Here is a 54,461-nt window from a genome sequence, read left to right as displayed (position 1 = left end):
ATCGTCGGATCTTCCGATCGAGCGATGTGCGGCCCGATGATTTTTCAAACGCTTGTCGTTTCGGTCGGCGCACCGTGGTGCGACGGCTCACATGCGCCGCTCGCAGCGGGGAACGGCACGTGCTGCATGCCGAAACGAAGCCCGGTCGTTCCGGGTATTGCCTACGGTGCCTCCATGAACTCCAGAACCCCTTCGAACCCGTTGTTGAACCTTGCGGTGGCCGTCGCTTGCGGAGCGGCCGCGATGTACTTCCTCGATCCGGCGTCCGGCCGGCGCCGACGCGCTTATCTGCGCGACAAGGCGGTTGCGGGCCGGCACGACGTGGCCGATTATGCGAATACGCAGGTGAAGCGGGCGGCCGACCATGCGCGCGGCGCGATCGTCGGCCTGCGGGCGGACTGGCTCGCGGGCGATGCGAGCGACGTGCAGGTGGCCGAGCGCGTGCGCGCGGCGCTCGGCCGGCTCGTCGCCCGCCCGCGCGACATCGACGTGAGCGTCGAGCGCGGCAACGTGTGCTTGACCGGACAGGTCGAGGAAGCCGAACGTCAGGCGCTGATCGACGGCGTCGCCGCGCTGCATGGCGTGCATCACGTCGAGGACGCGATGGGCGCGCGCAGCGAGTACAAGGCGTCGCCCGACGGTCATTCGCAGTGACGCGGCCGCGGCTGCCCGCACCGGCGGGGGGCCGGTGAACGAGTACGACACGCATTCGGCGCACGCACGGCTGCCGGCACGACGGCAGCCTGGCGCCCCAACCGGAGCAAGCCCATGATCGACCGCCAGCCCCCCGACACGACGCCTCCGCAGCCGGAGCCCGGCGCGCACGACGCGCTCGAACACCTCCTCGGCAGCCTGCATCGGCACGGCTTCCTGCGCTTCGCGAACGAAGTCGTCAGCGCGAACGCGCGACTGGCCGACACGTTCGTCGACGCGCTCGACAAGCCCGGCATGCAGAGCGGTATGGAGAATCTCGCGGTGCTCGTGACGGCGCTGTCGCGCATTCCGCCGGAACAGTTCAGCCGTGCCGCGTTCGCGGCGGCCGACGCGCTGCATCACGTCGGCTCGTGGCAGCCGTCTCAGCACGAGCATGTCGCGCCCGGCGTGCGCGGCGTCTACCGGCTGCTGCACGACGAGGCGCTGTGGGATGCGTTGACGCCGCTGCTCGAAGGGCTGAAGGTCTTCGCGCAAGGGCTCGCGCGCGATCCTCGGTCGCCGGTCGCCGAGCTCAACGAGACGACGAAAGACGCGTGAGCGCGCGCGGTTGCAGGTCGCTCGCGGCGCACAGGCCCGCGAACTGACGAATGATGCGCTGCGTCGGCGCGCTGGCCGGCCAGTGCGATACCGCGTCGATGCCGACCCAGCGGCACAGTGCGATTTCCCGGCCCGGGCACGCGTGCGCGCCGAGCGGCAGGCTCGCGACGAAGACGTGATGGCGTTTCACGCTGCCGTCCACGTAGAAGAAATACGCGAGTTCGAGATCGGCGAGCCCCGTTTCCTCCCGAAGTTCGCGATGCGCGGCGTCGAGCGCCGATTCGCCGCGCCGAATCACGCCGCCCGGCAGTGTCCAGCGCGACGCTCGCCCGCGCGCGACCAGCAGCACACGCTGGTTGCGATGGCAGATGATCGTCGCGCGTTCCTTCGCCAGCGGCGCCAGCGGCACCGCGCGAACAGGGAAATCGGCCGGGTCGGGTAGCGTCATGCAAGGCAGGCAACGGGTGATTGAAAGATCCACGGCCTTGTACAGCAACGTGCATGCCCGCTTCGCCGCCGCGCCGGCCGGCATGCGGACGTTTCAGGGCCGCTGCCCGATCGCCGTCCGCGATTTTTCAACGGCTTGTCATTTCTGCCGCCGGCCATCGAGGGCGGGCCGTGCGGCGCGACGTATGAACTATCGCGAGTCGTCCGGTTCGTCGGGCCGATGCGGCGTCCCGCTTTCCGGCTCGGTCGGCTTGCCTTCGGCGGGGTCGTGGGCGCTGCGCGGCGGCGGCGTGCCCGTGCCGCGGCGCTTGCCTTCGGGGCCGGGCGTGCTGTCGCCGCGATCTTCGCCGCGTGTGTCGGTGTCGAGCGAGGTGGAGCGTGTCATGGTTCGCGAGTCCTGTCGGGGGGCGGTCGAAGTGCACGCATCGCGCATCGTGCATGCCGCGGTCGGACGAAGCAGGTGGCCGGGCCCGCCGTTTGCTTGATCGCGCGCTTGAGGTCGGCGCGAGCAATGTCGCCCGCGCCGCCGCCTGGAGCCCCGTTTCATGCCCGATGCGATCCTGTGCCCGTTGTCCGTTCGTGAGCGATGGTGCGTCGCGGTCCGGCGCGCGTTGACGCCCGGACCGCGACGCACCGGCGCGCCGGACGCGTTCGCGCCGGCGGTGGCCGGTGTCGCCCTGTCGACGCCGATGATGCCGATGATGCCGATGCGCGTGCCTTGGCCGGTGTTCGAGCGCTGGCCCACCGCCATCGCCCGTGCAGGCGACGGCCAGTCCGGCGGCGGCAGCGGCTCGGGCGCCGCGCCAGGCCGCAACGGCGAGCACTCGACCGACGCGCCGGGCGGCGGTGGCGGCGACGACCATCCGCACGACGATCGCGGCGGCCGCACCGGCGGCGACGGGGATGGCAACGACGGCGACGGCGAACGCAAGCGGCCCGGCAAGAAGCCGCTGATCATCCTGGGCGCGGTGGTGTTCGTGCTGCTGATCGGCGGGCTCGTGTGGTGGTTCGCGACGCGCAACCAGGAAAGCACCGACGATGCGTATACCGACGGCAACGCGATCGCGGTCGCGCCGCACGTGTCCGGCTACGTGACGCGCCTGGCGGTCGACGACAACACCTTCGTGCGGCGCGGCGACGTGCTCGTCGAGATCGATCCGCGCGACTACCGCGCGCAGGTCGACGCGGCGCAGGCCCAGCTCGGTCTCGCGCAGGCGCAGCTCGACGCGGCGCGCGTGCAGCTCGATATCGCCCGCGTGCAGTATCCGGCCCAGTACCGGCAGGCGCGCGCGCAGATCGAATCGGCGGAAGCCGCGTACCGGCAGGCGCTCGCCGCGCAGTCCCGCCAGCGGGCGGTCGATGCGCGCGCAACCTCGCAGCAGGCGATCGACGCGGCCGATGCGCAGCGCGCGACCGCCGACGCGAACGTCGCGATGGCCCAGGCGCAGGCGCGCACCGCGAGCCTCGTGCCGCAGCAGATCCGGCAGGCCGAGACGGCCGTCGAGGAACGCCGCCAGCAGGTGCTGCAGGCGCGCGCGCAGCTCGAGACGGCCAACCTGAACCTGTCGTACTGCGAGATGCGCGCGCCGTCCGACGGCTGGGTCACGCGGCGCAACGTGCAACTGGGCTCATTCCTGCAACCGGGCACGTCGATCTTCTCGATCGTCACGCCGCGCGTGTGGGTCACCGCGAATTTCAAGGAGTCGCAGCTCGAGCGGATGCGCATCGGCGACCGTGTCGACGTGTCGGTCGACGCGTATCCCGATCTCGACCTGCACGGCCACGTCGACAGCATCCAGCTCGGCAGCGGCTCGCGCTTCTCCGCATTCCCGACCGAGAACGCGACCGGCAACTTCGTGAAGATCGTGCAGCGCGTGCCGGTGAAGATCGTGCTCGACGGCCCGCTGCCGACCCGTCCACCGCTCGGTCTCGGCCTGTCGGCCGTGCCGACCGTCCACCTGAAATGACCGGCCGCCGTGCCGCGGCCGGTGTCGACCGGAGCGATCCGATGCCCGATACCCGCATGCCGTTCCCGTTTCGCGAGGCCCGCCGATGAACCGGCCGCCCGAGCGCGGCGGCGCGTCCGGCGGCACCTGGCGACCCGCCGCGAACCCGTGGCTCATCGCGATCGTCGTCACGCTCGCCGCATTCATGGAAGTGCTCGACACGACGATCGTCAACGTCGCGCTGCCGCACATCGCCGGCACGATGTCGGCGAGCTACGACGAGGCGACCTGGACGCTCACGTCGTATCTTGTCGCGAACGGCATCGTGCTGCCGATTTCGGGGTTCCTCGGGCGCCTGCTTGGCCGCAAGCGCTACTTCCTGCTGTGCATCGCCGCGTTTACCGTGTGCTCGTTCCTGTGCGGCGTCGCGACCAACCTCGGCGAACTGATCGTGTTCCGCGTGCTGCAAGGGCTGTTCGGCGGCGGGCTGCAGCCGAACCAGCAGTCGATCATCCTCGATACGTTTCCGCCCGAGCAGCGCAATCGCGCGTTCTCGATCTCGGCGATCGCGATCGTCGTCGCGCCGGTGCTCGGGCCGACGCTCGGCGGCTGGATCACCGACCATTTCTCGTGGCGCTGGGTGTTCCTGCTCAACGTGCCGATCGGCGCGCTGACCGTGCTCGCGGTGATGCAGCTCGTCGAGGACCCGCCGTGGCGGCGCGACGCCGAACGCGGAATCTCGATCGACTACATCGGCATCGGGCTGATCGCGATCGGGCTCGGCTGCCTGCAGGTGATGCTCGATCGCGGCGAGGACGAGGACTGGTTCGGCTCGAACTTCATCCGCGTCTTCGCCGTGCTGTCCGTGCTCGGGCTGGTCGGCGCGACGCTGTGGCTGCTGCGTACGAAGAAACCGGTGGTCGACCTGTCGTGCCTGCGCGACCGCAATTTCGCGCTCGGCTGCGTGACGATCGCGACGTTCGCGGCCGTGCTGTACGGCAGCGCGGTGATCGTGCCGCAGCTCGCGCAGCAGCGTCTCGGCTACACGGCGACGCTCGCGGGGCTCGTGCTGTCGCCCGGCGCGCTGCTGATCACGCTCGAGATTCCGCTCGTGAGCCGGCTGATGCCGCACGTGCAGACGCGCTATCTGGTCGGGTTCGGCTTCGTGCTGCTGTGCGCTTCGCTGATCTATTCGCGCACGCTGGTGCCGGACATCGACTACACGCACCTGATGTTGATCCGCTGCGCGCAGTCGCTCGCGATCGGCTTCATGTTCGTGCCGATCACGACGCTCGCGTACCTGACCGTGCCGCAGCGGCTCAACGACGACGCGTCCGCGCTGTTCACGATGTTCCGCAACGTCGCGGGCTCGATCGGCATCTCGGTGTCGACCGCGCTGATCCGCGAGCGCACGCAGGCGCGCATGGCGCATCTGTCCACGCACATGTCGACGCTGTCGCAGAACTTCCAGGATGCGTTGCAGGAGAATGCGCGCGCGATCGGCGCGCTGACGGGCGCGCAGCCGTCGGCCGCGCTGCAGACGGCGAGCGGGCGGCTGTACCAGACCTTCATCGAACAGGCGACGATCCTCGCGTATATCGACGTGTTCGCGATCCTCGCGGTGTTCTGCGCGTTCAGCATTCCGCTGACGTTCCTGTTCTCGCCGGCGAAGGCCGCGGGCGGCGCGGGAGGGCATTGATGATGACGATGCATCGACGCGGCCGTTGCCGACATTCGCTACCCGCACGCGGAATCGCCGCGATGCTCGCCGCCTGCGCGGTGCTTGCGGGCTGTACCGTCGGACCGGATTTCAAGCCGCCGCAGGCGGACGCGCCGGCCAACTGGCATGACTTGCAGGCCGCGGACGCGGCATCGCCGGCATCGGGCGCGTCAGCGGCATCGGCTGCATCAGCGGCATCGGCCCCCGGCGCACATGCGCCATCGTCGCCGGTGACGAGCGCCGATCCCGATCCGCGCTGGTGGCGCGCGTTCGGCGATCCGCTGCTCGACCAGCTCGTCGAGCGCGCCGCGCATGACAACCTCGACGTGCAGGCCGCCGTGCTGCGCATCGCCCAGGCGCGCGCGCAGGTCCGCGCGGCCGCCGCGCAGGGTTTGCCGGACGTGCGTGCGACCGCGAGCTACCAGCGCGAACAACTCGGCCTGAAAGGGATCGTCGAGGAGCAGGGCATCGACCAGCGGGTCGATCGTCTCGGCGCGCCGGGCTCGCCGCTCGACCGGTTCGGGCCGGGCACCGGCGCGAGCGTGCAGCAAGGCGCGCGCGGCGCGCTCGATGCGCTCGAAGCGCCGGTCAACCTGTGGCAGGCCGGGTTCGACGCATCGTGGGAGCTGGACCTGTTCGGCCGGGTGCGCCGCTCGGTCGAAGCGGCCGGCGCGCAGGCGAGCGCGGCGATCGCGAGCCGCGACGATGCGCTGCTGTCGCTGGAAGCCGAAGTCGCGCAGACCTATCTGCAACTGCGCGGCGCGCAAGCGCAGCGCGCGCTGGCCGACGATCTGCAACGCGCGCAGCGGGAACTGCTCGACCTGACGCGCGAGCAGGCCGCGCACGGTCTCGCGAGCGATCTCGACGTGCGCAGCGCCGAGGCGCGGCTCGCGCAGATCCGCACGCAACTGCCGCAGTTCGACCAGCAGATCGTGCTGCTGCGCAACGGTCTCGCGTATCTGGTGGGCGGCGCGCCGGGCGCGCTCGACGACTGGCTCGACGCGCCGCGCGCGTTGCCGGACGTGCCGCCGGCCGTGCCCGTCGGGCTGCCGTCGACGCTCGCGCGCCGGCGCCCCGACATCCGCCGCGCGGAGGCCGAGCTGCATGCGGCCACCGCCGACGTCGGCGTCGCGGTCGCGCAGTTCTATCCGGACATCTCGTTGACGGGGCAAGTCGGGTTGCGTGCGTCGCACGTGCGCGAGCTCGCGCACTGGTCGCACCTGTTCTATTCGTTCGGACCGGCCGTCTCGCTGCCGATCTTCTCCGGCGGGCAGCTCGTGTCGAACCTGCGGCTGTCGCAGGCGCGCCAGGCGGAAGCGGCGCTCGCCTACCGCCAGGCCGTGCTCGTCGCGCTGCGCGACGTCGACAATGCGCTGGCCGTGTACCGCACCGACCAGGCGCGCGCGGCCGCGCTCGACGATGCGGTGAAGGCCGAACAGGGCGCGCTGGATCTCGCACGCGATCGCTACAGGAAAGGGCTGTCGCCGTTCCTCGACGTGCTGGACGCCGAGCGGCAATGGTCGGAAGGCCGGCAGCAGGCCGAGCAGGGCGCGTTGCAGAAGACGACCGATCTCGTCGCGCTGTACAAGGCGCTCGGCGGCGGATGGGAGGCCGGCTCGGGCACGAACTCGGATGCGGGGGCAGAGGCGGCACGCACCAGATAGCCGCAAGCGCGTGCCGGGCTTCGCGAGCCGCGCTCGCGCAACGTCGTTCGCCGGCCCGCGCGCGGCCTCAATCCCACGCGTGCTTGCTGAACTGATAGCCCTTCGAGCGGATGGTCTTGATCCGCTTCGGTTCGTTCGCATCGTCGCGCAGCTTGCGGCGCAGCTTCGAGATGCGGCCGTCGATCGACCGATCGAGGCCGTCGAACGCGATGCCGCGCAGCAGCAGCGTCAGGTCTTCCCGGCTGACCACCTCGCCCGCGCGGCATACGAGCGCCCACAGCAGGTCGAATTCGGTCGACGTCAGGCGCGGCATGCTGCCGTCGGGAAGATGCACGCGACGGTCGGCCCGGTCGATCGAGAACTTGCCGAACACGTATCGCTGCGGCGAATCCGGCACGGGCTCGCCGGCCGGCACGCGCGTACGTCGCAACTGCGCCTTGATCCGCGCGAGCAGCAGGCGCGGCTCGACCGGCTTGCGGAGAAAGTCGTCCGCGCCGAGTTCCAGGCCGAGCAATTCGTCGAACGGTTCGTCGCGGCCCGTCACCATGATGACGATGCCGTCGTAATGCATGCGCGCCTCGCGGCAGATCTCGAAGCCGTCCTTGCCCGGCAGGTTGACGTCGAGCAGCACGAGATCGGGGCGGCTCGCGACGATCGCCGGTACCGCGCCGGTGCCGTCGAACAACGTCTCCACCCGGTAATGATGCTTGCGCAGATAGTCGGCGATCAGCGCGGACAGCGGGACGTCGTCTTCGACGAGCAGGATTCGAATGGGCATCGGTAAACGAAGGGGCAAAACGGGAAGGTGGCGAGCGGTCAGGCCCAGTCCGAACGCGTCGTAGCCGAAGCGACGTGGATGATACTGCGCAACATTCCGACGGAATGTGACGAAATCTGGATCGTTCGGTGAGCTTAGCTGTGGGCCAATCGCTGCCGCCGGGTGGAAAGCGCGGGGTGGGTAGCGTCAGGCCGCTTGTGAGGTTGAAACAGGTCGATGCGAGGTCCGGCGCGGCGCGCGCGATGATGCACGAGCGGGCATCCTTCAGACGAAAACGTTTGCGCCGATCCGGCGTCGGCGAACCTCGCTTGCACCGGCCGAACCCAGGCCAGGCAAGGTTAGTCGACATATCATTACAAAATATTACCGACGTGGGCGCGTCTCGGTCCCTACAATTCCCGAACCTGACTTACGCGCCTCGCATACTGCGATGGCCTCTGTTTTCCGGTCGCATCGACGGCCGGTTTCGACGACCCGTCGAGTCAGGCTGCTCGCGGGCGGAACCGGGATGCGCGTGGGTCGGATCGATGCCGCACCGGCTCGCGACGGGTCGGCAAGCGGAGACAAGACGAATGATTCACGGAAATCACGGGATTCACGGGGAAGCGAAATGACGCCGTTGCAAGTCGTCCTGAGTCTCGATGCACTCACGCATGCGATCGAAGCCGCGGTGGCGCGCGCCGACTGGAACGAGGCCGTCCGCGCTGCCGAGATGCGTTCGGCGTTCATCGTTGCGCTTGCACCCGATCAACCGGACGAGGTCATGTCGGCGCTGATGAAAGTGCAGGAGATCGATGTCCGGATCTCCACCGTCGCGCGCGAAACGCTGGAGGCGCTCCTCGCGGAGGGCTGGACGGCGTTGCACGCCACCCGCGCGGCAACGAACGCGCTGAGGGTGCAGCAGCGGTCGCTCGAGACCGGCGCCGCGGCAACGCGACATTGAGATTCGTTTCCTTCGGTGCTGGCATGAGATTCAGAAAACGCACGAGTCAGGTCGATGCAACACGATGGTTCGCCGAGGGCGACCATGAACGGGTAGAGCGTCGTGAGGGCAAGTGGGCGGTCGCGACGCCGGAAGGCTGGCGATCGGTGAAGCCGGGCGACTGGATCGTGCGCGATGAATGCGGCAACTGCTGGCCGATGGAAGACGGCCTCTTCATGCATTGCTACGAACCGGCAGCGGACTGACTCGGCTGCCGGTTCGCCGCGCTTACCGGCTCTTGCGCGAGAACATCAGCGAATCGGCGTCGTTGAAGCGGATGCGCCGCGGCTCGCCGTAACCGGCTTTCTCCGCGACCCGGATCGAGGCGACGTTGGTCGGCGCGATCAGGCACACGCTGCGCTCGAACCGCTGCTGTGCGTCGAGCCATGCGAGCGCGGCCGCGAGCGCCTCCGTCGCGTAGCCATTGCCTTGCGCCCACGTCGCCAGCGCCCAGCCGGCTTCCGGCACGCCGCGAATCGGCGGCTCGATGTTCCGATGAAAATCCGCGAAGCCGAGATCGCCGACATAACGGCCCGACGCCTTTTCTCGAATCGCCCAGTAGCCATAGCCGAGCAGTGGCCACAGCCCGCGATACGCGAGCATGCGCATCCACGAGTCGCGCGGTGTGGAGGGCGTGCCGTTGAAGATGTGCGCGACGACGCCGGGCTCCGCCCACATCGCGGCGAGTGCGTCGAAGTCGCCGAGCGGATGGCCTTCGAGAATCAGGCGCGGCGTGTCGAGAACGGGCGGGGACGAGACGGGTGGCACGGCGCTGAATGTCATCGGGCGTTCCATGAGGGAAAGCGGCACGGCTGCCGCGCTTGGGCTCCGTACGATACCGCGTAAACGGCGAGCGGGGCGCAATGCCCCGCCCGCATCGCGGCATGACGTGCGATCGTGCCCGTCCCGTAGGGTCTTTACTTGCGGCTTTTCAGGAAGGAACGCCCTTCGGCCGTGATCGACGCGCCGGAGCGGCCGTGCGGGGGATGGCTGACGAACCCGGCGCTGACGAGCTCCCGCGCGATCGACCAGCCGAGCGCCGGCGCATCGCGGCCGTAGCGAACATCGGCGAGGCGTTCGAGCGCCCAGATCGCGGAGGCCGACAGGTTGGGGGTGTTGGACGTGAGATTGTCGTTCATCGCTTCCTCGGGAAATGGCGTTTCGGGATGGACGGCGCGTGGCCGCGGGATCGGCGGCGCAAGCGTCAGTCTGCTTGCAGCAACGGCAACAGCGCCTGCAGCGCCGCTTCCTCGTCGGGGCCGGTGGCGAGCACCTGGGCCGACGTGCCGCCGTGAACCTGCAGCGACGCGATCGCGCCGCTGTCTTTTGCGTTGCTGCCGTGCCCGTTCGCGATCAGCTGGATATCGCTGTCGAAACGGCGTGCCGCGTCGACGGTCGCGTCGCGCGCGGCGCGGCCCCGATTACGGTTCCATGCGGGGCCGATTTGAACGTACACGACAGTTGCCACGATGCTGGAAAGCCTCCGGACAGGTGGGCGGAGCGGCGCGCGACCTGCACGGTTGCGCGCGTGTTGCGGACATCGGGCGGCCGGGATGTCACGATTTCCCGCAGGGTCGCGGGGCGCCGGCCGGGCGGAGTGCGCGCGCCATTCGGCGCGAACATGCCGACATCCGCTGCGAAGGCGCATTCAAGTGCGCGGATTGTCGGGAAGTGGATGATTATAATGCATCGGCCAGATCATGTGAATTGCATTATAATGCCGTGTGCGCCGCTGGCGGCCCGTGGCACTGCCGGCGGCCGCGTGGCGGCGCATCCGGGCATGCGACCTGCTCGCCCGGCATCGTCGATCGACCCGAACCTCTCCCCGAATGGAAGCTGCAATGAATGCCCCCGCCTGCCCGCAATGCGCGATGGAAAACACTTACCCGGATGGCGCGCTGACCGTGTGCGCGGACTGCGGCCATGAATGGTCGGCCGACGCCGGCGCCGAGGCCGGCGACGAACCGGCGGGCGACGTCGTCAAGGACGCCAACGGTAACGTGCTGTCGGACGGCGATTCGGTCGTGCTGATCAAGGACCTGCGCGTGAAGGGTTCGTCGATCACGCTGAAGATGGGCACCAAGGTCAAGAGCATCCGGCTCGTCGGCGGCGATCATGAAGTCGACTGCAAGACCGACATGGGCGGCTTCATGCTGAAGGCGTGCTATCTGAAGAAGGTCTGAGCACACGGTTCAGGCAGCCGCTGCATCCGCGTTTTCATCCGCCGCATTTCCAGCCGATTACCCGCACATGGCCGAGGATCGAACTTCCTACGACGCGTTCGTCAGGTTCCTGGCGACGCCGCTGAACGACGGCCGGCCGTTCGTGCTGGAGACGCAGCACGCGGTCTCGCTGCACTTCGATCATTTCGGCACCCAGAGCTTCATGTCGCTGCGCGATCCGGTGCGGCTCGCGCTCGGCTATACGCGCGTGATGATGGGTTTCCTGCTGTTGCAGGCCGAGCCGGCGCACATCTGCATGCTCGGGCTCGGCGGCGGGTCGCTCGCGAAGTACTGCTACCGCCACCTGCCCGGCACGACGCTCGATGCGGTCGAGATCAATCCGGACGTGATCGCGCTGCGCGACGTGTTCAGGATTCCTGCCGATGATGCGCGCTTTCGCGTGGTATGCGCGGACGGCGCGGATCATCTCGAGCGGGCGGACGTCCGGACGGACGTGATCCTGCACGACGCGTTCGTCGCCGACGGGAGGCGCGGGCGCTGTACGGGCGGCATATTCCTCGATATGTGCCGCGCGCGCCTGAGCGAATCCGGCGTGCTCGCGATCAACTTCATGGACGACGATCCGGCCTTGCCGGAGCACCTCGAGCAACTGCGATCGGTATTCGGTTCGTCGTATGCGCTGGTGCCGTGTGGCGACGACAACAACTTCGTTGCATTCGCGTGGAAGGGCGGCAGCCGGCTGCCGTCGTTGCGTACCCTGCTGGAGCGGGCGCTCGCCTGCCCGCAGGCCGGCGAACTGAAGCTCGCTGCCACCGCGCGGCGCATGAAGCACGGCGAGGGCATCGATCCGCGGCGGCTGGTGTGGCGTGCGCAATCGCACGAACGTTGGGAGATCGGCGCGTAACGGTGCCGGGGTGCCGGGGGTACCCGGCCGGCGCCACGCGGCCTTGACGGCCGCGCTTACTTCACGCGCTTGCCGATCGCGCTGCGGGTCTTGTACGTGACGCCGTGCCGGTCGAGATATTCGCGGATCAACTGCCGGACGACTTGCGACGGCGTAAGATCCTGCTCCGCGCAGAGCATCTCGAAGGCTTCCTTCTTCGCGGGATCGATCAGGACGGTCAGGCGGGCGGTTTTCGTTTCCATGACGGGGCGAGGGTGGTCGGTATGTTAATCAAATTATAATCGATCCGCTTTCGGCGTTACCGCGCGCGCCGCGCGCACTGCCCGTGGCGCACGATCAGCGTTGGCTGCGCAGCAGCGCGAGCAGGTCGTCGATCACCGGCACGATGGCGAGCGTGACGAGCACCGCAGCGAGCGGCACGGTCGACACGTAGCCCACATGCTTGAAGCCGATGGCGCCGGCCAGGCCACCGACGAAGAACGACGCGAGCATCGTCGCGTGTATCCGCAGTTTCGAACGGTTGGCGATCACCGCGTGCGCGTCGACATCGATGGCCGAGCGGTTCCAGTAGAACAGCTTCCCGAGCTCGATGCCGAGGTCGGTCACGATGCCCGTGACGTGGGTCGTGCGGATTTCCGCACCGGACAACTTCGTGATCGTCGCGTTCTGCAGCCCCATGATGAAGCACAGCAGCGTCACGGTCACCGGCACGAAGAACGTTTCCCACAGCGCGAGGTGGCTGCCGAGCAGCCCGAACAGCAACAGCAGCGCGGCTTCGACCAGCAGCGGCAGCATGAACTGGCTGTGCAGGCCCCGGCGGCGCCCCCAGTTGACGAGGATCGCCGAGCAACTGGCGCCGATCAGGAACGACCCCAGCGAGCTGATGCCGGCGAGCGCGAGCCGCACGTCACCGAGCGCCGTCTGGTCGGCGATTGCCGACACGATGCCGCTCATGTGCGACGTGTATTGCTTGACCGCGAGAAAGCCGCCGGCGTTGGCCGCGCCGGCGACGAACGCGAGCGAAAACCCGAGCTGGCGGTTCGCGGTCGCGCTGCGGTGTTTTCCCGTCAGGTTTCGAAAGTACTGCGCTGGCATAAGGGCTTCGCTCGATCGTCGCGGATTCGCGGGCACAGGCGGAAAAGCGATGCCGGGCGGCGTGACGGGCACGCCGCTTGCACCGGATACCGGGCTGTCGAATCATGTGATGAACATGATAATGTCATTATCATACCCTGTTGGCCGGATGGTGCTTTCAGTACAATGGTGCAATGCGCCGCCGGCCGGCTGTTTCGCCGCTGCGCGGCGCGCGCCCGCGATTCCCTTCTGCCCACCGCTTCATGACCCCGATCAAGTTCATCCTTCGCTACACGGCGATCCCGTTCACGGCCATCGTCGCCGTGGTGATCTGGACTGTCATACCATCGTCGAAAGAGATCGATGCGAGACAATACGCGGCGCTGTCGCGCGCGTACGCGAGTTTCCCGCTGCCGTTTAGGCGCGAGATCTCGGACACGATGGCGCACGGCACGATCAACGACCGGCGCTACCAGGCGCTGGTGCGCGATTCGCTGGGCAACGGCGTCGCGCTGGACTGGCCGGCGTCGGGCGTCGGTGGCGTCGCCGACGAGCGGCAAAAACTGGCCGAACTGATTCAGGCCGATTCGGATCTTCAAAGGCAACGGCAATGAAAACCCTGCTGGTTTCTGTGGCATTCGCGATGATCATCGCGAGTCTGATCTTCGCGCTGTACTTCATGAATCACGATCGCGGCAAGTCCAAGCGGATGGCGTGGTCGCTCGCCGCGCGCGTCGGGTTGTCGGTCACGCTGTTCCTGTCGCTGCTGATCGCGTACAAGCTCGGCTGGATCGAGCCGACCGGGTTGCCGATCGGGCGCTGACGCGCGGTTGCCGCGCGGGTGCCGGGCGGTTCGATTCCGCGTGATCGCGCCGAAGCGGACTTGACGGCGAGCACCGGTGGTCGATCAGCCCGACGAGGCGGTTCGACCGGGGCAGGCAGCCGTCATGCGAGCGCGGTGAGCGTCGGCGCGGTAGCCGTGCCGCCGGGCAGCGTGGGCAGTGCGTCGAGAAGCGACGCGGTATACGGGTGCGACGGCGCGTCGAATACCTGCGTGACCGGCCCGCTTTCGACCACGCGGCCGCGTCGCATCACGAGAATCCGGTCGGCCACGTGATGCACCACACCCAGGTCATGCGAGATGAACAGCATCGCGGTGCCGTGTTCGGCCTGCAGATCGGCGAGCAGGTCGAGCACTTGCGCCTGGATCGACACGTCGAGCGCGCTGACCGGTTCGTCCGCGACGAGCAGCGCCGGGTTGGACGCGAACGCGCGCGCGATCGCGACGCGCTGGCGCTGGCCACCGGACAATTCGCGTGGATAACGGTCGAGGCACGCCGCACCGAGCTGCACTTCGTCGAGCAGTTGCAGCACGCGGCGGCGGCGCGCGTCGCCGTGGAGTCCGACCACCTCGAGCCCTTCGCCGATGATCCGGCGGACCGAATAGCGCGGATCGAACGAACTGTACGGGTCCTGGGCGATCAGCTGCAGCCGCGCACGGCGGGCGCGCCGCGCGGCTTCGGGGATGCCGTTCCATGGCTGCCCGTCGAGCGTGACGGTGCCGGCGTCGGGTTCGACGAGCCCGAGCACGATCCGCGCGACCGTCGATTTGCCGGAACCGGATTCACCGACGATGCCGAGCGTCTCGCCGCGCGCGAGCGAGAACGACACGCCGTCGACGGCGGGCGGCGCATCGCGTCCGCCGTAGCGCTTCGTCAGCGCGTCCACGGCCAGCACCGGTGCCTGTGCGTCGATGCGCTTCGACGGCAGCGGCACGCGCTCGGCGGTCGCCAGCCGGAACCCGCGCGACGTGGCGGTGGGAATCGCCGCGAGCAACGCACGCGTGTACGGATGCGTCGGTGCGCTCAGCACGTCGCGTGCCGGCCCCTGTTCGACGACCTGGCCGGCGCGCATCACGAGCACGCGGTCGGCCAGCTCCGCGACGACCGCGAGGTCGTGGCTGATCAGCAGGATCGCGTCGCCGGCATCCCGGCGCGCACGCAGCAGTGACAGGATCTGGCGTTGCACGGTCATGTCCAGCGCCGTGGTCGGCTCGTCGGCGATCAGCAGCGACGCGCCGCCCGCGATCGCGGTGCCGATCAGCACGCGCTGCCGCAAGCCGCCCGACAACTGATGCGGATACTGCGGCAGCCGCCGCTCGGGATCGTCGATGCCGACCGAGCGCAGCAGGTCGGCGCTGCGCGTGGCGACGTCGCGCTGCCGCGTATCGTGCAACGCCTCCGCGACGAGGTCGCGCACGCGCCACAGCGGGTCGAGCGACACCAGCGCGTCCTGCAGCACGTAGCCGATCCGGCGGCCGCGTATCGCGCGCCAGTCGCGCTCGCGATGGCCGCGCGCATCGATGCCGGCGATCTCGAACCGGTCGGCGTCGATCACCGCGTGCGGGCCGTTCAGCCCGACCAGACTGCGCGCGGTGACCGACTTGCCGGAGCCCGACTCGCCGACGAGCGCGACGCATTCGCCGGCATGCACGGCGAGATCGAGCGGGCCGACGACGGCCTGCGTTCCTCGCGGGCCGCGAAACCCGATCGTCAGGCGCTCGATGCGGGCCAGCGGCGCGGCGGATGAGGTCGTTGCGCGCGCAACGTTAGCGGGCGTGCTCATGCCGCCTCCCGATGTTCGAAGCGCGCCTGCCAGTAGCCGCCGAGCGCGTTCACCGCGATCACGGCCGCGGTGATCGCGAGGCCGGGCCACACCGCGATCCACCACGCGTTGTACAGATAGTTGCGGCCCTCGGCGAGCATCAATCCCCATTCCGCGGCGGGCGGCTGCGGTCCCATCCCGAGGAAGCTCAGCCCCGACGTACCGATGATCGCGGTGCCCAGCCCGATCGTCGCGAGTACCGGTACCTGCGCGATCGCATGCGGCAACACGTGCCGCCATACCAGCACCGCCGGCGCAAGACCGAGCGTGCGCGCGTGCTCGACATAGCCGGATGCCGCGACGACGAAGGTTTGCGCGCGCACCACGCGTGCGAAGCGCGGCACCGACGCGACGCCGAGCGCGAACACGAGGTTGACCGCGCCGGGGCCGGTGAACGAGATCAGCATCAGCGCGAGCAGCAGGTCGGGAAACGCGGACACGACGTCGAGCACGCGCGTGATCAGTTCGTCGAGCCAGCCGCGTGCGAGGCCGGCGAACAGCCCGAGCGCGGTGCCGAACAGCGTCGCGACGCCGATCGCGGCCGCGCTGATCGACAGCGAGTAGCGGGCGCCGTACACGACCCGCGAGAAGATGTCGCGGCCGAGCTGATCGGTGCCGAGCCAGTGCTCGGCGCTGCTGCCGAGCTGCGCGGACAGCGGATCGGCCGCCAGCGGGTCGTAGTGCGCGAGCCAGCCCGGTGCGACGACGGCGATCGCGTTCAGCAGCAGATAGACGGCGGCGAGCGCGAGGCCCGGATGGCGGCGCAGCCAGCCGGCGGCGGCGAATGTCGCGGGCGTGCGCAACGTGAAGTCGATGGGCGTGGACATCGAAGTCTCCGGTTCAACGCGCTGCGCGGCGATCGCGCAGGCGGGGATCGATCAGCAGGTACAGCAGGTCGACGGCCGTGCTGAGCGCGACATAGATGGCCGCCGACAGGATCGCGATCGCGAGGATCACCGGCATGTCCTTCGACAGCACCGCGTCGACCGTCACCTTGCCGAGGCCGGGCCGGCCGAACACCTGCTCGGTGATCACCGCGCCGCTCAGCAGGCCGCCGACGAGCCAGCCGGCGAGCGTGACGGCCGGCAGCGCCGCGTGGCGCAGCGCATGGCGCACGCGCAGCGCGAGTCCGCCGATGCCCCACGAACGCACCGTCAGCGCGTACGGCTCGTCGAGCGCGCGCTCGATGCCTTGCCGCAGTACGCGGCCGATCACCGCGCCCTGCGCGAGCCCGAGCGACAGCGCGGGCAGGACGAGCGACGCGAAGCCGCGATCGCCGGCTACCGGGAACAGCTTCAGCGTAAAGCTGAATACGAACAGCAGCATGATGCCGAGCCAGAACGACGGCGTCGATGCGAGCAGCAGTTCGACGCCCGACGCGGCGCGGCCGGCCCAGCGGCGGCCGGCCGTCAGTACCGCGAGGCCGACCGCGAACACGATCGTCACGACCAGCGCCGCGCCCGTCAGTTTCAGCGTCGGCCACAGCTGGCCGAGCACGAGCGGCGCGACGTCGGTGTTCAGGATGTACGAGCGGCCGAACTCGCCGTGCAGCACGCGCCACAGGTAATGCACGTATTGCAGCGCAAGCGGCTCGTCGAGCCCCCATTCCTGGCGGATCGCGGCTTCGATCTCCGGCGTGCTCAACTGCTCGCCGATCAGGATGCTGACGATATCGCCCGGCGCGAGATGCACGGCGGCGAACGACAGCGTGACTGCGGCCCACAGCACGAGCGCGCCGGTGGCGAGCCGCGTCGCGATCGGCGAACGCAGCCAGCGGCGCCATGCGGCCGGCGGCGCAGCGGTAGGCCGCGCGTCCGGGACGGAGACGAAAGCGGACGACGGACGGTTCATGGTCGATTCTCCTGTCGGGGCAGCGCGATGGGCGATGCGAGGCAGGCCGGCAAGCGTCGGCTTACTTCTTCACCCACACGTCGTACGGGTTCTCGGGCATCTGCGCGAACGAGCGGAAGCGCAAGCCCTGGACCGCCTTCGCGGCGGCGATCTGGTCTTCCGGCTCGTACAGCGGCAGCGCGTACGCCTGCTCGTTGATCGCGAAGTGCTGCAGCTCGCCGTACAGCTTCTTGCGCTCGGCGACGTTCTGCGTGCGCGCGGCCGCCTGCAGCCAGCGCGTCAGCTCGGGCGCCGCCGCACGGCTGTAGTTCAGCGCGCCGCCGCGATCGACGGGCAGGTAGTGGCCTTCGATGTCGATGCCGTCCGGCGGCGTGTTCGAGTTCGCGATCGAGCCGAACTTGCCGCTCTTGCGCGCCTCGACGTACGTGCCGTCGTCGACGTACTGGATCTTCAGGTCCACGCCGAGTCGTTGCCGCGCTTGCGCCTGCAGCGCCTGCAGCAGCACGTCGCGCTGGTCGCGCACGGTCGCCTGCGCCTGGACGACCGCGATCGTCAGCCGCTCACCGTTCTTCGTGCGGAAGCCGCCGCTGTCGCGCGCGCTCCAGCCGGCTTCGTCGAGCAGCTGGTTCGCGAGCTTCGGGTTGTTGCCGTAGGTCTTTTCGATCGACGCGTCGTAGAACGGATCGATCGGCGACGTGATGCCCCATGCGCGCGTGCGCTCGCCGCGGTAGATCGATTGCACGATGCCGGTCGTGTCGAGCCCTTCGAGCAGCGCGCGGCGCACCTTCACGTCCTGCGTCGGGCCGTAGCCGACGTTCAGGAACAGCGAGTACGGCGTGCCGGTGTTGAGCGCGCGGCGGTAGGTGAAATCGGCGTTCTTGCGGATCAGCGCGGCGTCGTTGCCGGACACGCCTTCGATCACGTCGACCTGGCCGGACAGCAGCGCGCCGGTGCGGACCGACGATTCGGGCAGGAACCGGTAGACGACCCGGTCGAGATACGCGGGGCCCTGGTGGCCGGCGGTCGGCGGCGCCCAGCGATAGTCGGGATTTTTCGCGAACTCGATTTCCTGGCCCTTCACGTAGCGGCGCAGGATGAACGGGCCGGTGCCCGCGATGTCGGGGCCGCCCGATTTCAGGCCGGGGCGGTCGAATGCGTTCGGCGACAGCAGCGGCAGCCGGCCCGCGAAGGTCAGGAACGGCGCATACGGCGCGTCGAGCGTGATGACGACCGTGTGCTCGTCCGGCGTCTTGACGTCGGCGACGTGCGAGATCAGCCGCGCGAGCTGGCTGCCGGCCGCATACGACAATTCGCGCGCATTCAGGAAATTGCGGGCGACGGCCTTCGCGTCGAACGGCGCGCCGTCGGTGAATTTCACGCCGTCGCGCAGCGTGAACGTATAGGTCTTGCCGTCGGCGGAGACCTTGTAGCCGGTCGCGAGCCACGGCACGTAGCTGCCGTCGGGCTTTTGCGCGAGCAGGCTTTCGTACGCGTTGCGCAGCAGCAGCTCGACCTTGTCCTGGCCGTTCAGTTGCGGGTTCAGCGTGCGGGGTTCGGTTTCGACGCCCCAGGTCAGCGTGCCGCCCGCGACGGGTGCGCCCTGGGCAAACGCCGTATGCGGCAGCGCGAGCGCGAGCAGCAGCGCAGCCGAGACGGTGCGGCGCGACGCGCGCAGCGCGGAATCCGGAAATGCGATTGTCATGCGAGAAAGCCTTTTACGAGGTGGATAGCGGTGGATGTGGTTCGCGTCGTTTATGTGGGTCGGCGCGGTACGTCACGTCACGCGTTCGCGTGGATGCGTTCGCGGTCCCGGGCGGTGTCGTCCGCGGCTGCGCCCGGGTAGAGATCCGGGATCAGGATTTTTCTCAACCAGACGAGCGGCGTGCCGAGCGCGTTCGTCGAGCGGTCGAACGACTGGTAGCCGCTGCGCTCGTAATACGACTGCAGCCACGGATGGTTGGTCGCGGTCGCGAGATACGTCGCAGGCGCCTTGACTTGCGACGCCAGGAACTGCGTCTCGACGTGCGCGATCAGTGCGTGCCCGAATCCTTGTCGCTTGAACGCGGGGGCGACTGCGAACCAGTGCAGGAACGGATACGGCGTGCGATGGCGTTCGCCGGACACCCACGGAAACCGCACGGTCAACGTGGCCGCGAGCGCCGTGCGGCCGTCGGGTGTCGCGTGTTCGAGCACGAACGTCGTTTCCCGCGCGACGGTCTGCGCGACGCGTTCGATCGGCGAGCGCGTGATCGTGAAGTGCACGCCCTGCGCCGCGAGCGGCGCGTAGGCGTCCTGCAGCAACGCGTAGACGGCCGGCACGTCGTCCGCGCCGGCGATGCGGATCGTATCGGTCATGGCGCGGTGCCTTCGAAGTCCGGTTGTCGTGCGTTCGGACGTGCATTCGCTTCGTCGCGCGCCGCCGCCGTGTCGCGATCGTCGGCACGCACGCCGGCCAGCAACCGCAGCGACGCAATCCGCGGTGCGGCATCGGCGACCGGCGTGTCGACGACGAATTCGGCAATCCCGTGACGACGATGCAATGCGTCGAGCTCGCGCAGCACGTCGTCGCGCGTGCCGTGCACGATCCGTGTTTCGCGCGGCTCGATCCGGTGCGGGCCGCCGCCGGCCTGGCGGATGTATGCATGCGCCTGTTCGAGACTGCCGACGTTGACGGCGGGCGTGTCGCCTACCTGCACGCGAAAACCCTGATGTCCGCTCGCGAGCTGCGCCGCCGTGTCGCGGGTGTCGGCGACGATCGCGGAGACGGCCAGCAGCGGCGTGCGGCCGCCCGACGCTTCGCGATAGGTGTCGAACGTGCGTTCCAGATCCGTCGCGGAGGCATTCAGATGCGATGCGTAGACGAACGCCCAGCCGAGCCGCGCGGCGAGCGTGGCGCTTTCCGCGCTCGCGCCGAGCAGGAACGGTTGCGCGGGCACCGGCGGGCGTGGCGTCGCATGCAGCGTGGCGGCGTCCTGGCCGGCCGCATCGGCTGTCGCATCGTCACCTTCGAGATGGCGATTCAGCTCGTCGGCCAGGTCGGCGAACGACGCGCGCCGCGCCGGATCGTAGCCGGCCTGCAGCGCGCGCGTCGACAGCGGCAGGCCGCCCGGCGCCTTGCCGATGCCGAGATCGACGCGGCCGGGCGCGAGCGACGCGAGCAGGTTGAAGTTTTCCGCGATCTTGTACGGACTGTAGTGCTGCAGCATCACGCCGCCCGATCCGACCCGAATGCGCCGCGTATGCGCGAGCACGTGCGCGATCAGGATTTCCGGCGACGGGCATGCGAGCGCGGCGGTGTTGTGATGTTCGGCGAGCCAGTAGCGGTGATAGCCGGCCGTATCGGCGAAGCGTGCGAGCGATACGCTGCGCGCCAGTGCGTCGGCGGCGGTTTCTCCGGGTGCGACGGGGCTCTTGTCGAGCACGCTCAAGCGGAACGGCAGCGCGGACAAAGCGGACAAATCGAAGTGGGAACGGAGGGCGTCGAACGTCATGATGATGCGATCGGCGCGGGTCGAAACGGCCTGATCAACGGATTTTGCATGCCGAATTATTTTGCGTCGACGTTCGCACGGTCAAACAATCAAGAAGAATATCGAAAGCCGAAAATATTCGTTCCGGCCGCCCGGGGGGCTTGCGCTATGGTCGTTGGCTGCGCGCCTCGCGGCGCGTGCGTGGAGCCTGCCCGACGATCCGACGCGCGTACGCTCGCCGTCGCGCTGTTCGCGGGCACGCTCCGATTCTCCGATCGAACTGAATCACGAGGAATGCGAATGATCCAGCAACGCGAACGACGTAAGGCCATCACGGCGACCGGAGCCGCGTCATGAGCGGCGCACGCAGACGGCTGAAGACGCTCGTCGGCGCGGCGAGCGTGCTCTACGCGCCCGGCGATGCGGATGTCGCACAGGGCGTGCGGCGCGCGGCGTCGCTCGCGCGCAAGGCGGAAGCCGAGAAGATCACCGGCCTCTTTACCGCCGACCTGCTGCAGGCCGATGCGGCCGGCCTCGCCGGGACCACCGGCAGCCAGGAGCCGATCGTCGCGCTGGCGGCGCTGAGCCAGGCGACATCGGCCATCGGGCTCGTCGCGACGGTGTCGACGACGTATCACCATCCATACAACCTCGCACGGCTGATCGGCACGCTCGATCACGTGAGCGGCGGCCGCGCCGCGTGGAACGCGGTCACGTCGTCGGTCGGCGAGGAGAATTTCGGCGATGCCGCGTTGCCCGACCCGGAGCAGCGTTATGCGCGCGCGGCCGAATTCGTCGAAGTCGTCAACGCGCTGTTCGACGCGAACGATCCGCGCGCGACGCGGCGCGGGCCGGGCGGCGGCATCTCGGTCGATCCGTTGAAGCTCGGCGCGATCGACTATCGCGGCGCGCATTTCCAGGTGCAGGGGCCGCTGAACGTGCCGCCGTCGCCGCAACGGCGGCCGGTGCTGTTCCAGGCGGGGCAGTCGGCGAGCGGCGTGGCGCTCGGCGCGCGGTATGCGGAAGTCGTCTACACGTCGCAGCCGACGCTCGACGATGCGCGCCTGTTCGTCGCCGAGCTGCACCGGCAGGCGGCCGCATTCGGTCGCGGCGACCGGCCGCCGCTCGTGATGAACTCGTTTCATTCGGTGATCGGCGAATCCGATGCCGACGTCGCGCGGCGCTTGCGCGACAAGCATGAACGCATCGATTACGAACAAGGCAGGCTGAAGCTCGCCGACATGCTGGGCGGCGGCGTCGACCTGAGCGGCCTGCCGCTCGACCAGCCGTTGCCGGCATCGCTGCTGCCGGCGATCGACAGCGTGCACCGCCGGCGCGGACGCGTGGCGATCTTCGTCGGCTACGCGCGCCAGCGGCTGACGCTGCGCGAGTTGATCATCCGCGCGCAGGAGACCGGCCACTGGTTCGTCGCCGGCACGCCGGAGCAGCTCGCCGACGCGATCGAGACGCGTTATCGCGCGGGGCTCGTCGACGTGCTGTCGCTGCACGGGCTCGGTCAGCCGGACCAGGAGGACCTGCTGCTCAACGGCTTGCTGCCCGAATTGCGGCGGCGCGATCTGCTCGATACCGACTATGTGGGCGGCGATTTCCGCGCGAATCTGGAACTGCCGGCGTTGCGGCGCGAGGCCGTGGCGGCGTGAGCGGATGACCCGCGTACCGGGCGAGGACGTTGGCCGGTGCGCGGTTCGGCGCATATCGCGCGATCAGATATCCATCGCAAAAATAACCATTTGGTACACGCTTCGGCGCGCATTACAGTCACGCCTCCTGCCGGCTGCCACGCCGGTCGTTCCGACGTTATTTCAGAAATGCGCCACATGAATCGTTTGATGCGTTCCAGGGTCCGCCGTGTCGCGGCCGTGCTGTTCGTGCTCGGCCTCGCGCCGATTTCCCATGCGGCCCAGCCGACGTTGCGCGTCGGCATCGACGCCGAGTCGTACCCGCCGTTCTTTTCGAAGGACGCCGGCGGCAAGTGGAAGGGCTGGGAAATCGACGTGCTCGATGCCGCGTGCGGCAAGCTGAACGTACGGTGCGAGCTCACCGACATTGCGTGGGACGGCCTGATTCCGGCGTTGCAGAACCGCAAGATCGACGTGATCTGGTCGTCGATGACGATCACCGGCGAGCGGCAGAAAGCCATCGATTTCAGCCGTGCTTATTACGAATCGCCGACGGTGTTCGTCGGCGCGAAAAGCGACCGGCGCCGTGTCGACTGCGCGGTGCCCACGACCTTCAAGGGCAGCGTGATCGGCGTCGAGGCCGGCACGAACTTCTCGGCGTTCCTCGATGCCCGCTTCAAGCAGGACGCGCAGATCAAGGCGTTCGACAAGTTCGACAATGCGCTCGCGGATCTGGTGTCCGGCCGCGTCGACTACGTGCAGGAAGGCAAGGGACTGTTCACGGCGTTCCTCGCGTCGCGCGACGGCAAGGACTTCGAGGTCAAGGCCACGTGCGCGGACAATCCGGTGCTGGGCCTCGGCATCGGCGCGGGCGTGCGCCACGGCGATGCGCTGCGCGGCAAGCTGTCGACCGCGATCGCGCAATTGCAGCAGGACGGCACGTGGGATGCGATCACCGCCCGCTATCCGAACCTGAAGGGCACGATCGAGAAGGGTCGTTGAGCGCATGGCCGCGGACGATTCGCTGCTCGCGTTGCTCGCCTTCGGCGACGGCGGTTATGGCCGCGTGTTCGCGGGCGCGTTCGCGCTGACGTTCGGCGTCGCGGCCGCGTCGTTCTGCACCGGCGTGCTGCTCGGCATCGCCGGCGCGCTCGGCAAGCTGTCGCGATACGCGGCGCTCGTGTGGCTGGCGCGGCTCTACACGATGCTCGTGCGCGCGCTGCCGGAGCTGTTGTGCCTGCTGCTCGCGTTCTACGCGGTCGCACCGGCCATCGAGAACGCGCTGCGCGGCAGCGGCATCGTCTCCGGCGACTTCGCGTTCGATCCGTTCGTCGTCGCCGCGCTGTCGCTCGGTTTCATCCAGGGTGCGTATCTCACCGACATCTTCCGCGCGGCGCTCGCCAACGTGCCGGTGGGCCAGATCGAAGCCGCGCACGCGTACGGGATGACGCCGTGGCAGACGTTCGCGCGCATCCGGCTTCCGGCCGCGGCGCGGCTCGCGCTGCCGGGCGTCGGCAACGTGTGGCTGAACGCGACCAAGGACGCGTCGTTCATCAGCGTGCTCGGATCGTTCACGGATCTGCTGAAGGCGAGCCAGCTCGCGGCCGGTGCGACGCGGCACTACGTATTCTTCTATCTGGTCACGGCTGCGCTGTTCCTGCTGCTGAGCATCACGTCGACCGGCATTTTCGCGGCGCTCGAGCGGCATGCGAACCGCGGCACGAGGCGCGCGACGACATGATCTTCTCGCTGCCGTTCCTGCTCGACACGGTGATGCCGAAGCTGCTCGCCGCGGTGCCGACCACGCTCGCGCTGACGCTCGTATCGGGTGTGGCCAGCGTGCTGCTGGGCGTGCCGCTCGCGCTCGCGGCCGGTGCGCGCCATACGCCGCTGCGCTGGTCCGCGCGCGGCTGGCTGATGCTGATCCGCGGCACGCCGCTCCTGGTTCAGCTTTATCTGCTGTACTACGGATTCGGGCAGATCGTCCCGCGCGAATGGATGCGCGACAGCTGGGCGTCGCCGCTGCTGCGCGACGCGTTCTGGTACGCGATCGTCGCGCTGAGCGTGAACGAGAGCGCGTACGTCGCGACGATCCTGCGCGGTGCGATCGCCGGCGTGCCGGCCGGCGAGATCGAGGCCGGCCACGCATACGGGATGACGCGCCTGCAGGTGCTGCGCCGCATCGTCGGCCCGCGTGCGTGGCGGCTTGCGCTGCCCGCGCTCACCGGCGAGGCGATCCTGCTGCTGAAATCGACCGTCCTCGCGTCGACCGTGACCGTATTCGACGTGATGGGCACGGCCAATACGCTGCGCTTCGAGACGTTGCGCGTGTACGAACCGCTGGCCGGTGCGGCGATCGTCTATGTCGTGCTGGTCGCGCTGCTGACCATTCCTGCCGCCCGTCTCGAGCAGCGCATCAATCGCTACCTGACGCGCCAGCCCGACGAACGCGTGCCTGCCCGGCGCCGCCGCGCGTCGTCGGGCGCGTGGGCGGCACCCAACTGATTCCTGCCTTGGTACCGATTTCGACGATGTCCGATCCTCGCCCCTTGCTGTTTTCCCTGTATGAACAAGCCAGCGTCGGCTGCGGCGGCGCGCCGAGCCTATGGACCCATCCGGCCGACGAACGGCTGCGCGCGAATACGCTCGCGTTCTGGTCGAATCTCGCGCGCACGGCCGAGCAGGCCGAGCTCGACATGCTGTTCTTCGCGGACGTGCTCGGCCTGTACGACGTCTATGGCGGATCGGCCGACGCGGCGGTGCAGTGGGCGGTCGAGGCGCCCGCGAACGATCCGATGATGCTGATTCCGGCGCTCGTCGCGCAGACCGAACGGCTCGCGTTCGGCGTGACGGCGAGCACGACTTACGAGCACCCGTTCGCGCTCGCGCGCCGCTTCAGCACGCTCGATCATCTGAGCAACGGCCGGATCGGCTGGAACATCGTCACGTCCTACCTGACGAGCGCGGCGCACAACTTCGGGCTCGACCAGATGATCGGCCATGACGAACGCTACGCACGCGCTGAGGAATTTCTCGATGTCGTGTACAAGCTGTGGGAAGGAAGCTGGGCGGACGACGCGGTCGTCGCCGACAAGCACACGCCGCGCTATGCGCGAGGCGAGCGCGTGCGGCCGATCGCGCACGAAGGCGCGCACTATCGCGTGCAGGGGCCGCACGTGTGCGCGCCGTCGCCGCAGCGCTCGCCCGTGCTGATCCAGGCCGGCTGGTCGGGGCGTGGGCGCGCGTTCGCGGCGAAGCACGCGGAGGTGGTGTTCGTCGCGAAATCGAATCCGCACGAGATTCGCGCGGGCCTCGACGAGATTCGGCGGCTCGCGGCCGAACGCGGCCGCGCGGCGGACGACGTGAAGTCGCTGACGGTGCTGCGGATCGTCACGGCGCGCTCGTCGAGCGACGCGAAGGAGAAGTATCACTCGCTGCAGCAGCACTATCACCAGCACGCGCAACTCGTCAGCTATGCGGGCGACACCGGCATCGACATCGACCGCTATGCGGACGACGAACCGCTGACGACGCAGACGGAAGGGCTGACGTCCTACGTGGTGCGGCCGGACGGCAGCGGCAAGCCGCTCACCGCCGGCGACGTGCGGCGCAAGTTCGCGAGCGTCACGCGCGGCACGGACCTGATCCTCGTCGGCGCGCCGGACGAAGTCGCGGACCAGCTCGCCGAGCATGCGCGGCAGTCGACGACGAGCGGCTACATGCTCAATCCGCTGATCAGCCCCGGCACGCTCGACGATTTCGCCGAACTGATCGTGCCTGAGCTGAAGAAGCGCGGTCTGTACCGGACGACGCCGGCGAGCGGCACCTTCCGTTCACGGCTGGGCGGCCGCGACCGCCTGCCGGACACGGCTTATGGCGCGTCGTTCCGGTTTCCCGTGCCGGAAGCGGGCTGACCAGCCGATCAATGCTGAACGACTTTCATCGGAGTGGCGTGACATGAGCGATGACGTACTGTTCCTGCCGCAACTGCATCGTGCCGACCGGGATCTTCCGGCATGAATAGCGCGACGAACGAAACCATGGAGGCGACGCGGCGCGAAGCTCGACCCCATCGATCGGCGTCGCCGCCCGTCCTGAGCGCCACGGGCATCGCGAAACGCTTCGACGCGACCGTCGCGCTGGCGGCGCTCGACCTGTCGATCGGCGCCGGCGAAGTCGTCGCGCTGATGGGCGCGAACGGCGCGGGCAAGTCGACCTTCGTCAAGATCCTGAGCGGCGCGCTGCAAGCGGACGGTGGCACGCTGGCGCTGCGCGGCGAACCGTATCGGCCCGCGTCGCCGCACGCGGCCAAGCGGCTTGGCGTCGCGACCGTGCACCAGTCGGTGGCCGATGCGATCGTGCCGACGCTGTCGATCGCCGACAACCTGCTGCTGGACCGGCTGTGCGACCCGGCTTCGCCATGGCGCGCGCCGCCGGCCGCGCGGCGTGCCGCGGCGCGTTCGCTTGCCGCGCGGGTCGGGCTCGACGTCGATCTGGCGGCGCCGCTCGCCTCGCTGTCGCTGGCCGACCAGCAGCGCGTGACTCTGGCCCGTGCGCTGGCCGGCCAGCCGTCGTTGCTGATCCTCGACGAGCCGACCGCCAGCCTGTCGGCGACGGAGGCCGAGCGGCTGTTCGAGCTGGTGGACGCGTTGCGCCGCGATGGCGTCGCCATCCTGCTGGTGTCGCATCGGCTCGGCGACTTGCGCCGTATCGCGGATCGCGCGGCGATCGTCCGCGATGGCCGGATCGTCGCGGATCTGGCCGCGCCGATCGATTTCGACGCCGCGGTGGAAACGATGATCGGCCGGTCGTTGCCGCGTACGCGTGCCGTGGCGCCGGAGCGGGTCGCACCGGCCGAATCCGGGCCCGGATCAGGCTTCAGCGTGCGGCAGATCCGGCTGACGCCGACCAGCACGCCGTTCGATCTCGATGTCCGGCGCGGCGAGATCGTCGCGATCGCGGGCCCGGTCGGCGGCGGCAAGTCGCGCTTCGCGCGGACGATCTTCGGTGCGGTGCGAGCGGCCGCCGGCGAGATGACGCTCGACGGCCGGCCATGGCGGCCACGAACGCCCGCCGATGCGATTCGCGCCGGCGTATTCCTGGCCGGCGAGGATCGCTGGCGCACGTCGCTGTTTCCCGACAGCGTCCCGTTCGCGTCGATCGCGGGCACCATCGGCTTTCCGTTCCTGTCGCGCTGGTTCGCGAGCGGTGCGGTGCGCCGAACGCGCGAACGCACGGCGGCCGCCGCGGCGATCGCGCGGTTCGGGATTCGCTGCGAGGGGCCGGACGATCGCGTCGCGCACCTGTCCGGCGGCAACCAGCAGAAGGTCGTGCTCGCGCGCTGGCACGCCGAGCCGGCGCGGCTGTTGCTGCTCGACGAACCGTTCCAGGGCATCGATGCGGGCGCGCGCGCCGATATCGTCGATACGCTGCGGCGTCATGCGCATGAGCGCACGACGATCGTATTCGTCAGCGATCTCGAGGAAGCAGCCGAGGTCGCCGATCGTATCGTGCGGTTCGATCGCGCGACGCTCGATGGCCTGTATCCGACTTCCTCCATCGTGGGTGCCTGCTCATGAAACCCGTGACCTCTTCTTCCGCTGTGCGTCAAGCCGCATCCGTCGAACGGTCGTCGCGCCGCGGGCCGGCGCGCATCCGCGATGCGCTCGAGCGGACGGGCATCCTGCTCGTGCTGGCCGTCCTCGTGGTCGTGTTCGCGCTCAGGGAGCCTGCGTTCCTGAACGTCGACAATCTGTTCAGCATCCTCCAGGCGGTGTCGATCGTCGCGCTGCTCGGCATCGGCGTGACGGTCACGCTCGCGGCCGGCGGCTTCGACCTGTCGGTCGGCAGCGTGGCCGCGACCGCGCAGATGGCCGCGAGCTACGTGCTGGTCGTCTGGCACGGCAGCGCATGGGCGGCCGTGCTCGCCTGCGTCGTGCTCGGCGTGGCCGCCGGCTTGTTCAACGGCTTGCTGATCACGCGGCTGCGCGTGCCCGACCAGCTCGCGACGCTCGGCACGCTGTTCCTGCTGGCCGGCCTGCAGTTGATCCCGACCGGCGGCCGCTCGCTCGCGACCGGCTCCGTGCTGCCCGACGGCACGGACGCGACGGGCGTGTTCCCCGACGCGTTCCTCGCGCTCGGCCGGCTGCGCGTGTTCGACGTCGTACCGTTGCCGGTGCTGCTGCTCGCGGCGGTGACGGTGCTGGCCTGCGTCACGATGGAAGCGACGCGCTGGGGCCGCGTGATCTATGCGATCGGCGGCAACGAAACGGCTGCGCGTTTGGCCGGCGCGCCGGCCGCGCGCTACCGTATCGCCGCGTATGTCGTGTCGGGCGCGATCGCATCGCTGGGCGGCGTGCTGATCGCCGCGCGGGTCGGCCGCGGCGACGTCAGCGCGGGACACTCGCTGCTGCTCGACGCGGTGGCCGCCGCGCTGATCGGTTACGCGGTGTGGGGCGCGAAGCGGCCCAACGTGTTCGGCACGGTCGTCGGCGCGGTGTTCGTCGGCGTGCTGCTCAACGGGCTCACGATGCTGAACGCTCCCTACTATATGCAGGATTTCATCAAGGGCGTGCTGCTCGTGTTGGCCCTCGCGTTCACGTTCGGTATCGGTCGCCGGGCGGATGCCCGGGCGTGACAGGTGAGGTCGCAAGCCTTGGTACAGGCACGGACTGGTTCGAATAACCCGAAGGCCTGACTGTTTGTTATCCAAAGTAATATCGATTGCCGAATCGGTCGGTTTGAGTTCGCGTGCCGTGCTGATAGATTGAGCCGATATCGTCCTGTACGGAGACAGACCCGCCATGCGCTCGTTGCTTCGCCGAAAGTCGCGCCTCGAACCGAAACTCGGTGCACTCGTATTGGGCGCCGCACTCGCGCTCGGTATGCCCGCGGCACACGCCGGCCCGCTCAAGGGGGCACCCGCGCCGTTCGACAAGGGCGGCGTGAAGATCGCGCTCGTCAACTACCTGTCGACCGGCGATTTCTTCCAGGCCTACGAAGCCGGCGCGCAGAAGCAGGCGCGGGCGCTCGGCATCGATCTGCGCATCTACGAAGGCCGGCAGGACGCGGCCGAGCAGCGCGAGCAGATTCAGCAGGCGATCAGCATCGGCGTGTCCGCGATTATCGTCAATCACGGCTTGCCGGAATCGCTGAAGGACGTCGTTCAGCGTGCGCTCGACAAAGGCATCAAGGTCGTCGCGTTCGACGTCGATCTCGCCAATCCGAAGGTGCCGCAGATCGAGCAGAACGATCGCGACCTCGCGAACCTGCTGCTCGATCAGGCCGTGAAGGACAACGGCGACGCGTTCTCTGCCGGGTACGTGTACGTGGCCGGATTCGCGCCGCTCGACCGGCGCGACGCCGCGTGGCGCGACTTCAAGCGCGCGCACCCGAAGGTGCAGGAAAAGGCGCGCTGGGGCACCGTCGACAACCCGATCGCGCAGTCGGTCGCGAACCAGGCGGCCGCCGCGTACCGTGCGAATCCGGACATTCGCGTCGTGTTCGCGCCGTACGACGAGTTCGCGCGCGGCGCGAAGCTCGCGGCCGACGAGGCCCGGCTGTCGTCGAAAATCCGCATCTACAGCGCGGACGTGTCGACGGCCGACATCGCGGCCATCCGCGCGCCGAACAGCGCGTGGGTCGCGACGGCCGCGACCAATCCGGCGGTCGTCGGCGCGGTGTCGGTGCGGGCCGCGGCGTTGCTGGTCGCCGGGCAAAACCCGGGCGCGCGCATCGCGGTCAAGCCGACGCTGATCACGCGCGACGACCTCGTGAAGAACGACATTCATACCGTGGCCGAACTCGGCGCGAAGTTTCCGGCGTTCCGCGCGAGCGACGCGGCGACGGCCGCGTGGATTCCGGCGCTCGACTGATCGCGCTGGCACGCAGCGAACCGATCGGTCGCCTGCGTGCCGTCTACCCATGACATGACCATGATGACCCTGAACGACTATCTCGTACAAAAGCGCGATGCGTGGCACGCGAAGCAGCAGGCCGCCCGCAACGATCCCGATTTCAAGGCGACGCCGCTGAAGGCGACCGTGCGCGCGCTCGGTCGCAGCGGCGTGCGCGAGATCCGGATTCGCGATTTCCAGGTGATCAGCGACAGCCCGCCCGATTTCGCGGGCTACAACCTCGGGCCTGCATCGCCGGAGTTGCAGCTCGGCGTGCTCGGCAGCTGCCTCACGCACATCACGTTGATCCAGGCCGCGGAGCGGGGGCTGAAGATCGACGCGATCGAAGTCGAAGTCACCGGCGACCAGCATCCGCTCGCGCAGCAGCCGGGGTTCGAGCATGTGCCGGTATTCCCGCACAACCTCCGCTATACGCTGGACATCGTGTCGCCGGAGCCGCCGGATGTCATCCGGGCGCTGCATCAGGCGGTCGAAGCGGTCTGCCCGATTTTCAATCTGCTGAGGCTGCCGCAGCACATCGACGGAGAATTGCGGCATACCAGCGCGTGATGCGCTGACGCATTGCGGCACGGCCGAGTTTGGAAATGAAATCGACGTGTTGTGATAAGAATACTTATCCTAATGGTCGTGAAGCGAATGCGTGGCGTTGACGGATTCGCACCATCGCGCGCCCGGGGAGGGCGGTCACGACGCTAGTTGCCGGGTTCCTTCGTCACGTCATGACGATAGGCGCGCGGCGAGCAGCCCACGATGCGTTTGAACGCATGGCCGAACGCACTATCCGAGTCGTAGCCGAGCCGCTGCGCGATCGCCGAGATCGACGCGTTCGAGCGGCGCAGTTCGCGCATCGCCAGCTGTATCCGCCACCGCAGCACGTATTCGAGCGGCCCGAACCCCAGTCGCCGCTTGAAATGCAGCGCGAACGTCGAACGCGACACGTGGCAGCAGGCCGCCAGTGCATCGACGGTCCAGCGCCGCTCGGGCGCCGCGTGAATCGCGGCCAGCGCCGCGCTGACCCGCGCATCCGCGAACCCCGCCAGCCACCCGACATCGCCGTTCGCGCCGGCGTCCACGTAGCGCCGCAGGATCTGCACCAGCATCATGTGTCCGAGATGTCGAACCATCAGCGACCCGCCCGGCGACGACGCGCCGAATTCCCGTGCGAGCTGCTGCAGCGACCAGCGCAGCACCGCCGCCGGTTCGGAATCGCCGCTCACGATCACCACGGGCGGCAGGCTGCCGAGCAGCAGCGGCATGCGTTCCTCGTACGCGAAGCGGCCGCCGATCAGAAAGCAGTCGGCTGGCTCGCCGTAGTGCGCGATACCGCGCTCGAGATGCCGGTACACGTCGGCGGCCGGCACCGGCGCGACCGACGGATCGCTCGCCAGCGAAAATGCCCGCGGCGCGGCGAGCAGGAAGCAGTCTCCCGTGCGCAGCCGGACGGGCGGCCCCGCACCGTCGACGGTCAGCCAGCAACTCCCTTCGACTACCGCGTTGAACTTGATTCCGTCGGGCGGGGGAAGGTCGACCGCCCACGGGCCGCCGGCGCGCAGGCCGGTGAAAAACGAGTCGCGCGTTTCCAGCAGCGACAGCACTTCCGAAAGCGGGTCCACGCGCATTCTCCGGACGACCTCGACGAAAAACCGGATTCTATTGCATTCACAGTCCGGATGCGCGGCCGGAGAATGTGCTCGTGCAGTGACGCGGCCGACGGGCGGCCGCGTGCTTCGCGTACCGTTCCTGGAGCCTTCGATGACGAGCAGGCAGCATCCCCTTCATTCCGGATTCGACGCCGCCTCGACGGCGAGCGACGTCCTGGCCGGCCTCGATCTGCACGGCAAGACCGCCATCGTCACGGGCGGCCATTCGGGTCTCGGCCTCGAAACCACGCGGGCACTGGCGCAGGCCGGTGCGCACGTCGTCGTCGGCGCACGGAGCGCCGCGGCCGCGCGCGAAGCGACGCGCGGCATCGCGGGCGTGGAGGTCGCGCCGCTCGAACTCGCGGACGCCGCGAGCGTGGCCGCATTCGCCGCGCGGTTCGTCGATGCGGGACGCCACGTGCATATCGTCATCAACAGCGCGGGCATCATGGCGTGCCCGGAGACTCGCTTGGGCGACGGTCGGGAAGCGCAGTTGGCCGTCAATCACCTCGGTCACTACGCGCTCGTCAACCGGCTGTGGCCCGTGCTCGCGCATGGCGACGGCGCCCGCGTGGTGGCGGTGTCGTCGCTCGGGCACCGGCTGTCGCCGATTCGCTGGGACGATATCGATTTCGCGCGCGGTTACGACAAATGGCTCGCGTACGGGCAGTCGAAAACCGCCAATGCGTTGTTCGCGGTGCAGCTCGACATGCTCGGCGCGCCGTTCGGCGTCCGCGCGTATTCGCTGCATCCGGGCAAGATCGCGACGCCGCTGCAGCGTCATTTGACGCGCGAGGAAATGATGGCGCAGGGCTGGGTCGACGAACACGGCGTGCCGATCGATCCGACGTTCAAGACGCCCGCGCAGGGAGCGGCAACGCAGGTATGGGCGGCGACGTCGCCGCGCCTGGCCGATCTCGGCGGTGTCTATTGCGAGGATTGCGATGTTGCGGCGGTGACCCGCGGCAACGAGGAATCGGGCGTGCGCCCGCACGCGATCGATCCGGAGGAGGCGGCGCGGCTGTGGGCGTGGTCCGCGGCAGCGACGGGCGTCGATGCCTTTGCGGCGCGGGGCTGACGCCCAGGCATTTGCCAGGCCGGGCGCCGCGCGGGTATCGGCGGCGGTTCGATACTCGCGCGCGGCAAGCTATCCGCGCGCTTGCCGCAGCGCGCGCCCCATCTCCGCGATCGGCATTGCGACGATCGAATTCAGCAACCGCATTTCCCCGGCGTCCGGATGCGCGATGTTTCGCACTTCATCGAGCGTCTGCTCGACGTGACGATCGAGCGGCTCGAGAAAGCGCTGCAGTTCGCTGGCGGCCGCCTTGTCCCTGAGCCCGAGCGCCTGACCGAACGCGACCAGTGCATTCGCGTCGATATCGACGAACCGCGTCGCATTCCCGAGCGGCATCGTCAGCTCGCAGTGCGGCCAGTGATCGCCGCGATGGTCGGGCCGGTGCGTCGGCGTGTGATACACGACCGTGCTGACGATGTCGTAGAACGGCGCGAGCCGGTAGCCGCGCGCGTCGACGAAGAACGACAGGTTCTTCAGGTGCGCGTCGGCATTGCCGACCACCACGTTGAACACGGTCCAGCGGAACACCGACAGGCGTGTCAGTGCGCGCGTGCTGGTGCGCTCGATCGCGCGGGCGAGCTCCTGCGCATTGGCGCGCTGGTACTTGAAGCCGCGGTCGTAGTTGAGCAGTTGCATCGCGTCGATCGTATGCACGCGCGCGGCCGGTTCGGACGCGACGTCGCGGTCGAACCGGTCGATCACGTAGCAGGCGGACGGCGCGCGCAGGAAATGCACGTCCGGCACGTCGAGCCCCATCTTCTTCGCGAGCTGCATGCAGAAGAACTCGTTGATCGCCGAATGCGGATAGCCGGCCGCGCGCATGTCGGGTTTGAGCAGGTGCATCGACGGTTCGCTGCCGACCGGCTCGAGCAGCGCGTAGTCGGGCGCATCGCCGCGCAACACCAGCAGCAGCTTCTGCTGCGCGCCGGCCGCCGACATGCGCTTGGGCGCGGTGGCGGTCAGCGCGCGCTCGGGCATCGCCTGGATCCGGCGCTCGAGTTCGTCGAGCGGCAGCGGCTGCAGGCCGCCGGGCGTTTCCTGCTCGCCATCGGCCAGCAGCGTCAGCGCGCCGGCCGATTCGCGGCCGAAGTATGCGAGCAGGCCCCACGCGTCGGCCGCATCGACCTTCGCCTCGCGCGCGAGCGACGTGCGCATGCCCTCCTCGGGCAGCAGGTTGTCGAAGAACCACTGGACCGGGCGATCGGTCGATGTGTCGGTGAACACGCCCGCGCGCAGCGGAAACGCCGGCGACAGCGGATATGCGACGGGTGACGCGAGCCATTGCGGGTCGTACGCGAACGACCAGATCCCCTTGTCGTCTGTCAGCGTGCCCATGCGCACGCCGTTCGCGGATGCGATCAGCGTTCTAGCCGCCATGGCTGCTCCTGCGGCGTTGCGCGGCCTTCAGCGCGGTGGCTTCGGAGATCTCGATCGACGACTCGGCATACAGCCGCACGCCCAGTTCGCCCAGCAGCAGCATGACCTTGCCGATTTGCGCGGTCGGCTTGCCGGCTTCCACCTGGCTGATGAATTTCGGCGACAGCCCGGTCGCGTTCGCGAGCTCGTCCCGCGTGAATCCCTGCTGGATCCGCGCCGCGCGAATGAAGTGGGCGAGCGCGCCGATCGTGTCGACGGATTGGGACTCCGACATAACGTTCTCCGTGCTTCGTATCTGATCGGGAACAGTATTGCATACCTCATCGGATTCGGCAGCATTTCGTATTCGTATGGGAACGAACGGCGGATCTCGCAAGCTGCATCTTTATTTCGTTCCCGATCGGGAACGGGTCGCCGAGAAAGGAGTGCCGTGACGATGTTCGTATCCGATCGGATGCGGAGAGGGTGGAGACCGTGGCACCTTTGCACGCGCCCACCGGCTACGCCGACGACGGCGCCCGCTGGATGTCCGCCTCGGCAGTCAGTCCGCGGCCGTTCCGCGCGCCGAGAGACGATTCTCGATCGTTCCGCGAACAGATTCGGCCCGAACCTTTCGCCACCGCGGGCACGCTGTCCGCAGAACGCCCCTTTCTACAATTTCCTCCGACACGCTACACGCGCCGTCGCACCCGGAAAACAGGCCCGATCCTTGCGACCGCAAGCGTCGTCGGCGGCGTTCGCGCCTCGACACATGACACATGACGATTTGCACGGGAGGCGCGTATGGAACCGATGCCGGTCGTACTGCAATGGCACGACGTTCTCGCCAGAATCGTGCTGGCGCTCGTCGCGGGCGGGCTGATCGGCGTCGACCGCAGCGAATCCGGCAAGACGGCCGGCCTGCGCACGACGATCCTCGTCTGTCTCGCCGCATGCCTGTCGATGCTGCAGGTCAACGCGCTGCTGCTGCAGGCGGGCAAACCGGAGGGCGCGTTCTCGGTGCTCGACCTGATGCGGCTGCCGCTCGGCATCCTGACCGGGATGGGCTTCATCGGCGGCGGCGCGATCCTGCATCGCGACGGTCTCGTGTCGGGCGTCACCACGGCCGCGACGCTATGGTGCGTGACGGTCATCGGGCTGTGCATCGGCGGCGGCCAGTTGTCGCTCGGCGCGCTCGGGCTGGCGCTCGCGCTGCTGGTCGTCTGGCCGCTGCGGTTCGTCGAGCGGCGCTTGGCGGGTGTCAGGACCGCGCTGGTCACGGTCGAATATCCGCTGGGCTCGGCTGCGCGCGAACAACTGGCCGCGAAGCTGCGCGATGCGGGTTTCACCTGCCGGACGAAAAGCTTTTGCGAAACGGCCGCCCGGGCGGTGCGCGAGGAAGAACTGTTCGTGCAGTGGCGCGAAGCGGCCGGCGCCGACGTGATGCTGAAGCAACTGATGCGGATCGTCGAATCGGCCGGCCTGACGTCGGTCCGTTGCTCGACCGAGAACTGACCGGCCCGACAGCCGGAACGCGCGATGCTCGTGCAGCAAGCCGCCGTGGGCGGTTGATCAAGGAGCGAAACATGACATGTGTATCGGAAGTGATGACACGCGACGCCGCGACCATCGGCCCGACGCAGAGCCTGCGCGAGGCGGCCCGGTTGATGAGCGACCTGAACGTCGGTGCGCTGCCCGTATGCGACGGCACGCGCCTGATCGGCATGCTGACGGACCGGGACATCGTCGTGCGCGCGGTGTCGATGGGCGTGCCGCCGGACGAGGCGGTGGAGGGCGTCGTCAGCGGGCCCGCGAACTGGTGTTACGAGGACGACGACATTTCGGCGGTACAAAAGAAGATGGAGAACGCGCAGATCCGCCGCGTGCCGGTGGTCGACCGGCAGAAGCGGCTGGTCGGCATCGTCGCGCTGGGTGATCTGGCGACCGCCGCGGACGGCGCGATGTCGTCGACGCTCGGCGCCGTGTCGGCGCCGTCGCGCCCGGACCGGTGATCGCCATGGCAGACACGGAGAACGACATGAACGAAGACAGGGAAACGCAGATCCGCGAGCGTGCATACCGGCTGTGGCAGGCGGACGGCGCGCCGGACGGCAGGGCCGACGAATACTGGCAACGGGCCGAGCAGCAGCTCGATGCCGAGGGCAGCATCGCAGTGGACGAGCGCGCCGGGCAGACAGAAGAAGTGCCGGCCGATCAGTCCGCGAAGCGCCGCATTCCGGGCGAGCCGCTGCAGGACACCGATGCCATACCGACCGACGAGGTCGCGCACGAAAGGCGGCGCACGCGGTGAAACGCGGTGCGCGGCGAGCCGGCAAGGAGGACGAAGATGACGGCGTACGCGGGAGAAAAGGCGGAAAAGACCGGTGACTTTCGATGCGAGAAATGCCATCGGTCGACGCACGTGCAGGCGGGACACCCGATCCCGAAGTGTCCGCATTGCGGTAACGGCACGTACGGCGAGCGTACGCGCGAGCCGGGCAACAAGCAGTAGGGGCGCGGCCGGCGCACGTCGCATCGTACGGGGCGCGACGTGCGCGATCGGGCCGCAGCGCGCACTGCGGCGACGCGATCGGCTAACCGTCCTCGCCCACTTCGGTCGGGTCCGGCAAGTCGGGCAGGTCGTCGTGGCGCCCGTCGTCGGGCTCGGGCGGCGGAATATCCGGCGTGTCGGTCATCTCGTCGTCGTTTGGTGTCGCGTTTGTCGTGTGCGTCGCGCTCATGATCGTCCTCCTCGGTGTCGACAGGGCACCGGCGCGCAGCCGGCATGTCGCTTTCGAGCATTGCGCGTGCCGGATTGCGTTTCGTATCGGCGCTGCCACTCGCGTTGCGCAGGCTGCGCCGTATGACGCGCCGCTTGTAATTTCTTTAGCAGATTCATTCGCTCGCGGTGAGGCGGGGCAGCCCGATGACGGCATGTCGTTTGCTGGAAGCGTTGCGGGCCGCGGCACTGCCCATTGAGGCGCGGTGCGGCGCAACGCGATCAGCATCCGGACAGGGAGAAATTCATGACCCAGGACAGTCAACGACAGGACCCCGCGTCGCCCGACGCGGCGCGCGAGACGGCCGACACGCCGGAGCGGCGTAACCCGACCCGTGGCGGCGAATCGACTGCGCGCCCTGGCCATGCGCCCGGCGGCGGCGAGCTCGATTCGATTCCCGACGATCAGGCGCGCAAGGTGGTGCCGGACGACTCGCGCCAGACCGAGGTCCACGATCCGGCCGGCAAGCCGTGGCCGGACGAGCACGATGCGCCCGACGATTCGGGCAACCGGCCGCGGCCGCTGTAGCGCACCGGAGCGGGGCGCCGGCCGAATCGTCACGCGTCGTTCCGTTCCGCCATCCACGCACCGGAGTCCATCATGTCATCCGACGAAGTTTCCGAATCGCGCCGCAAATGGGTGCAAGGCACGACGGCCGGACTGGTCGCCAGCGTCGCCCTGCCGACGCTCGCGCAGACGGGCGGCGGCGCGCCCGACGCCGGCGATACGGCGCCGCGCGATCCGCGCACGCTTTATCCGCATGCGCCGTTTCCGCAACAGCAGCAGCCCTGGCCGGGCCTCGCGGGCCGCATGACGCCGCGCCCCGATCACGGCGAGCGCAGTTATCGCGGCAGCGGCCGGCTCGACGGCCGCAAGGCGCTGATCACCGGCGGCGACTCGGGCATCGGCCGCGCGGTGGCGATTGCCTGTGCACGAGAAGGCGCGGACGTCGCGATCGTCTATCTGCCCGACGAGGAGCCCGATGCGCGCGAAGTCGTGGACCAGATCCGCGGCGCGGGACGCAAGGCGGTGCCGCTGCCGGTCGACATTCGCAGTGAAGGCGCGTGCAACGGCCTCGTCGAACGGGCGGTCGCCGCGCTCGGCGGGCTCGACATTCTGGTGAACAACGCGGGCCGCCAGCAGAGCCACGAATCGATCCTCGACATCAGCACCGAGCAGTTCGACTGGACGCTGCGCACCAACCTTTACGCGATGTTCTGGATCACGCGGGCCGCCATTCCACACATGCCGCCCGGTTCGGCGATCGTCAACACGACGTCGGTCAATGCGTACGACCCGTCGGCGAACCTGCTGGACTACGCGATGACGAAAGCGGCGATCGCGAATTTCACGAAGGGGCTCGCGAAGCAGATGATCAAGCGCGGCATCCGCGTCAACGGCGTCGCGCCGGGGCCGTTCTGGACGCCGTTGCAGGTCAGCGGCGGGCAGACGACGCACAACGTGGAGACGTTCGGCGAACAGGTGCCGATGGGGCGGCCGGGGCAACCGGCCGAGATCGCGTCGATCTACGTCGAGCTGCTTTCGTCGCGTTCGAGCTACGTGACCGGGCAGATCTATGGCGCGTCGGGTGGGGCGGGGCAGCCTTAGTCGGCTGCGCGGTGCAGGCCGACGCGGCTGTATGCGGCCGGCGCCACCGTTCATCGACACCGCTTGGGCGATTCCGCCCCCAAATCGGCGCCGTATGCGCGAGCAGCGATCTTTATCACCGCAGCAGATAAACGTATCCGAATCGCTTCGTTGACGCACGCCGGCACGGCCTCGTAGATTCGCGTTTTGACCGAATCAGGGGCCGTGCCGTGACGACTACCGCCATCCGCGACGCCGCAACGCTTTCCGCCGGGCATCCCGCCTTGCGGCCGGACGGCGCGGCGCAGCATTTCGACATCGTGCCGTTCGACGCGCCGCTCGGCGCCGAGGTGATCGGCCTGAACCTGTCGCAACCGCTTGGCGCCGACGATTTCGCGCGCATCCATCGCGCGCATCTCGATCACCACGTGCTGGTGTTTCGCGACCAGCGCATCACGCCGGACGAGCACATCGCGTTCAGCCGCCGCTTCGGCCCGCTGCAGATTCACGTGCTGCACCAGTTCGCGCTGGCCGGCCACCCGGAAGTGCTGACCGTGTCGAACATCGTCGAGAACGGCAAACCGGTCGGGCTCGGCGACGCCGGCCATTTCTGGCATTCCGACCTGTCGTACAAGGAAAAACCGAGCCTCGGCTCGCTGCTGCACGCGCAGGAGTTGCCGGCGGAAGGCGGCGACACGCTGTTCGCGAACATGCATCTCGCGTGGGACACGCTGCCGGCCCACCTGCGCCGCGCGGTCGAGGGGCTGCGCGCCGAGCATACGTATCTCGCGCGCTACGCGGAATTGCAAGCGCGCAGCCCGTGGCGGCCGAACCTGTCGCCCGAGCAGATCGCGCAGGTCGCGGCGGTCGTGCATCCGATCGTGCGCACCCATCCGGAAACCGGCCGCAAGGCGCTGTTCGTCAGCGAGCATTTCACGACGCGCATCGTCGGGCTGCCCGACGACGAAAGCCGCGCGCTGCTCGACGAACTGTTCGCGCACAGCGTGCGCGCCGAGCACCTGTACCGGCACGCATGGCGCGACCACGATCTGGTGTTCTGGGACAACCGTTCGCTGATGCATCTTGCCGCCGGCACGCCCGACCATCTGCGCCGCAAGCTGTACCGCACGACGATCGAAGGCGACGCGCCTTTCTGAGCCGCGCGCCGCGTCATTCATTTCCGCTTTTTCCTGACCGGAGTTCCGATGTCGTTTTCGTTCTTGCCGGCGCGTCGTGCGCTGGCGGCCACGCTCACCGCCGCACTCGCCTTCGCCGGCGCGGTCATCCCGCAAGCCGCGCACGCGGAAGGCCGCATCCGCATCGCCGAGCAGTTCGGCGTCGTCTACCTGATGCTGAACGTCGCGCGCGACCAGCAACTGATCGAGAAGGAAGGGCGCAAGGCCGGCCTCGACATCAAGGTCGACTGGGTGCGGCTGTCGGGCGGAGCGGCCGTGAACGACGCGCTGCTGTCCGGCGCGGTGGACATCGCGGGCGCGGGCGTCGGGCCGCTGTTGACCGTGTGGGACCGCACGCGCGGCCGGCAGAACGTGAAGGGCGTCGCGTCGCTCGGCAATTTTCCGTACTACCTCGTGAGCAGCAACCCGAACGTGAAGACGATCGCCGACCTGAGCGCGAAGGACCGCATCGCGGTGCCGGCGGTCGGCGTGTCGGTGCAGTCGCGCGTGCTGCAGTACGCGGCGGCGAAGCAGTGGGGCGACAAGCAGTTCGACAAGCTCGACCCGCTCACGCAGGCGATTCCGCATCCGGACGCGACGGCCGCGATTCTCGCGAACAGCAACGTGATCACCGGCCACTTCGGCAATCCGCCGTTCCAGGAGCAGGAACTCGCCGGCAATCCGAACGCGCACATCGTGCTGAATTCGTATGACGTGCTCGGCGGCCCGAGCTCCGCGACGGTGCTGTACGCGACTGAGAAGTTCCGCGACGACAACCCGAAGACCTACCGGGCGTTCGTCGCCGCGCTGGCCGACGCCGCCCGGCAGATCGCGGCCGATCCGGAACGCGCGGCCGATACCTATATTCGCGTGAACGGGTCGAAGATCGATCGCGCGCTGCTGCTGAAGATCCTGCGCAATCCGCAGGTGCAGTTCAAGACCGCGCCGCAGAACACGCTGCCGCTCGCGCAGTTCATGCATCGCACCGGCGCGATCCGCAACGAACCGAAGTCGTGGCGCGACTACTTCTTCGACGATCCGGCGACGGCCGGCGGCAGTTGAGCGGCGCCGATGCCGTGACGCCGTGACGCCGTGATCGACGCTTATGCGTCGGCGCGGTTTCGATATGTGCAATCGATGGTTGGTCCGCACGGCGCCCAGCCGTATGTTGATGCTTTTCCCGCAAGAGATTCGACCGTGAACGCCACTTCTCCCCGAACCTGGTTGCCGCCGTATACGGCACGCGGCAGCGCATCGCCGGCCGCGTCCGCCGCATCCGAGGCCGGTGCCGCCGGGCGGCCGGCGGCGCAGGCCGCGCAGGCCGGCGCGCACAGCGAACGCCTGCTCGCCATCGACGCGGTCAGCCTCGAATACCGCAGCGGCGCGCGGATCGTTCGCGCGACACATCAGGTGAGCTTCGACGTGTACGGCAGCGACCGCTTCGTGCTGCTCGGCCCGTCGGGGTGCGGGAAGTCGACGCTGCTGAAGGCGGTCGCCGGCTTCATCGAGCCCGTCTCGGGTTCGATCACGCTCGACGGTCAGCCCGTGCGCGGGCCGGGGCCCGACCGCATCGTCGTGTTCCAGGAGTTCGACCAGTTGCCGCCGTGGAAGACAGTCGTCGAGAACGTCGCGTTTCCGTTGCGCGCCGCCGCGAAGCTGTCGCGCGCCGAAGCACGCGAACGTGCGCTGCACTATCTCGACAAGGTCGGCCTGAGCACGTTTGCCGACGCCTATCCGCATACGCTGTCGGGCGGCATGAAGCAGCGTGTCGCGATTGCGCGGGCGCTGGCAATGCAGCCGCGCGTGCTGCTGATGGACGAACCGTTCGCGGCGCTCGACGCGCTCACGCGCCGCAAGATGCAGGAGGAACTGCTGCGGCTGTGGGACGAATTCCGCTTCACGCTGCTGTTCGTCACGCACTCGATCGAGGAGGCGCTGGTGGTCGGCAACCGGATTCTGCTGCTGTCGCCGCATCCGGGCCGCGTGCGCGCGGAGCTCAACAGTCACGAGCATTCGCTGGAGAACGTCGATACCGGCGACTTCCGCGACAACGTCGCGCGAATCCACCACCTGCTGTTCGACACCGACGCACCGCATGCACCGCACGCAGCGACGACGGAGGACGCCGCATCATGAGTACGATCGATCCGGCCGTGCCGCCGCTGCCGCCCGTGCGCGCCGAATACACGCGCACGCTCGACACGCTGCCCGACGCCGAGCGTGCGGCGCCCGCGCCGCTGCTGCGCCGCATCGCCGGCGCCGCCTGGTTTCGCCGCAGCGTCATCGCGCTCGTGCTGATCGCCGCATGGGAAATCGTCGCGCGCATCGTCGCGAACGATCTGCTCGTCCCGACCTTCGGCGCGACGCTGGCCGCGTTCGTGCAGGGCGTCGAGTCGGGCGAACTGCTGGTCAAGACCGGCATCTCGATGTCGGTGCTGCTGCGCGGCTATGCGCTGGGCGTGCTGCTGGCGTTCGCGCTGACGTCGCTGGCGGTATCCACGCGCATCGGCCGCGACCTGCTGACGATGCTCACGTCGATGTTCAATCCGCTGCCGTCGATCGCATTGCTGCCGATCGCGCTGTTGTGGTTCGGGCTCGGCACCGGCAGCCTGCTGTTCGTGCTCGTGCATGCGGTGCTGTGGCCGCTCGCGCTCAGCATCTATACCGGCTTCGTCGGCGTGCCCGCCACGCTGAAAATGGCCGGGCGCAACTACGGGCTCACGGGCCTGCGCCAGATCGCGCTGATCCTCGTGCCGGCCGCGCTGCCGTCGATCCTGTCGGGCCTGCGCGTGGGCTGGGCCTTCGCGTGGCGCACGCTGATCGCGGCCGAGCTCGTGTTCGGCGCGAGCGCGGGGCAGGGCGGCCTCGGCTGGTACATCTTCCAGAACCGCAACGAGCTGTATACCGACCGCGTGTTCGCGGGCCTCGCGGCGGTCATCGTGATCGGGCTGCTGGTCGAGAATCTGGTGTTCGATACGCTCGAACGCGCGACCGTGCGTCGCTGGGGCATTCAGCACTGACGGGGCGGTCCGCGATCAATCCCGGCGCTTGTATAACGTAAGCTGAAATCGGTTTTTCACGCGCGGCGGGGGCGTCCTTATACTCGGCGGATGCGTGTAACGGACGCCGTGTCGCGCGTTGCTTCGCCCCCCGATCTCCCCCAACAAGGACCTGCCGAATGACTGCCCGTGATGCCGTCGATCCGCGCGACGCATTGCGCGACGCGCTTGCCGCGCTGCCCGACCTCGCGACTTTGATCGGCGAGGATGCCGCACCACGCGAGGCGCGTCGCGAACTGCCGTTCGAAGGCTTCGCGCTCTTCCGGCGCTCGGCGCTGGGCGCGCTGCGGATTCCGGTCGAGCGCGGCGGCCTCGGCGGCACGCTGGTCGACCTGTTCGACACGATCGCGACGCTGGCGGCCGCCGATTCGAATCTCGCGCACGCGCTGCGCATCCACTACGACCAGACCGAGACGCTGCGGCTGTCGCCGCGCACCGCGTTCAACGACGTGCAGCTCGAGCGCGTGCTCGCCGGCGCGATCTTCGGCGGCGCGTCGACCGAGCGCGGCACGTCGCGCCCGGGCGAGAACACGACCGTGCTGCGCCGCGACGGCGACCACTACCGCGTGACGGGCCGCAAATACTATTCGACGGGCACCGCGTTCGCCGATTTCGCGCGCATCAACGTGGAGAACGAGCAGGGCGACACGCTCGCCGTGATCATTCCGGTGGCGCGCGATGGCCTGCAGGTGCTCGACGACTGGGACGGCATGGGCCAGCGCATGACCGCGAGCGGCAGCCTGTTGCTGAACGACGTGCAGGTGTTCGCGGACGAAGTGGTCCCGCGCGACGGGGCGACGCTCGTCGGCCGTCATTGCGGTGCGCTGCGGCAGCTTCATCTCGTCGCGACGGGCGCCGGCATCGTGCGCAACGTGGTGGCCGATGCGCGCCGCTACGTGCTCGCGCACGGCCGTCCCGCGCTGCACAGCCCGGCGCCGACCGCACGCGACGATCATTTCGTCCAGCAGATCGTCGGCGAGCTGTCCGCGCACAGCCATGCGATCGACGCGCTCGTGCGAGAAAACGCGCGCGCGCTCGACCGCTCCGCCGACGCGATCGAAGCGGGCGCCGCCGATGCGGATGCGCTCGTACTCGACAGCGCGCTCGCGACCGCGCGCACGCAACTGATCGTCAGCAAGCTCGCGCTGCATGCGGCCGAGCGGCTGTTCGAAGTGGGCGGCGCGTCGGCGACGGCGCGCGAGCACAACTTCGATCGCCACTGGCGCAACCTGCGCACGATCTTCAGCCACAACCCGTTGCTGCACAAGGCGCGCGTGGTCGGCGATTACGTGCTGAACGGCGTGACCACGCACCTCACCGAAGGGCGCGTGTTCTGACGACGGCCGCCAGCGGCGGCGGCTACGCCGTCGTGCCGGGTTTCAGCGCCGACCTTAACGCCGCAGGCCGGCTTTGCGCAGCAGCGGCAGCACGCGCTCGCCGAAGAAGTCCAGGTCGGGCTTGAAATCGTAGAAACTCAACTGGACGCCGTCGATGCCCGCGCGGTGCAGCCGCACGATGATATCGGCGACTTCTTCGGGCGAGCCGGTGATCGAGATATTGCCGCCGATCGCGCGCGCGGCGGCCTGCGCACGCTGCTCGAACCCGCCGCGCCACGCGTGCGCGTCGCTGTCGAAGCGGTGGAAGCTGCCTTCGTCCGCATGCGCGACGATCGCGTCACGGTAGGCGCGCGCTTCGGCCGCCGTCTCGCGGCAGATCACGAGCGGATTGAGTAAGGTGCGGATCGTGCGGCCGCGCGCGGCGGCCGCCGCCTTCACGCGGGCCGTATGCGCGGGCAGCGCGTCGATCGCGCGTTCGGCGTCCGGGCCAGCCGGACTCGTGACGAACACGATGTCCGAATAGCGCGCGGCGAACGCGATGCCCGCATCGGAACCCGTCGCGTTGATCAGCAGCGGGCGACCGTAGCGCGGCTTCGGCGTGACGAATGCGCCGCCCAGCCGCCAGCTCGACAGCTCGGGCGTGTAGCTGAAATTATCCGGTTGCGCCCACAACTGCTGGACCGCATCGAGGAATTCGGCGGCCATCTCGTAGCGCCGGTCGTGTTCGATCCGGTTCCAGCCGAACATCTCATGCTCGATCGCGCGGTGGCCGGTCACCACGTTGATGCCCCAGCGGCCGCGCGAAATGTGGTCGAGCGTCGCGGTGAACTTCGCGAAATGCAGTGGATGCCACGGCCCGTAGAGCACGTGGCTCGTCGCGACGAGGATGATCCGCTCGGTGCGCGCCGTCAGCGCGGCCAGCGTCATGAACGAGTCGAGCGCCTGGCCGTCGAACACGCCGCCGTAGCCGCCTTTCGGCAACCATTGCGACAGCGCGAACACGAGATCGAAGCCGAGCGCTTCGGCGCGGGCTACGAGATCGGCGTTGTAGTCGAACGTCCAGTCGGTCGAGCGCGGCAGCGTCGACGCGCTCCATCCGCCAGCCTGGATCGGCAGGAACAACCCGAGCATCAGCGGCTGCGCGAGTGTGCGCGAGACGGGGCTGCCGGGGAACTCGGCCGGCGAACGAACGTCGACGAACGGCGTCGGCGCGAGCGGGGCGGCGAGGGTGGAATCGCTCATCACAGGGTCCTTGCTGAAAGGTGCGGCGCGACTGCGCGGCCCGATGCGGCGGCAAGTGGAGCGAGACGCGTCATAACTTGCCCGGCCTCGGGTCGGGCACGAAGCCGTCGCGGTTCGGCATCCGCACGCGCGGCAGCGTGCGCGCGTCGAGCCGGGCGTCGGCGGGAACGATGCCGTTCAGGTGCAGGACGTACGCGGTGACCGCATAGACGTCGTCCGTGCTCAGCGATTGCGGCGCGTTGTACGGCATCGCGCGGCGAATGTAGTCGAACAGCGTCGTCGCGTAGGGCCAGTAGCTGCCGACCGTCTTTTTGGGTTTCGCGCTGGCGAGCGAGCCGACGCCGCCGACGAGCGGATCGCCGACACCGCCTTCGCCGCCCGCTCCGTGACACATCGCGCATTTGTCCGCGAACACGTGGCCGCCGCGGGCGACCGTACCCGCGCCGGGCGGCAGGCCGCTGCCGTCCGGTGCGACGTCGATGTCCCACGCGGCGAGCGCCGCGCGATCGACCGGCTGGCCGAGACCGAAGCCCGCGCCGAACGCGCTCGACGTCATCGCGCAGGCTGCAAGCAGGCAGGCGAGCGGCTTACGCATTGCGCACCTCGCCGTCCGTGCCGACGCGCCAGTTCTGGATGCCGTTGTAGTGATACTGCGAGTTCAGGCCCCGCGCGGCGACGAGCGCGTCGCGGGTCGGCTGCACGTAGCCGGTCTCGTCGGTCGCCCGGCTTTGCAGGTCGGCCGGCTCGCCGCGCCACACCCAGTCGGCTTCGAAGCGCGTCAGCGCACGATCGCGTACGTCGCCGGCGAGCCGCGCCGGTCGCCACGTGCGGCCGCCGTCGGTCGACACGTCGACGGCGCGAATCCGGCCACGGCCCGACCACGCGTAGCCGCTGATCGGGTAGTAGCCGTGCGCGGCGAGCCGATGGCCGGCCGACGGCCGCGTGATGACCGACTTTGCATCCATCTCGAACACGAACTGGCGCGCGCAGCCATCCGGCAGCAGATTCGTGTACTTCGACGTTTCCTCGCGCGTCATCTCCGGCGCACGCACCAGCTTCAGCCGCCGCAGCCACTTGATGTTCGTGTTGCCTTCGAAACCCGGCACGATCAGCCGCACCGGGTAGCCGTTCTCCGGGCGCAGCCGTTCGCCGTTCTGCGCATAGACGACCAGCGCGCGCTCGAGAATCCGGTCGAGCGGCAGGCTGCGCGTCATCGCCGCGCCGTCCGCGCCCTCGGCGAGCAGCCAGCGGGCGTCGGCGTCGACGCCTGTCTCGTCGAGCAGCGTCGACAGCCGGACGCCGGTCCATTCGCAGCACGATAGCAACCCGTGCGTGAACTGAACCGGCAGCCCGCTCGGGCCGTTCCATTCGCTGCCCGTGTTGCCCGAGCATTCGAGGAAGTGAATGCGCGATTCGGACGGACAGCGCAGCAGGTCGTCGAGCGTGAAGACGCGCGGCTCGCGCACGAGGCCGTGCACGACGACGCGATGGCGTTGCGCATCGATGTCCGGCACCCCCGCGTGATGACGCTCGTAGACGAGCCCGTTCGGCGTGATGTCGCCGAACAGGTCGGCGAGCGGCGTCATCGACGAGCCGGAACCGGGCAGCGCAGGCGTTCGGGCGCTGCGGCGAATCACGTCGCGCTCGTGCTGACCTGGCACGCCGTAGGGTGGCGACAGCAGCGGCGCACCGGGCGTGCGCGTCCACGGCGGCACATCGAGCGGCTCGCTCGCGAGCGCACCGCTGGCGGGCAGCATCGCGGCCGCCCAGCCGCCGGCGAGCTGGCGCAGCGCCGCGCGCCGGCCGTTTCGCGGCGCACGGGGAGGAAAACGGGAATCGGTCATGGTCGAACGCGTGTGGCGCGCGGGAGCCGCGCGGACAAACGATCATTCTCGGCAACCGGGCGCGGCACGGCAAACAACGATTCCCGCTTTGCTTATCGTGACGATTGCGCCGCGCCCGACGCGCGTGCCGTCAGAACTTCACGCGCAGCCCGCTGACGAACGCAAGCTGGCGGTTCGTCGACGACGCGCTGCCGATGTTCGAGATCGCCGCGATCTTGCGATAGCCGCCCGACGTCGCGGTGCTCGCGTCGCCGGCCGCGAGCTGGTAGATGCCCGACACATAGATATCGGTGCGCTTCGACAGCGCATAGTCGAACCCGAGCGTGAACTGGTGCCAGCGCGGCTTCAGCGTCTGGCCGCTCGTGCCCGGCAGGCCGCTCGCGCGTCCGTCGGTAAACGTATAGACGCCGATCAGCGTGGCCGCCGGCGTGATCTGGTAGCGCGCGTTCACGTCGTAGTTGTTGAACTTGCGCGACGAACCGTCGAGATAGTTGAGCTGCGTGTGGCTCCATGCGAAGCCGAGCGTCGCGGGGCCGAGCGCGTAGTTCGCGCCCACCGCGCCGATCTGCTGCTTCAGCACGCCGCCGTTCAGCCCGTAGAAGAACGCGCCGCTGTAGTCGTTGCCGGTGGTCGAGGTTGCGCCGCCCACCGCGCCGCTGGTATTCGACGCCGCATTCGGATGATTGAACCGCACATAGCCGCCGCCGATCGACAGCGGGCCGTTCACGTAGTTCGCCGATGCACCCCACGCGTTGTTGTTCGAGAATCCAGTGCCCGCGCCGCCATTGGCCTGGTTGCTGAACGCATAGAGCAGGTCGGCGGTGAAGCCGGCGATCGTGTCGCTGCGGAACTTCACCGCGTTGTTCAGCCGGAAGCTCTGGTTCAGGTTGTCGTTGTCGCCCACGTGCGTGGCCGGCGACCAGAAACCCGCTCCCGAATACTGCGCGACGAGATCGGTGATCGGCTCGTACTGACGGCCGAACGTCAGCGTGCCGAGGCCTTTCTGGCCGAGGCCCACGTACGCGGACCGGCCGAACAGGCGGCCGCCCTGGCCGAGCCCGCCGTCGCTCGGCCGGAACCCGCTTTCCAGCGTGAAGACCGCCTGCAGGCCGCCGCCGAGATCTTCCGCGCCTTTCAGGCCCCAGCGGCTGCCGCTCAGCTTGCCGCTCGTCTGCTGGATGTTGCTCGCGCCGCCCTGGTTGTTCGTGTACGCGATGCCGGCGTCGACCACGCCGTACAACGTCACCGAACTCTGCGCCTGCGCGCTGACCGAACCGATCGACACCAAACCCAGTACCACCGTTTTTTTGATCATGACCATCCTCTGTTTTTATCAGTACGTTTGCGAGGATCACGATGCTATTGACGACCGACGCGCCGATGAACGGCCGATCCGTGGTTTGTAAATCGCGGCGCGGCCGATTTGTAATGTGCGTTGCCGTCGGCCCGACGGGTGTGTCGCGATCGCATCCGGCGCGCCTGCTGCGGCGAACGCATCGCGCGGACCGCGAACGTCGCCCGCTGGAAACGATCATGCACGGTCATATCGATCGATGAAATCATTCGATGTCCGCAATATCCGTCGTTCGCATGACGATGCGTTTACGCAACGGACCGCTAGGCGACGATCGGCGGTTGCGCTATGCGCGTTCGCATATCGATTCCGCAAAACGTTGGTAGGGCCGAGCGAGGTGCGCCGGTACAGTCTGGCATCCGGCGCTGGCCGGGCATGCCTCGGGAACGGCAGGGCGCACAGGCGCGCGCGCTTCCCGACTGGATCGATCAACGAGAAAGGAGCCGTTCGACATGAGTCGCGATGTACTGTTTCTGCTGGAACCGGGCTTTGCCGATCCGAAGCATCCGGGCCAGCGCTTCGTCTGTCCGCATGGCTTGCCGATCGAGGGGTTGTTGGCGAGCGCGCCGGATCTCGCCGCGCGCCTCGACGTGAAGCGCGTCGGCTTCGAGCGGCCGCGGCCCGCGGTGATCGACGCGCTCGACGACGCCCATCAGGGCCTGCCGGTGCTCGTGCTGGGCCGCGACCAGCCCGCGCCGGACGACGCGCAGACGCTCGGCGACGTGCGCTTCGTCACCGACGCGCGCCGCATCCTCGAACTGCTGGCCGAGCGCCACGGTTTTCCGGCGCTGCATTGACGCGACGGTTTCACTTCCTTCTCATCCGATCGACAGGAGCATCCGATGTCGTCAATGTCGGCGGCACGTCGCCGCCTGCTGCTTGCCGGCGCCGCCATCGCGGCGCACCCATTGGCCGCGTTCGCCGCGCCGGCCGCCGACGCCGATCTGGCCGGCACGACGTTGCGCGTCGCGACCTACAAGGGCGGTTGGCGCGCGCTGTTGCAGGCGGCCGGGCTCGCCGACATGCCGTACCGGATCGACTGGCGCGAACTGAACAACGGCGTGCTGCATATCGAGGCACTCAACGCGGACGCGCTCGATATCGGTTCGGGTAGCGAAATTCCGGCCGTGTTCGCCGCGCGCCAGAAGGCCAACGTGCGATTCATCTCGCGCGTGCGCGAAGACCTGAACAACCAGGTCACGCTCGCGCGCAAGGACACGCCGATCCGCGGCATCGCGGATCTGAAGGGCAAGCGCGTCGGCTACGTGCGCGCGACGACGTCGCACTATTTCCTGTATCGACAGCTGGCGGAAGCCGGCCTGACCTTCGACGACATCCAGCCGATCAACCTGTCGCCGACCGACGGGCTGTCCGCGTACGATCGCGGCGACATCGATGCGTGGGCGATCTACGGCTACAACGGCCAGCTCGCGCGCAATCGCTACGACGCCCGTGTGCTGAAGACGGGGAAGGGGTATCTGTCGGGCAATTTTCCGGTGTACGCGAATCCGCGCACGCTCGACGATGCGCGTCGCCGCGCGGCGACGGGCGATCTGCTGCTGCGGTTTCGACGTGCGTATGCGTGGGCGAACGGGCATTTCCGCGACTATGCGCTCGCGCAGAATCGCGAGACGCGTGTGCCGGTTGCCGATCTCGTCGCGATGTTCGACCAGCGCAGCGAAGACTTCGCGCTGCTGCCGGTGACGCCCGACGTGGTCGCGCAGCACCAGCAGGTCGCGGACGTGTTTGCCCGCATCGGCGTGCTGGACGGGCCGGCCCATGTCGCGCCGTTCTGGGACACGTCGTTCAATCCGCTGGTTGCGGCGGGGTGATGCGGTGAAACGGGAGGTGCGGGCGGGGTCGCTCGATATGTGCCGGTTCGCGTTCGTCAAACGGCGAAAATCCGCCGCTGGTAGTCGAGGATCAGGCGATCGATGTCCTGATCGGCGCGTCGCGGCTGGCTTTTCGGCTCGAGCCAAAGCCACCGCATCATCCGGTAGCGCGCCTCCACGCACATCAGCCATGCGTCCCAGTCCGACCAGTGTCGCAGCAACGGGATGTTGCGAATGTCGCGCAGCCCGTCGCGGATCTCGTACACGTTGAAGTACTTGCCCGCACGCTGGCTCAATTCGTCGAATGCGCGTGCGGCCTGCTCCGGGTCGGAAAGCAGGAAGTCGTGGATTTCGATGATCACGTGGCTGCCGGAGAGCTGTTCCAGCAGCGCGTCGTCGAACAGGTCGAACTCCGCGCCTTCGATATCGCACAGGATGACCCGCCCGGCCGGCTACCCGCCGTGCTCCGACAGAATCGCGGGCAAGTCGCGATCGGCCTTGCCGAAGACCGCGACGCGGTCCGCCAGCCCCATTTCCGCGGCGCGGTGCTGGATTGCGTGGCGGCGCTGCTCGTCCATCTCGAAGCACAGGCTGCGCGCAAAGACGTTGTTCCTGACCAGGCCGATGCCGAAAATCCCGTCGGCGGCGCCGAGGTCGACCAACACCTTCTCCGGCGATCCGAGCGCTTCGAGGATCGCGCAAACGGCGATCTCGTAGGTGCCGAGCAGATAGCCGCCAACCGCGACTTCCGCCCAGTGACTGAAGCCGATCGGAAAACCGCGCAGGATGCCGTACTGGACGATCGAGCCCGTCTGCTCGCGCAGCAACTGTGACAGATAGTGCAGGCGAAGATTCGCGGCCTGGATCGAGCTTTGGCTGAAATACTGCGCGTGGTCCATTTTTATCGTTCTCTCGGGTGAGGAAGCGCGTGGGGAAGGGCGGCGATGGCGGGAGACTTCCGTCGTCATTCCGCCTGGGACCAGAATATAGCGCGTTGTCGGCTCGCTCAGGAAGCCGGTTGCCTGGGCGGTGCCGTCGATACGATGGAAGGGAGCACGCGGAGCGTCCGGCCGGACGATTCGCGAATACGCCGGCCACGTTGGTGGCGGCACGCCTGGCAGCATATGGAATGCGTACCCGTCGGGCGCCCCTTCATCTGTCGGACCGCAAGGACGCACGATCCACCGACCAACCGCCTGCATACGCAGACGATCGGTCGGCACCTTCCCGTCATTCACCCGAACGCCGCATGACTACGGCCGAATCGCTTTTCTCCGAAGCGAAATCCCGCCACGCGGCTTCCAGGGTGCGACGCGTTCATACAAACACGGTCAATTCACCCCCACCGCACTCCACGCGCGCGCGACCGTCGCGCTTTCGGCCGAGTTCGCGCCATACAGGTCGTTTGCCGCCTGGATCGACGCACGCCGCGCGTTCGGATAGCTCGAGTTGGCGTTCAGGTACACGGTCAGCGTCCGGTACCAGATCTTGCCGGCCTTGTCGCGACCCAGCCCGCTGAAGGTCGTGTCGCCGTTGCAGACCAGTTGCGCTCTCGACAGGCCGGTGTCGGTCGACGGCACCGATGGGCCTTCCGACAGCAGATAGAAGAAGCGGTTGCCGACCCCCGACGAGAAATGCGGATCGTGGCGCGGATTCGACCACGAGAAGCCGCCGGACGGGTAGCAGCTGAACGACCGGCCGTCGAGGTCCTGCTTGTACATCTTGCGCAGGCCGCCGCTCACCACGCGTGCACCGATCACGTAGTTGCCGGGATCGTTCGGGTTGTTCGCGTAGAACTTCACGAGCGTGCCGAAGATGTCGGACGTCGATTCGTTCAGGCCGCCCGCGTCACCCGAATAGTTCAGGTTGGCGGTGGCTTCGGTCACGCCGTGGCTCATCTCGTGCCCGGCGACGTCGACCGATACCACGGGTTTCGGCAGGCGCGTGCCAGGTTCGCCGTCGCCGTATGCCATCACGCGCGACGACAGCCATGCCGCGTTCGCGCCCGTCGTGCCGCTGCCGGTATTGAACACCACGTGCGCGTAGCTCTTCACGCCGCGGCCGTCGTTGAAGATGCCGTTGCGGTTGTGCGTGGTCTTGTAGTAGTCCCAAGTCAATGCCAGCCCGTAGTCGATGTCTGCCGCGACGGTCTGCCGGTCGGTGGTCGTGTTGTTGCCCCACACGTTCGTGCTGCTCGTGAAGATCGGCAGGTCGGTCGCTTGCTCGACTTCGTCCGAGCTGAGACCACGACCATCGTAGACCGAGCCGCCGCCGCGGCCCGGGTCGAGCATCCGGTATGCGTTCGTGCCGGTCTGGTCCGTCGTGAGCGTCAGGTTGCCGTAGTACAGCGAGCGGCCGGTGCCGGTCGCGGCGGCGGTCTTGATCAGGTCCTGTGCGTCGAGCACGGTGCCGGTGCGTGCGTCAACGTAGTACAGCACGGCGTCGCCATGCGTGTCGGTTGCCTTGCCGTAGACGCGTACCGCGTAGGCCAGCGTCGGCGTGACGTCGCGTGCGAACACGACCAGCTCGGCGTCGTCGACGCGGCGCACGTCCGAGTTGAAGCGCGCGGCCGCGATGTGTCTCGCGCGCGTCGCGCCCACGTCGGGTGCGTTGCGTACCACGGCGCGGTTCCCGACCTTGCCGATCGTGCCGGCGAGGTTGATCGGCGCGAGCTGGGTCACGCTGGCCTGCTTCAGTTGCCCCTTGCTCGAATGGACGACCACGTCGCCGCCTATCACGGGCAGGCCCGCATGGAACCGGTCGAAACGCACGTGCTCGGTGCCGTCGGGATCGACGATCACGTCACGTACCTGGAACTGATCGCCGTCGGTCGGTGCGGCTGCTTGCGGCCCCGCGAACTTCAACGTGCGTGCCGTGCCGCTGACGGCCACGCTGAAGGCGGCCGGGTTCTGCTGGATCAGTTGCAGTGCCTTGTCGACCGCGGCCGGCTGGTCGCCGGCCTGGGCAAAAGCGCTGAAACTCGCGACGGTAATCGCGGTGATAGGCAGCAGCCGAGACAGTTTCTTCATGTAATTCCCCAGGTTATGAATGGGTTTGTTCGAGGAATGCATCAAACAAGACATGTCGCGAACAGCAGGGGGATGCTAGGAGGTCGTTTTTATAATTACAAGATATTTTCTGTGATATTGATTTTTCATGTCGTCGTCGTTAATCAAGTCAGGATTTGATGAGGGATTTGAAATGATCGTTGCTGATGGGGTGGCGGGAACGGGAGAGCGACGCATCGACAGCGTGCGGCTGCGCGGCCTCTGGCCGAGACGGGGTGTGTGCGGGGCGTGTAAGAAGGCCGCGGGGATGTGAAGCCAGGTTAAAGAGATACCTGGATTTCCGTTTATTGAATATTGGTTTTGATTGTTTCCGCCTCATGCGCCATAAAATTAATCTCCAATGCTTTTGATATTTTATATTTATGCCGCGACTTCATTAAATTTGCAATGGATGTCGGGCGAGCGACGGTCACCTGACAATAGCCAGGTGGTGGTTAGTGAGGTATTTTGCGAATGGGTTGTATCGCTTCGATAAGAGCACACCGGGTTTTACAGATACGAATCTGGACGAATACGATGGTGTGCTGATCCCTCACGGCAATGTTTGAGTCTTCGGGTGACCGCAACCCGCTGCGCACGATGACCATGGGAACATCAATTGACATAATGCTGATTATCGACA

At 68.3% G+C, this 54,461-nt stretch carries 60 protein-coding genes (1 of these 60 running past the window's edge); 35 read left to right on the top strand and 25 right to left on the bottom strand.

All coding sequences use genetic code 11. The features are described 5' to 3' along the window. The 3 genes from JMF86_RS32560 to JMF86_RS32550 form a co-directional block, all read left to right on the top strand. On the top strand, position 1 holds a 1-nt sliver of the coding sequence (locus JMF86_RS32560; RefSeq protein WP_011545494.1) for a low affinity iron permease family protein. 506 nt of this gene lie to the left of the window's left edge; a 1-nt sliver of its 507-nt coding sequence is all that appears in the window; the start codon falls outside the window, past its left edge; only part of the stop codon is in view: it crosses the left edge, with 1 base visible at position 1. A gap of 173 nt (positions 2-174) precedes the next feature. Continuing rightward, on the top strand, positions 175-654 hold the full coding sequence (locus JMF86_RS32555; RefSeq protein WP_041489680.1) for a BON domain-containing protein: 480 nt from the start codon (positions 175-177) through the stop codon (positions 652-654). Between the two features lie 114 nt (positions 655-768). Continuing rightward, the gene (locus tag JMF86_RS32550) at positions 769-1,251 is read left to right on the top strand and encodes a hypothetical protein (RefSeq protein WP_011695022.1); all 483 of its coding nucleotides are present in this window, start codon (positions 769-771) and stop codon (positions 1,249-1,251) included. On the opposite strand, the gene JMF86_RS32545 is transcribed toward JMF86_RS32550, so the two are convergent. After that, on the bottom strand, positions 1,226-1,699 hold the full coding sequence (locus tag JMF86_RS32545) for an NUDIX hydrolase (protein WP_041489306.1): 474 nt from the start codon (positions 1,697-1,699) through the stop codon (positions 1,226-1,228). The genes JMF86_RS32550 and JMF86_RS32545 overlap by 26 nt on opposite strands. A gap of 189 nt (positions 1,700-1,888) precedes the next feature. Beyond that, on the bottom strand, positions 1,889-2,083 hold the full coding sequence (locus tag JMF86_RS32540) for a hypothetical protein (protein ID WP_077179781.1): 195 nt from the start codon (positions 2,081-2,083) through the stop codon (positions 1,889-1,891). Between the two features lie 160 nt (positions 2,084-2,243). On the opposite strand from JMF86_RS32540, the gene JMF86_RS32535 reads away from it, so the two are divergent. The 3 genes from JMF86_RS32535 to JMF86_RS32525 all read left to right on the top strand — a co-directional run bounded on the left by JMF86_RS32535 (position 2,244) and on the right by JMF86_RS32525 (position 7,028). Continuing rightward, positions 2,244-3,665: an HlyD family secretion protein gene (locus JMF86_RS32535; protein ID WP_077179782.1), complete on the top strand. Its 1,422-nt coding sequence runs from the start codon at positions 2,244-2,246 to the stop codon at positions 3,663-3,665. 85 nt (positions 3,666-3,750) lie between these two features. Beyond that, on the top strand, positions 3,751-5,343 hold the full coding sequence (locus tag JMF86_RS32530; RefSeq protein ID WP_027811531.1) for a DHA2 family efflux MFS transporter permease subunit: 1,593 nt from the start codon (positions 3,751-3,753) through the stop codon (positions 5,341-5,343). After that, complete coding sequence (locus JMF86_RS32525; protein ID WP_054928672.1) at positions 5,343-7,028, top strand: efflux transporter outer membrane subunit; 1,686 nt, start codon at positions 5,343-5,345, stop codon at positions 7,026-7,028. Before JMF86_RS32530 ends, JMF86_RS32525 begins: the two co-directional genes overlap by 1 nt. Positions 7,029-7,095: 67 nt before the next feature. On the opposite strand, the gene JMF86_RS32520 is transcribed toward JMF86_RS32525, so the two are convergent. Continuing rightward, entirely contained in the window at positions 7,096-7,806 is a 711-nt protein-coding gene (locus JMF86_RS32520; RefSeq protein WP_077179784.1) for a response regulator, read from the bottom strand. A 610-nt stretch (positions 7,807-8,416) separates the two neighbouring features. On the opposite strand from JMF86_RS32520, the gene JMF86_RS32515 reads away from it, so the two are divergent. Continuing rightward, positions 8,417-8,749, top strand: coding sequence for a hypothetical protein (locus JMF86_RS32515; RefSeq protein WP_043887713.1), 333 nt, complete (start codon positions 8,417-8,419; stop codon positions 8,747-8,749). A gap of 23 nt (positions 8,750-8,772) precedes the next feature. Beyond that, positions 8,773-8,994 carry a hypothetical protein gene (locus JMF86_RS32510; protein WP_023476577.1) on the top strand — a complete coding sequence of 74 codons (222 nt, stop codon included), beginning with the start codon at positions 8,773-8,775 and terminating at the stop codon, positions 8,992-8,994. Between the two features lie 22 nt (positions 8,995-9,016). On the opposite strand, the gene JMF86_RS32505 is transcribed toward JMF86_RS32510, so the two are convergent. From JMF86_RS32505 to JMF86_RS32495, 3 genes are all read right to left on the bottom strand, one after another. Further along, positions 9,017-9,583, bottom strand: a complete 567-nt coding sequence (locus JMF86_RS32505; protein ID WP_012336702.1) for a GNAT family N-acetyltransferase — start codon at positions 9,581-9,583, stop codon at positions 9,017-9,019. 122 nt (positions 9,584-9,705) lie between these two features. Beyond that, on the bottom strand, positions 9,706-9,927 hold the full coding sequence (locus JMF86_RS32500; RefSeq protein WP_011545483.1) for a hypothetical protein: 222 nt from the start codon (positions 9,925-9,927) through the stop codon (positions 9,706-9,708). A 65-nt stretch (positions 9,928-9,992) separates the two neighbouring features. Then, complete coding sequence (locus tag JMF86_RS32495; protein ID WP_077179785.1) at positions 9,993-10,244, bottom strand: HPr family phosphocarrier protein; 252 nt, start codon at positions 10,242-10,244, stop codon at positions 9,993-9,995. A gap of 373 nt (positions 10,245-10,617) precedes the next feature. Here JMF86_RS32495 and JMF86_RS32490 point away from each other — a divergent pair, with 373 nt between their 5' ends. Beyond that, entirely contained in the window at positions 10,618-10,971 is a 354-nt protein-coding gene (locus JMF86_RS32490; protein ID WP_006498247.1) for a zinc ribbon domain-containing protein YjdM, read from the top strand. A gap of 67 nt (positions 10,972-11,038) precedes the next feature. Next, on the top strand, positions 11,039-11,875 hold the full coding sequence (locus tag JMF86_RS32485) for a spermidine synthase (RefSeq protein ID WP_077179786.1): 837 nt from the start codon (positions 11,039-11,041) through the stop codon (positions 11,873-11,875). Positions 11,876-11,931: 56 nt separating this feature from the next. Here the strand turns inward: JMF86_RS32485 and JMF86_RS32480 are convergent, their stop codons facing one another. Both JMF86_RS32480 and JMF86_RS32475 read right to left on the bottom strand, forming a co-directional pair. Then, positions 11,932-12,117, bottom strand: a complete 186-nt coding sequence (locus JMF86_RS32480; protein ID WP_006489181.1) for a ribbon-helix-helix protein, CopG family — start codon at positions 12,115-12,117, stop codon at positions 11,932-11,934. A 94-nt stretch (positions 12,118-12,211) separates the two neighbouring features. Next, complete coding sequence (locus JMF86_RS32475; protein ID WP_012336706.1) at positions 12,212-12,970, bottom strand: YoaK family protein; 759 nt, start codon at positions 12,968-12,970, stop codon at positions 12,212-12,214. A gap of 242 nt (positions 12,971-13,212) precedes the next feature. On the opposite strand from JMF86_RS32475, the gene JMF86_RS32470 reads away from it, so the two are divergent. Then, complete coding sequence (locus JMF86_RS32470; protein WP_027806248.1) at positions 13,213-13,563, top strand: hypothetical protein; 351 nt, start codon at positions 13,213-13,215, stop codon at positions 13,561-13,563. Further along, complete coding sequence (locus tag JMF86_RS32465) at positions 13,560-13,772, top strand: twin transmembrane helix small protein (protein ID WP_006489184.1); 213 nt, start codon at positions 13,560-13,562, stop codon at positions 13,770-13,772. Before JMF86_RS32470 ends, JMF86_RS32465 begins: the two co-directional genes overlap by 4 nt. A 122-nt stretch (positions 13,773-13,894) precedes the next feature. Here JMF86_RS32465 and JMF86_RS32460 read toward each other — a convergent pair whose 3' ends face one another. The 6 genes from JMF86_RS32460 to JMF86_RS32435 all read right to left on the bottom strand — a co-directional run bounded on the left by JMF86_RS32460 (position 13,895) and on the right by JMF86_RS32435 (position 20,955). Next, the gene (locus tag JMF86_RS32460; protein WP_077179787.1) at positions 13,895-15,574 is read right to left on the bottom strand and encodes an ABC transporter ATP-binding protein; all 1,680 of its coding nucleotides are present in this window, start codon (positions 15,572-15,574) and stop codon (positions 13,895-13,897) included. Then, complete coding sequence (locus tag JMF86_RS32455) at positions 15,571-16,440, bottom strand: ABC transporter permease (RefSeq protein WP_077179788.1); 870 nt, start codon at positions 16,438-16,440, stop codon at positions 15,571-15,573. The genes JMF86_RS32460 and JMF86_RS32455 overlap by 4 nt, the downstream gene beginning before the upstream one ends. A gap of 13 nt (positions 16,441-16,453) precedes the next feature. Beyond that, complete coding sequence (locus JMF86_RS32450; protein ID WP_077179789.1) at positions 16,454-17,464, bottom strand: ABC transporter permease; 1,011 nt, start codon at positions 17,462-17,464, stop codon at positions 16,454-16,456. Between the two features lie 61 nt (positions 17,465-17,525). Further along, positions 17,526-19,166: an ABC transporter substrate-binding protein gene (locus tag JMF86_RS32445; protein ID WP_077179790.1), complete on the bottom strand. Its 1,641-nt coding sequence runs from the start codon at positions 19,164-19,166 to the stop codon at positions 17,526-17,528. Positions 19,167-19,243: 77 nt separating this feature from the next. After that, positions 19,244-19,819, bottom strand: coding sequence for a GNAT family N-acetyltransferase (locus tag JMF86_RS32440; RefSeq protein ID WP_077179791.1), 576 nt, complete (start codon positions 19,817-19,819; stop codon positions 19,244-19,246). Continuing rightward, positions 19,816-20,955, bottom strand: coding sequence for an MsnO8 family LLM class oxidoreductase (locus tag JMF86_RS32435; RefSeq protein ID WP_077179792.1), 1,140 nt, complete (start codon positions 20,953-20,955; stop codon positions 19,816-19,818). The genes JMF86_RS32440 and JMF86_RS32435 overlap by 4 nt, the downstream gene beginning before the upstream one ends. Positions 20,956-21,287: 332 nt before the next feature. On the opposite strand from JMF86_RS32435, the gene JMF86_RS32430 reads away from it, so the two are divergent. The 9 genes from JMF86_RS32430 (at position 21,288) to JMF86_RS32390 (ending at position 31,039) form a co-directional block, all read left to right on the top strand. Then, positions 21,288-22,595, top strand: coding sequence for an NtaA/DmoA family FMN-dependent monooxygenase (locus JMF86_RS32430; protein WP_077179793.1), 1,308 nt, complete (start codon positions 21,288-21,290; stop codon positions 22,593-22,595). Between the two features lie 177 nt (positions 22,596-22,772). Further along, a complete protein-coding gene (locus tag JMF86_RS32425) occupies positions 22,773-23,576 on the top strand; it encodes a transporter substrate-binding domain-containing protein (protein ID WP_201317281.1) in 804 nt (267 codons plus the stop codon). A 4-nt stretch (positions 23,577-23,580) separates the two neighbouring features. Continuing rightward, positions 23,581-24,315 carry an ABC transporter permease gene (locus JMF86_RS32420; protein ID WP_201317280.1) on the top strand — a complete coding sequence of 245 codons (735 nt, stop codon included), beginning with the start codon at positions 23,581-23,583 and terminating at the stop codon, positions 24,313-24,315. Continuing rightward, positions 24,312-25,079 (top strand): ABC transporter permease, encoded by a 768-nt coding sequence (locus JMF86_RS32415; RefSeq protein WP_077179796.1) that lies wholly within the window; start codon positions 24,312-24,314, stop codon positions 25,077-25,079. The genes JMF86_RS32420 and JMF86_RS32415 overlap by 4 nt, the downstream gene beginning before the upstream one ends. 26 nt (positions 25,080-25,105) lie before the next feature. Then, complete coding sequence (locus JMF86_RS32410) at positions 25,106-26,488, top strand: LLM class flavin-dependent oxidoreductase (RefSeq protein ID WP_201317279.1); 1,383 nt, start codon at positions 25,106-25,108, stop codon at positions 26,486-26,488. A 102-nt stretch (positions 26,489-26,590) separates the two neighbouring features. Continuing rightward, the gene (locus JMF86_RS32405) at positions 26,591-28,153 is read left to right on the top strand and encodes a sugar ABC transporter ATP-binding protein (protein WP_201317278.1); all 1,563 of its coding nucleotides are present in this window, start codon (positions 26,591-26,593) and stop codon (positions 28,151-28,153) included. Further along, the gene (locus JMF86_RS32400) at positions 28,150-29,211 is read left to right on the top strand and encodes an ABC transporter permease (protein ID WP_200160233.1); all 1,062 of its coding nucleotides are present in this window, start codon (positions 28,150-28,152) and stop codon (positions 29,209-29,211) included. Before JMF86_RS32405 ends, JMF86_RS32400 begins: the two co-directional genes overlap by 4 nt. A gap of 166 nt (positions 29,212-29,377) precedes the next feature. After that, positions 29,378-30,448: a substrate-binding domain-containing protein gene (locus JMF86_RS32395; RefSeq protein WP_053523831.1), complete on the top strand. Its 1,071-nt coding sequence runs from the start codon at positions 29,378-29,380 to the stop codon at positions 30,446-30,448. A gap of 60 nt (positions 30,449-30,508) precedes the next feature. Beyond that, positions 30,509-31,039 (top strand): OsmC family protein, encoded by a 531-nt coding sequence (locus tag JMF86_RS32390; protein ID WP_201317277.1) that lies wholly within the window; start codon positions 30,509-30,511, stop codon positions 31,037-31,039. Positions 31,040-31,182: 143 nt separating this feature from the next. On the opposite strand, the gene JMF86_RS32385 is transcribed toward JMF86_RS32390, so the two are convergent. Continuing rightward, positions 31,183-32,103, bottom strand: coding sequence for an AraC family transcriptional regulator (locus JMF86_RS32385; protein WP_054928671.1), 921 nt, complete (start codon positions 32,101-32,103; stop codon positions 31,183-31,185). Positions 32,104-32,242: 139 nt separating this feature from the next. Here JMF86_RS32385 and JMF86_RS32380 point away from each other — a divergent pair, with 139 nt between their 5' ends. Further along, a complete protein-coding gene (locus tag JMF86_RS32380) occupies positions 32,243-33,208 on the top strand; it encodes an SDR family NAD(P)-dependent oxidoreductase (RefSeq protein ID WP_011545462.1) in 966 nt (321 codons plus the stop codon). A 69-nt stretch (positions 33,209-33,277) separates the two neighbouring features. Here the strand turns inward: JMF86_RS32380 and JMF86_RS32375 are convergent, their stop codons facing one another. Further along, on the bottom strand, positions 33,278-34,582 hold the full coding sequence (locus JMF86_RS32375) for a HipA domain-containing protein (RefSeq protein ID WP_011545461.1): 1,305 nt from the start codon (positions 34,580-34,582) through the stop codon (positions 33,278-33,280). Further along, positions 34,572-34,856 carry a helix-turn-helix transcriptional regulator gene (locus tag JMF86_RS32370; protein WP_011545460.1) on the bottom strand — a complete coding sequence of 95 codons (285 nt, stop codon included), beginning with the start codon at positions 34,854-34,856 and terminating at the stop codon, positions 34,572-34,574. The genes JMF86_RS32375 and JMF86_RS32370 overlap by 11 nt, the downstream gene beginning before the upstream one ends. Before the next feature lie 509 nt (positions 34,857-35,365). Between JMF86_RS32370 and JMF86_RS32365 the strand changes: the two genes are divergently transcribed. From JMF86_RS32365 to JMF86_RS32350, 4 genes are all read left to right on the top strand, one after another. Then, positions 35,366-36,076: an MgtC/SapB family protein gene (locus JMF86_RS32365; protein WP_201317276.1), complete on the top strand. Its 711-nt coding sequence runs from the start codon at positions 35,366-35,368 to the stop codon at positions 36,074-36,076. Between the two features lie 71 nt (positions 36,077-36,147). Next, positions 36,148-36,573, top strand: coding sequence for a CBS domain-containing protein (locus tag JMF86_RS32360; protein ID WP_011545459.1), 426 nt, complete (start codon positions 36,148-36,150; stop codon positions 36,571-36,573). 5 nt (positions 36,574-36,578) lie between these two features. Next, positions 36,579-36,872 carry a DUF2934 domain-containing protein gene (locus JMF86_RS32355; RefSeq protein ID WP_011545458.1) on the top strand — a complete coding sequence of 98 codons (294 nt, stop codon included), beginning with the start codon at positions 36,579-36,581 and terminating at the stop codon, positions 36,870-36,872. A gap of 36 nt (positions 36,873-36,908) precedes the next feature. After that, positions 36,909-37,073 carry an alpha helical protein gene (locus JMF86_RS32350; RefSeq protein WP_041489200.1) on the top strand — a complete coding sequence of 55 codons (165 nt, stop codon included), beginning with the start codon at positions 36,909-36,911 and terminating at the stop codon, positions 37,071-37,073. Between the two features lie 82 nt (positions 37,074-37,155). Here the strand turns inward: JMF86_RS32350 and JMF86_RS32345 are convergent, their stop codons facing one another. Next, positions 37,156-37,302: a hypothetical protein gene (locus JMF86_RS32345; RefSeq protein ID WP_023476607.1), complete on the bottom strand. Its 147-nt coding sequence runs from the start codon at positions 37,300-37,302 to the stop codon at positions 37,156-37,158. A gap of 285 nt (positions 37,303-37,587) precedes the next feature. Between JMF86_RS32345 and JMF86_RS32340 the strand changes: the two genes are divergently transcribed. The 7 genes from JMF86_RS32340 to JMF86_RS32310 all read left to right on the top strand — a co-directional run bounded on the left by JMF86_RS32340 (position 37,588) and on the right by JMF86_RS32310 (position 44,499). Next, on the top strand, positions 37,588-37,869 hold the full coding sequence (locus JMF86_RS32340; RefSeq protein WP_011545457.1) for a hypothetical protein: 282 nt from the start codon (positions 37,588-37,590) through the stop codon (positions 37,867-37,869). Positions 37,870-37,941: 72 nt separating this feature from the next. After that, positions 37,942-38,949, top strand: a complete 1,008-nt coding sequence (locus JMF86_RS32335; RefSeq protein ID WP_011545456.1) for an SDR family oxidoreductase — start codon at positions 37,942-37,944, stop codon at positions 38,947-38,949. Between the two features lie 209 nt (positions 38,950-39,158). Further along, on the top strand, positions 39,159-40,085 hold the full coding sequence (locus JMF86_RS32330; protein WP_011545455.1) for a TauD/TfdA family dioxygenase: 927 nt from the start codon (positions 39,159-39,161) through the stop codon (positions 40,083-40,085). A gap of 48 nt (positions 40,086-40,133) precedes the next feature. Continuing rightward, complete coding sequence (locus JMF86_RS32325) at positions 40,134-41,165, top strand: ABC transporter substrate-binding protein (RefSeq protein WP_011545454.1); 1,032 nt, start codon at positions 40,134-40,136, stop codon at positions 41,163-41,165. A gap of 75 nt (positions 41,166-41,240) precedes the next feature. Beyond that, entirely contained in the window at positions 41,241-42,239 is a 999-nt protein-coding gene (locus tag JMF86_RS32320; protein WP_011545453.1) for an ABC transporter ATP-binding protein, read from the top strand. Beyond that, positions 42,236-43,123 carry an ABC transporter permease gene (locus tag JMF86_RS32315; RefSeq protein ID WP_011545452.1) on the top strand — a complete coding sequence of 296 codons (888 nt, stop codon included), beginning with the start codon at positions 42,236-42,238 and terminating at the stop codon, positions 43,121-43,123. The genes JMF86_RS32320 and JMF86_RS32315 overlap by 4 nt, the downstream gene beginning before the upstream one ends. 158 nt (positions 43,124-43,281) lie before the next feature. Then, positions 43,282-44,499 carry an acyl-CoA dehydrogenase family protein gene (locus tag JMF86_RS32310; protein WP_201317275.1) on the top strand — a complete coding sequence of 406 codons (1,218 nt, stop codon included), beginning with the start codon at positions 43,282-43,284 and terminating at the stop codon, positions 44,497-44,499. 54 nt (positions 44,500-44,553) lie between these two features. Here the strand turns inward: JMF86_RS32310 and JMF86_RS32305 are convergent, their stop codons facing one another. From JMF86_RS32305 to JMF86_RS32290, 4 genes are all read right to left on the bottom strand, one after another. Further along, complete coding sequence (locus JMF86_RS32305) at positions 44,554-45,741, bottom strand: LLM class flavin-dependent oxidoreductase (RefSeq protein ID WP_011545450.1); 1,188 nt, start codon at positions 45,739-45,741, stop codon at positions 44,554-44,556. Between the two features lie 70 nt (positions 45,742-45,811). Next, positions 45,812-46,336, bottom strand: a complete 525-nt coding sequence (locus JMF86_RS32300; protein WP_011545449.1) for a c-type cytochrome — start codon at positions 46,334-46,336, stop codon at positions 45,812-45,814. Beyond that, on the bottom strand, positions 46,329-47,585 hold the full coding sequence (soxC, locus tag JMF86_RS32295) for a sulfite dehydrogenase (RefSeq protein WP_201317274.1): 1,257 nt from the start codon (positions 47,583-47,585) through the stop codon (positions 46,329-46,331). The genes JMF86_RS32300 and soxC overlap by 8 nt, the downstream gene beginning before the upstream one ends. A gap of 130 nt (positions 47,586-47,715) precedes the next feature. Then, positions 47,716-48,900, bottom strand: coding sequence for a porin (locus tag JMF86_RS32290; RefSeq protein WP_011545447.1), 1,185 nt, complete (start codon positions 48,898-48,900; stop codon positions 47,716-47,718). 491 nt (positions 48,901-49,391) lie between these two features. Here JMF86_RS32290 and JMF86_RS32285 point away from each other — a divergent pair, with 491 nt between their 5' ends. After that, positions 49,392-49,736: a DUF3088 domain-containing protein gene (locus tag JMF86_RS32285; RefSeq protein ID WP_011545446.1), complete on the top strand. Its 345-nt coding sequence runs from the start codon at positions 49,392-49,394 to the stop codon at positions 49,734-49,736. 45 nt (positions 49,737-49,781) lie between these two features. Then, positions 49,782-50,771 carry an ABC transporter substrate-binding protein gene (locus tag JMF86_RS32280; protein WP_011545445.1) on the top strand — a complete coding sequence of 330 codons (990 nt, stop codon included), beginning with the start codon at positions 49,782-49,784 and terminating at the stop codon, positions 50,769-50,771. Positions 50,772-50,827: 56 nt separating this feature from the next. Here the strand turns inward: JMF86_RS32280 and JMF86_RS35190 are convergent, their stop codons facing one another. From JMF86_RS35190 to JMF86_RS32270, 3 genes are all read right to left on the bottom strand, one after another. Further along, positions 50,828-51,133, bottom strand: coding sequence for a hypothetical protein (locus JMF86_RS35190; RefSeq protein WP_236593043.1), 306 nt, complete (start codon positions 51,131-51,133; stop codon positions 50,828-50,830). Positions 51,134-51,223: 90 nt separating this feature from the next. Then, positions 51,224-51,895 (bottom strand): hypothetical protein, encoded by a 672-nt coding sequence (locus tag JMF86_RS35185; RefSeq protein ID WP_236593042.1) that lies wholly within the window; start codon positions 51,893-51,895, stop codon positions 51,224-51,226. Positions 51,896-52,102: 207 nt separating this feature from the next. Next, positions 52,103-53,800 (bottom strand): M4 family metallopeptidase, encoded by a 1,698-nt coding sequence (locus JMF86_RS32270; protein ID WP_011545443.1) that lies wholly within the window; start codon positions 53,798-53,800, stop codon positions 52,103-52,105. Positions 53,801-54,461: the final 661 nt, after the last annotated feature.

The organism is Burkholderia sp. E168m15 (assembly GCF_016586105.1).
GTDB classification, from domain to species: domain Bacteria; phylum Pseudomonadota; class Gammaproteobacteria; order Burkholderiales; family Burkholderiaceae; genus Burkholderia; species Burkholderia orbicola.
This window is presented reverse-complemented; position numbering and strand designations above follow the sequence as displayed.

Coding starts and splice junctions, on each gene's coding strand:
- JMF86_RS32555 (WP_041489680.1), top strand. CDS start 175: ATGAACTCCAGAACCCCTTCGAACCCGTTGTTGAACCTTGCGGTGGCC.
- JMF86_RS32550 (WP_011695022.1), top strand. CDS start 769: ATGATCGACCGCCAGCCCCCCGACACGACGCCTCCGCAGCCGGAGCCC.
- JMF86_RS32545 (WP_041489306.1), bottom strand. CDS start 1,699: ATGACGCTACCCGACCCGGCCGATTTCCCTGTTCGCGCGGTGCCGCTG.
- JMF86_RS32540 (WP_077179781.1), bottom strand. CDS start 2,083: ATGACACGCTCCACCTCGCTCGACACCGACACACGCGGCGAAGATCGC.
- JMF86_RS32535 (WP_077179782.1), top strand. CDS start 2,244: ATGCCCGATGCGATCCTGTGCCCGTTGTCCGTTCGTGAGCGATGGTGC.
- JMF86_RS32530 (WP_027811531.1), top strand. CDS start 3,751: ATGAACCGGCCGCCCGAGCGCGGCGGCGCGTCCGGCGGCACCTGGCGA.
- JMF86_RS32525 (WP_054928672.1), top strand. CDS start 5,343: ATGATGACGATGCATCGACGCGGCCGTTGCCGACATTCGCTACCCGCA.
- JMF86_RS32520 (WP_077179784.1), bottom strand. CDS start 7,806: ATGCCCATTCGAATCCTGCTCGTCGAAGACGACGTCCCGCTGTCCGCG.
- JMF86_RS32515 (WP_043887713.1), top strand. CDS start 8,417: ATGACGCCGTTGCAAGTCGTCCTGAGTCTCGATGCACTCACGCATGCG.
- JMF86_RS32510 (WP_023476577.1), top strand. CDS start 8,773: ATGAGATTCAGAAAACGCACGAGTCAGGTCGATGCAACACGATGGTTC.
- JMF86_RS32505 (WP_012336702.1), bottom strand. CDS start 9,583: ATGGAACGCCCGATGACATTCAGCGCCGTGCCACCCGTCTCGTCCCCG.
- JMF86_RS32500 (WP_011545483.1), bottom strand. CDS start 9,927: ATGAACGACAATCTCACGTCCAACACCCCCAACCTGTCGGCCTCCGCG.
- JMF86_RS32490 (WP_006498247.1), top strand. CDS start 10,618: ATGGAAGCTGCAATGAATGCCCCCGCCTGCCCGCAATGCGCGATGGAA.
- JMF86_RS32485 (WP_077179786.1), top strand. CDS start 11,039: ATGGCCGAGGATCGAACTTCCTACGACGCGTTCGTCAGGTTCCTGGCG.
- JMF86_RS32480 (WP_006489181.1), bottom strand. CDS start 12,117: ATGGAAACGAAAACCGCCCGCCTGACCGTCCTGATCGATCCCGCGAAG.
- JMF86_RS32475 (WP_012336706.1), bottom strand. CDS start 12,970: ATGCCAGCGCAGTACTTTCGAAACCTGACGGGAAAACACCGCAGCGCG.
- JMF86_RS32470 (WP_027806248.1), top strand. CDS start 13,213: ATGACCCCGATCAAGTTCATCCTTCGCTACACGGCGATCCCGTTCACG.
- JMF86_RS32465 (WP_006489184.1), top strand. CDS start 13,560: ATGAAAACCCTGCTGGTTTCTGTGGCATTCGCGATGATCATCGCGAGT.
- JMF86_RS32460 (WP_077179787.1), bottom strand. CDS start 15,574: ATGAGCACGCCCGCTAACGTTGCGCGCGCAACGACCTCATCCGCCGCG.
- JMF86_RS32455 (WP_077179788.1), bottom strand. CDS start 16,440: ATGTCCACGCCCATCGACTTCACGTTGCGCACGCCCGCGACATTCGCC.
- JMF86_RS32450 (WP_077179789.1), bottom strand. CDS start 17,464: ATGAACCGTCCGTCGTCCGCTTTCGTCTCCGTCCCGGACGCGCGGCCT.
- JMF86_RS32445 (WP_077179790.1), bottom strand. CDS start 19,166: ATGACAATCGCATTTCCGGATTCCGCGCTGCGCGCGTCGCGCCGCACC.
- JMF86_RS32440 (WP_077179791.1), bottom strand. CDS start 19,819: ATGACCGATACGATCCGCATCGCCGGCGCGGACGACGTGCCGGCCGTC.
- JMF86_RS32435 (WP_077179792.1), bottom strand. CDS start 20,955: ATGACGTTCGACGCCCTCCGTTCCCACTTCGATTTGTCCGCTTTGTCC.
- JMF86_RS32430 (WP_077179793.1), top strand. CDS start 21,288: ATGAGCGGCGCACGCAGACGGCTGAAGACGCTCGTCGGCGCGGCGAGC.
- JMF86_RS32425 (WP_201317281.1), top strand. CDS start 22,773: ATGAATCGTTTGATGCGTTCCAGGGTCCGCCGTGTCGCGGCCGTGCTG.
- JMF86_RS32420 (WP_201317280.1), top strand. CDS start 23,581: ATGGCCGCGGACGATTCGCTGCTCGCGTTGCTCGCCTTCGGCGACGGC.
- JMF86_RS32415 (WP_077179796.1), top strand. CDS start 24,312: ATGATCTTCTCGCTGCCGTTCCTGCTCGACACGGTGATGCCGAAGCTG.
- JMF86_RS32410 (WP_201317279.1), top strand. CDS start 25,106: ATGTCCGATCCTCGCCCCTTGCTGTTTTCCCTGTATGAACAAGCCAGC.
- JMF86_RS32405 (WP_201317278.1), top strand. CDS start 26,591: ATGAATAGCGCGACGAACGAAACCATGGAGGCGACGCGGCGCGAAGCT.
- JMF86_RS32400 (WP_200160233.1), top strand. CDS start 28,150: ATGAAACCCGTGACCTCTTCTTCCGCTGTGCGTCAAGCCGCATCCGTC.
- JMF86_RS32395 (WP_053523831.1), top strand. CDS start 29,378: ATGCGCTCGTTGCTTCGCCGAAAGTCGCGCCTCGAACCGAAACTCGGT.
- JMF86_RS32390 (WP_201317277.1), top strand. CDS start 30,509: ATGATGACCCTGAACGACTATCTCGTACAAAAGCGCGATGCGTGGCAC.
- JMF86_RS32380 (WP_011545462.1), top strand. CDS start 32,243: ATGACGAGCAGGCAGCATCCCCTTCATTCCGGATTCGACGCCGCCTCG.
- JMF86_RS32375 (WP_011545461.1), bottom strand. CDS start 34,582: ATGGCGGCTAGAACGCTGATCGCATCCGCGAACGGCGTGCGCATGGGC.
- JMF86_RS32370 (WP_011545460.1), bottom strand. CDS start 34,856: ATGTCGGAGTCCCAATCCGTCGACACGATCGGCGCGCTCGCCCACTTC.
- JMF86_RS32365 (WP_201317276.1), top strand. CDS start 35,366: ATGGAACCGATGCCGGTCGTACTGCAATGGCACGACGTTCTCGCCAGA.
- JMF86_RS32360 (WP_011545459.1), top strand. CDS start 36,148: ATGACATGTGTATCGGAAGTGATGACACGCGACGCCGCGACCATCGGC.
- JMF86_RS32355 (WP_011545458.1), top strand. CDS start 36,579: ATGGCAGACACGGAGAACGACATGAACGAAGACAGGGAAACGCAGATC.
- JMF86_RS32350 (WP_041489200.1), top strand. CDS start 36,909: ATGACGGCGTACGCGGGAGAAAAGGCGGAAAAGACCGGTGACTTTCGA.
- JMF86_RS32345 (WP_023476607.1), bottom strand. CDS start 37,302: ATGAGCGCGACGCACACGACAAACGCGACACCAAACGACGACGAGATG.
- JMF86_RS32340 (WP_011545457.1), top strand. CDS start 37,588: ATGACCCAGGACAGTCAACGACAGGACCCCGCGTCGCCCGACGCGGCG.
- JMF86_RS32335 (WP_011545456.1), top strand. CDS start 37,942: ATGTCATCCGACGAAGTTTCCGAATCGCGCCGCAAATGGGTGCAAGGC.
- JMF86_RS32325 (WP_011545454.1), top strand. CDS start 40,134: ATGTCGTTTTCGTTCTTGCCGGCGCGTCGTGCGCTGGCGGCCACGCTC.
- JMF86_RS32320 (WP_011545453.1), top strand. CDS start 41,241: ATGGTTGGTCCGCACGGCGCCCAGCCGTATGTTGATGCTTTTCCCGCA.
- JMF86_RS32315 (WP_011545452.1), top strand. CDS start 42,236: ATGAGTACGATCGATCCGGCCGTGCCGCCGCTGCCGCCCGTGCGCGCC.
- JMF86_RS32310 (WP_201317275.1), top strand. CDS start 43,282: ATGACTGCCCGTGATGCCGTCGATCCGCGCGACGCATTGCGCGACGCG.
- JMF86_RS32305 (WP_011545450.1), bottom strand. CDS start 45,741: ATGAGCGATTCCACCCTCGCCGCCCCGCTCGCGCCGACGCCGTTCGTC.
- JMF86_RS32300 (WP_011545449.1), bottom strand. CDS start 46,336: ATGCGTAAGCCGCTCGCCTGCCTGCTTGCAGCCTGCGCGATGACGTCG.
- soxC (WP_201317274.1), bottom strand. CDS start 47,585: ATGACCGATTCCCGTTTTCCTCCCCGTGCGCCGCGAAACGGCCGGCGC.
- JMF86_RS32290 (WP_011545447.1), bottom strand. CDS start 48,900: ATGATCAAAAAAACGGTGGTACTGGGTTTGGTGTCGATCGGTTCGGTC.
- JMF86_RS32285 (WP_011545446.1), top strand. CDS start 49,392: ATGAGTCGCGATGTACTGTTTCTGCTGGAACCGGGCTTTGCCGATCCG.
- JMF86_RS32280 (WP_011545445.1), top strand. CDS start 49,782: ATGTCGTCAATGTCGGCGGCACGTCGCCGCCTGCTGCTTGCCGGCGCC.
- JMF86_RS35185 (WP_236593042.1), bottom strand. CDS start 51,895: ATGCTGCCAGGCGTGCCGCCACCAACGTGGCCGGCGTATTCGCGAATC.
- JMF86_RS32270 (WP_011545443.1), bottom strand. CDS start 53,800: ATGAAGAAACTGTCTCGGCTGCTGCCTATCACCGCGATTACCGTCGCG.